Genomic DNA, 51,474 nt, shown 5'->3' with positions numbered 1-51,474 from the left:
ACGTGGTTTTCCAGCGTGACTGCGTGGCCATTCGTAAATACTTAGTATAGGATGCAGAAGTATAGGATGCAGAAATCTGTAAATGTTCTGCAGGGTGAAGGACAATATAGGCGTTAGTTTGAGGCCGGGGGCTTTCACTGTAATTTTCGGGTTTGCCATCCAAAACCATTCCTTTCCCTTGAGCCTGAACATCTCAATTGTACGGAATGGTCTTGGTGATCAAACACTCGATCCTTCTACACGCATAGCGGGTAGTTTTTTTGTTTCGCGCGTTTCGCGCACTCAACTGGCTAAAGCCCAAATATAAAGGGACCCGAATGTGGTCCCAAGTCAGTACAACGGCAAAAAGCACCCCCTAGCCATCCTAAGCGGGGTGCTTCTCCACAGACGAGGATAAGTTTACCGTTTCTATACCTTAACCTTCCATATTGAACGGAGTATCTGCGATCTTGATGGAATCCGTTGGGCATCCGTCCGATGCATCCTGAAGGTCATCGTACAAGTCTTCCGGAATTTCCGTTACACCGCGGTTTCCGTCATTTTCGTAGATTACTTCAGCCAAGCCTTCATCGTCATAATCGTAAATATCCGGTGCCGTAGCACCACAAGCGCCGCAAGCGATACAAGTATCTTTCTCTACCCAAGTATATTTCGCCATCTTTATCTGCCTCCTGATAAACGGTACAAGTGCGGTGAAATGCTACCACCATGATCAATATAATATAAAAAGAAAGCAATTTCAAATGATTTGTCATCATTTTCCGTTGATAATCATTATCATTCCTCCCGATTTTCCCGGAGAAAATCGGTTTGCAGAGATGTGCCGCGAATTTTGTAGTTCCGGATAAGCGCAGAAGGATCATCGCTAAGCATGCCTGCGGTCAATATCGCATCCTCCCCGAATTTATCCCGCAGCAAATCCATCGTCTTGGTTAGCGATTCCTTTTTAGGCTGCTGCTCGTAGTCAAACAGATCCAGCTGGAGTGCCGAGCTCTCCCGCGGCACCAAATTTTGCAGTGTGATGCCAAGCAGCCTTATCGGCTTGCCTTTGTTCCAGTGACGAAGATACAGCTCACATGCTTCACGATAAATGTCGTCCGCCTGTTCCGTTACGTTCCCGAGTGTCTGCGATCGAGTAATCGTCTTCATGTCGGGCGTACGAATCGTAATTTGCACCGTTTGCGCCATCAATTGCTGGCGGCGCAAACGCCTAGCCACCTGATCCGCCAAATTCAGCATGATTCGCTTCACATCTTCCAGATCTGTAACGTCCCTGGGCAGCGTTGTCGTATGGCCGATGGATTTATTCTTCTCCCGTTCTTCACGGACAGGTGATTCGTCAATGCCGTGAGCTGCCTGCTTCATCCATAAACCCATAACGCCAAACCTTTCGGACAGCACCTGCTCATCCGTCGCGGCAAGCTGACCCAGCGTGTAGATTCCCATCTTCTTCAGCTTCTCCCCCGTCTTGCGGCCGATGCCGAACAGCTCGCTGCACGGCTTATCCCAGAGCAACGACGGCACGTCGCGCAAACGAAGCACCGTAATGCCTTTCGGCTTCTTCATGTCGGACGCCATCTTGGCCAGCAGTTTGTTCGGCGCGATGCCAATCGAACAAGGCAGCCCTAGCTCTGCGGCAATCCGCGATTGAATTTCATGGGCGATCTCCAGCGGGGTGCCGAACTGCCTGGAACCGGTAATGTCCAAATAACATTCATCGATGGATGTGGCCTGCAGCAGCGGCGTGTACCGATAAGCAATGTCCATAAAAGCCTTCGAATAACGGCGGTACAGATGAAAGTCCGGAGCGATCAGAATAAGCTTCGGATATTTCCGCAGCCCCTCCCTGACGGTCATTCCCGTCCTTATTCCTCTGGCCCGTGCAGCATAGGAGCAGGTGACGATAACCCCTTTGCGCAATTCAACGCTTCCCGCGACCGCTGTCGGTTTGTTCCGGTACTTCTGCGGCTCCTCGGCCTCATGGACAGAACAATAAAATGCATTCATATCGATATGAAGAACCACCCTGCCGTTCACAGGATAATAATCGTCGATATTTCTCACTAGCGTTCCCTCTTTTTTAACAAACTATTTATTTAAAGTGGTGTCATCCTTCGAGAAATTGGTTGGGTATACAGTTTTCTGCCATTAGGCTTCTGTCTTCTTGAACGCTGCCCCTGAAAAGCTATATACAAGGAAAGCATACATTTATCGCCAATCAGGGTCAACACAACCGGGCAAATTCATAAAAACGGTGTCACATTTAAAACACAAATGCTATAATTAGAAATTATAAAATCAGAGCTGACACTCAGATGATATCCAAAAAGGGGGACATTTTCATTATGTCAAAGGCTGTAACCATCTTCGACACAACATTACGTGATGGCACTCAGGGCGAAGGAATTAGCCTGTCTGCGGACGATAAGTTGAAGATAGCCAAAAAGCTGGATCAACTGGGTGTTCATTATATCGAAGGCGGCATTCCTGGCAGTAACAGTAAGGACATTGAGTTTTTCAAAAGAGTTCAGGAACTCAAACTATCTGCTAAAATAACCGCTTTCGGGAGCACCCGGCGTAAAGACAGCATCGCTGAGCACGATCCTAATTTGAAACGCATACTCGAATCCGGAGCCAGAGCGACCTCCCTGGTCGGCAAATCGTGGGATTTCCACGTGCATACCGCTCTCCAGACGACATTGGAAGAGAACCTGGCGATGATTTACGATTCCATCGCTTATTTGAAGCGGGAAGGAATGGAAGTGCTGTTCGATGCCGAGCATTTCTTCGACGGATACAAGAACAATCCTGAATATGCTCTGGCCGTCATGCGCAAGGCAGAGGAAGCCGGGGCAGACTGGCTGGTCATGTGCGATACGAACGGCGGTACGATGCCGCATGAGGTGTATGATATCGTCTCTGTGCTTGCTGGCCGCGTTACAACTGCACGGCTTGGAATTCATACGCATAATGACTGTGAATTGGCTGTCGCCAACGCGCTGAACGCCATTCGCGCAGGGGCCGAGCAAGTTCAAGGGACGATGAATGGCTACGGGGAGCGCTGCGGAAATGCCAACCTGTGCTCGATTATCCCTAATCTGCAGCTCAAGCTTGGCTATGACGTCATTGACCCGGAGCAACTGAATCAGCTTACGAATACGGCACGCTACGTCAGTGAGATCGCCAATGTGCACATGCCGGTAGGACAGCCGTATGTAGGCACGGCTGCTTTCGCCCATAAGGGGGGCATCCACGTGTCGGCGATTTTGCGCGATTCGCGTACTTACGAGCACATTACCCCGGAAACGGTCGGCAACCGCCAGCGGGTGCTTGTTTCCGAGCTCGCCGGACAGAGCAACATCCTCTCCAAGGCGCAGGAAATGGGCATCAAATTTGATCCTGAGAACGAGGAGACACGGCAAGTCATATCAAAAATCAAAGATCTGGAGCATCAGGGCTATCAGTTCGAGGGCGCAGACGCCTCCCTAGAGCTGCTGCTTCGCCAGGCAAACGGGGAGATGAAGGAGCTGTTCGTCTTTGAATCGTTTAAGATGCTCGTCGAGAAATCCGCCGGCAAGCCTGTCGTCTCCGAAGCATTTATTAAACTGAACATCGACGGGAACAGCCTGTATACGGCTGCCGAAGGCAATGGTCCTGTGAACGCTCTCGACAATGCCCTGCGCAAGGCGCTGATTTCTTACTACCCTGGATTAAGCAGCATTCACTTATCCGATTACAAAGTCAGAGTGCTTGACGATAAAGATGCTACAGCCTCCAAAGTCAGAGTTCTAATTGAATCGAAGGATGCCTTAAACTCCTGGAGTACAGTCGGAGTGTCCAGCAATGTCATTGAAGCTAGCTGGGAAGCTCTCGTAGACAGTCTGCGGTACGCCCTGCTTGGGCAAACAAAACATGAGCACGAAGAATTGAAGTCCGCGGGACAAGGATTAATGAATCACTGATCCCCCCGTTATTCAATTTTCCATATGACCAATGGCCGCAGAAAGCCCGGATAATCCTTAACAACAGGACATCCGGGCTTTCTCAATTTAAGCGAGCGGCATTCGCTAGCCGCCTCCTTTACTTAGAAAGAAAGCTAGGAATTCAGCAGTTTCTTTACCTTAGCCTCCAAATCTTTCGGCGGCAAAATACCTACAACAACGTCTTGAATAACGCCATTTTGATCAATGAGTACGTTCGTCGGGAAAGCTATCCCGTTAAACAGTTTGTAGGCTTCCTCTTTCTTATCCAGAAGAACCGGAAATTTAATGCCGTATTCCTGCACAAACGCCTCTGCTTGCTCAACCGTATCGTAGGCGGTGACATTAACGCCGTATATGTCTAACTTATCTCCGTATTTCTCATACATTTTGACCAGATCGGGTGCCTCGTCCTTGCAAGGATCGCACCAGGACGCCCAGAAATTTACCAGCACCGGCTTGTCCCGCTCTCCCCCCACCTTATAGGTCTGCCCATCCATTCCTGGCAAGGCAAAGGAAGGGGATAATGAGCCAGGCTTGGGTGCCTTTTCAGCGACGGCTGTTCCTAAGGTTTTCACCTCTTTTTGTCCGGTTGCCGGCTCCTTTCCCCCCAGTCCAAGCGATAACAGGTCTGACCCGGAATTCTGGTACAGTGCAATCCCTAATAAAATTAGCATAGCCACCAATATCCATAAATTTTTTCTTCTCATTTGACATTTCTTCCTTTGCTTGTTGTAATCGTACATGATCCTGGCGTAAAGGATTGATATTTGTTATTGTACCCTTTTTTCATAAATTGTTACAATCGCTGAAATGAGGTGAACATGTAATGTGGAATCACGGCGAGCAGCACCGCCTTCCCCATAAATGGGTGATCGTCCCGCACGTTTATGAGCAGATGAAGGAAGATGCCTCAAGCCGGTATCCCCAGGAAGCTTGCGGGGTCTTATTTGGCAATATGACCGCGGATCCCCCCGTCATTGACAGCTATCTACCGATCAGAAATGTGTCGCCCCGCCCGCATCAGAACTTTGTGCTGGACCCGGAACAATGGGTAAAGTGCTGCTTCAATTCCAGGCTAATCGGGCTCTTCCATAGCCATCCCTCCGCCCTCCCTGTTCCTTCGGAGACCGACTTGCAGCAGCTGCCCTTATTTTCCAGCTTGTTAAGGCTGTATCTCATCGGATCTTGCCATCCGGCGGAGGATATTGTTCAAGAGGCGCATGACGGTTACCGATTTACTCTGAATGGATATCATGTTACTCGAATGGGATCAAAATTACCAACGTTAGACCCGGCTGACATAGTCATTATGGATTCAAAGATAGTAACTAGCGATTAGAAAGCATAACGTTTGACTGTACAGTTATGTTTCAGGTATCATTATTTTATAGAATCATATATAAAAACAATGAGTCTTCAGGAGTGAGGTGAGCCTTTTGGGATGATCCAATTATACAAAATCGGCGAGCTGGCCAAAGCGGCAAACGTAAGTGAACGAACGATTGACTACTACACGAAGCTGATGCTCATTAAGCCGGAGACACGAACAGAGACAAATTATCGTTTGTATAGCTCGGAGACCTTGAACCAGTTGAAGCGAATTAATCAGTTAAAACAGGAGAAATATACTTTAGAGGAGATTCGCGCAAAACTGGAGCAATGGAACAAGGTTAGTCATGAAGAGCAAGTAACGGAAAAATTAAGCTCGCTCGAAATTCATATGCAGAGGCTGGAGCGGGAAGTCAAGGAACTCGAGCCGCTCATATCCAATTTAAAGCCGGGGCAGGCTCGCAAAGCGTTTTCTAGTCTAATGCCGCAAAGCCTCGCCTGTATCGATGCACTATATATTTTAATTAATCAGGGACCATTTATTTAAAATTAAATAAAATATAATAAATACTAATAAAATAATAACAGAACATCTACGATCAAATTATTCGCCTAAGACTACTATGACACTACATTCAACAGGGGGAATAAACACCATGAACTCTAATGTTATTTTTTTGCTGCTTATTATAGCCATTGCTTTGTCCTTTTGGGCACAATTTAAAGTAAAAGGCACGTTTAACCGTTTCGCAAAAGTTCCCAATTTGTATGGCTTGACCGGACACGACGCCGCACGGCGGATGCTGGACGCCAACGGTTTGTACGATATCCCAATCGAACCTGTGCGCGGCAGTCTGACAGATCACTACGATCCGATGAAACGTGTAGTCCGGCTATCAGAGCCCGTATTTTATGAAAATTCCATTTCCTCGGTCGCTGTAGCCTGTCATGAGGTCGGTCATGCAATACAACACAAGGAATCGTATTCCATGCTTGTGCTGCGTCACAAAATGTTCCCTGTCGTCAATCTGACTTCGCGCGTGTCGCCGTTTCTCATTCTTGCCGGCTTCATCTTCGGCGCACTGAATCTGGCCTGGGTTGGCGTATTCTTCTTCTCTTTCGCCGTTCTGTTCCAGCTGGTTACTTTGCCTGTAGAGTTCGATGCTACCCATCGGGCGCGCAAAGGTATGCTAAGCCTCGGCTTGGTCTCCCACAGCGAAGAGCAGCAGGTGGGCAAGGTTCTAAACGCAGCCGCCCTGACCTATGTCGCTGCAGCGCTAATTTCCCTGCTGGAGCTGCTCCGTTTCGTTATGATTTTACTGGAAAGCCGTGCTCGCGAATAATGCAGCGTGAGCTTAAATAGATGATAATACCCGGAGAAAACTGGCGGATCCGCCGGCGTTTCTCCGTTTTTTGTATTTTCACCCTATCGCCTTTTACTTTTACCGCCTTCCTTTCTTCAAAACATCCATCCATATATTGAAATAAATTGTATAATTGAGGTAAGATGAACGAAACTAGCGCCGTACACTGCAGTTGATAGGGAGGAAATACATATTGATCAGACCCGAGAAAATACTTCTAGTCGATGATGAAGAAGGTATTTTGACGTTATTGGAAATTATTTTAAAGAAGGAGCGGTACGATTCCATCTACACTTGCTCATCAGGGAATGCAGCGTTGGAGCTCATTGACAGACATTCATTTGACGTTATTTTATTGGACGTGATGCTCCCTGACATTCATGGCTTTGAGCTATGCACGAAAATTAGAAGCAAGACGAACACCCCTATTATTTTTATTAGTTCCTGTTCGAGCGATTTTGATAAATTGACCGGACTCGGAATCGGCGGAGACGATTATATTACTAAACCGTTTAATCCACTCGAGGTGGTTGCCAGAATTCAAAGCTTGTTCCGGAGACAAAGTCTGGACCGGGCTAACCTGTACGAAAAACTGGATCATAAAGACAGCCGGGAATACCACTATGGCCATCTTGTCTTAAAGCCGGCTGACGCCCTGCTGCTCGTCAACGATCAAAGCTATGAGTGTACGGCGAAAGAACTGGATTTGCTCGAGTTCTTTTTTAGAAATCCTAATCGAATTTTCACCTCCACCCAAATCTATCAATTGGTCTGGGGAGAAGAACCTTATTACGGAGAAGAGAAGACCGTCGCCATGCATATTTCAAAAATAAGAAAAAAACTCGAAAACAAACCAAAATCCCCCCAAATCATCATTAATATGAAAGGGATTGGATATAAGTTTGTTCCTCCTCAGTAAAGGTGGCGCTTATGAACATTAAACTGCGTTTCGGACTTCATTTTATCATTGGCTTATGCATTTGGCTGTTGATTATGGGCCTTATTTTCATGCTGACGATCGACGGGCTGTTTCCGGTAATCGGGTTATACGAGGACATGCCTGGCTATGACCTGCTCGTACTTGTAGTATTCGCGCTAAGTGTGGCGCTGTCCAGCATCTTCTTCAGCTGGTATTTCAGCAATCCGATATGGTATATCATTTCCTGGATTTCGCAATTGTCCAAAGGCGTATATGGCCCACCTGAAGTAAACAGAAGCATTTTGACGCGGCAGGGAAAGCTGAAGGCTCCTTATCGTTTGTACAGCGAGGTCCTATCCAATATTAATGAACTGTCCCTAAGCCTGCAAAAGGCGGAGCAGGAAAGAGAGCAGCTTGAGCAGCTAAAAAAGGACTGGATTGCCGGGGTCTCGCATGATTTAAAAACTCCGCTAACATACATAACAGGCTATTCCGCCTTATTGCTGAATAAGGATTATACTTGGAACGAAGAAGAAAGACATGATTTCTTGCAAGAAATCTTGAAGAAGGGTGAGCAGATGGAGGCTTTGATTCAAGACTTCAATCTCTCTTTGCAAATCAATCAGACAAAGTCGCTTATCCCGCTTAAGCTGGAGGAAGGAAACATCGTCGAATTTATCAAGGGACTGCTGGCGGACACCTGGAACGACCCGAACTATGAGCAATATGATCTAAGCTTTCACTCCGAAGAAACCGCCGTGCTGCTTTCCTTTGACAAAAGGCTGCTTTACCGTGCGATGCAAAACTTGCTTATGAATGCGATTCTGCATAACCCCGAAGGGACCCAGATCAACGTCTCTTTAAGCAATGAAAATAACCAGTTCGTGAAAATAACGATCCAAGACAACGGCGTCGGAATGGATCAACAAACACTCGAAAATTTGTATAAGAAATATTATCGCGGCATGTCGTCCATTCGCTCCGAGAAATACGGGATGGGATTAGGGATGGCCATTGTCAAAGACCTTATCGAGGCGCACGGCGGCTACATTACAGTAGATAGCGAGCAAGGCAAAGGAACCTCTTTCTTTATCATTCTTCCCTTCGTAAATTAGCAGCTTAAAAGCCGCCCCTTACAGATCTTATCAGACCTGAAGGGGCGGCCCTTCTGTGAACGTCTATTTAATATAAATGCTGCCGGAAGATGACTTGATGGTTAAACTCGGGCTATCTCCCCCTGCGGAACCGATCTGCGCTGTCAATTGCTGGCCTGCCCCTTTTTCGCTTACATCAGAGGCCCCGGTAAGCGAGGAGTCAATTTTTCCCGATTCTGTTGATGCATCCAGCTTTAGAGATCCCGGCGCATCCACAAATTTCAGCTCAATGTTCCCCGTTCCCGTTGTAATCCTGCTTTGTTGCATCAACGCGCCCGAATGCGATATTTTCACGCTTCCCGTATCGTTTCCGACTTGAAAGTCACCTGTAATGTCCTTCAGCTCCAGATCGCCGGCAATTACATTTCCTGCGACTTTGCCGCCCTCAAAACCAGTGATCTCAACTTTCCCCGAATCACTTCCGACCACTAGCTCATCCGCCTTTAGCTTATCGCCTTTAATTTCTCCTGAAGCTGTAGTCAGGCTGATTTTACGATATTGTTTGTCCGGCAGCTCTATTTGCAAAGTATCTGTTTTAAAATTCACTATTTTAGAGGAATCGCCCCAATCAATATTAAGTACGTCCCCATTTAGGCTAATTTTTGCCTCCTTGCCGGCTTTTGCACCTACCTTTACTTCTGTGCCGGCTGCTGGACGAATATCGATATTCTGTCCCCCAGTGTGCACAATAACTTCTGCGACCTGATTGGCGTCAAAAGCTTGCGCACTGCTCTTGTTGTTGTCAGAGTTTGCTTGCGACCCGCATCCCGTTAAAGCTATCGCCAAAATACTAATACATACCGCCGACATTATTGTTTTTATTGCTTTCATTGTTTTTCTTCCCTTGCTTCTCATGAAACTCCTCCTTTGTAGTGCTGCTTTGATCTGCTTTTTTGGAAGCTGCCGAAAGCTGCAGCCCCCGTTGCAATTTGTTGCCCCGCAAGAGCAGCCACGAACAAAATACACGTCACTATTAAATACACTGTGGAATGGTTCGCCGAGATGCCCAGGAAATCCAAGTAAGGCAAACTGTTTACCGGCCCCATATACCACCATAAAATATATACGACCTCAAACATTTTCCGCGTTCCGCTCAAGGTCCCCAGTGTCATGGCCAAAGTCGGAGCAAAGATAGCTCCTGCCATCCAGGTCATCACCGCTTCCCACTTCCCATCCATGGCGAAATGAATGAGCACGCCCGAGGAAATCAGCACGGCCACCACGATCCCTGACACCCAAACGGCAAAAAATCTTTTTAGCGGCGGACAGCTGGACAGTATCATATCCCGGGTAAAATAGTACTTCTCTCTCGTTCCCATTTGCGACCAAATAGCGATCGGCCATAGCATGAGCAGCGGCAGCCAGCTTTGCATTTTATCGAGCGGGATCAGCAGACTGCTGACGATGCTGCCCAATACGAGCAAGTACCACCAGATCGAGCTGCCCTTAAGCATCACGACAAGCTCAGCACGGATTAATCTCATTAAGCGGATGCCTTTCTCTTTCTGTACTGGTGATAGAGAGAAATCCTCCTTCCACCCCGGTTGAGCCGGCGCCTTTTTCCTCGATTCATAGCTGAGAGGAATCACGCTGGTTCTGCGACTTTGCGGCGTTTTGAAGCGATTGAACACAAGCGCAGATAGTAAGATGATCACCAGGGCAATCCCTGTCCAAATCAGCCGCTGGACCAGCATGCCAGGCTCCCAGTCGACCCCATGCCATTCAAACGTAGGGCTTGCTCCTTCCACCGGATAATATCCGAAGCTGCCTCCCTCTTGGCTGTTGTTGAGAAAATCATACTGGAGTGAAGCCTCCTGGACCATATCGGTGCGAATCATATCCAGCCCGAATACGTCCAAAAAGCTGTTTGGCACAGCGATCGAAATGACGCTGAAGAATACCCATAATCCAAAGAAGATGATGTTGCCTACTACGCCCTTCAAGCCGGGAAAGACATCAAAAAATACAGTTAAAGCAGCTAGCACCAGCAACGAAGGCATGACGATAAACAAAAATGGCTGGGCATAATCCAAAATTTGCAGCTGATAATCTTCGCCCCGGATGAGCTGCATTGCCATGAAGGCCAGAAACAAAATCAGCTCAATGACGAGTAAAACTACATAGTTCGATATCGCTTTGCTGGCAATGTACCGAAAATTGGATACGGGCGTCGAGGCGATAACTTGACCGACCTTCCTGCGCTCATCCTCAGACACTTGACTTCGCAGCATGAAGAAGGCGAACAGCCATAGCAGCAAGGTCGAGAGCATCGTAACCATACCGCCTAGCCAAGCGGAGTTGTAAACTCCCCGAACCCCGCCAATATAGAACACCTGATAGCCGCTGGCAGGCGAAGGCACACAAGCATAGCCCAGAAACAGCGTAAGCAAAACGACAATTAAGAAGGAGTAGCTTCTCATCTGCTTAATCAGGTTGTTTCGGATCAGGCAGCCGTAAATATGCCATACGTTCATCATAATGCGCCTCCCAGGGGTGACACGGCGTACAAATAGGCATCCTCCAGCGTAGATGGCAGCGGCAACGCATTCTGGCTGGGCCGGAAATCAGAAACGATTCTGGCATGTACCCCATCGCTGCGGTGAATCGCGCTGCTAATCATATATTTATCCTGCATCTCCTGCAGCTCTGCTGTCGGAATGATACATTGCCACACTTTGTGGTCCGCTCCCTGGATCAGACCTTCCGGCGTCGTGTATGTAACTAAGCGCCCTTTGAACAAAATCGCAATATTGGGAGCGATCGATTCGATATCCGTTACGATATGAGTCGATAAAATCACGATCCGGTTGGACGACATCGTCGACAAAAGATTTCTGAACCTGATCCGCTCCTCCGGATCGAGTCCTACTGTCGGCTCATCGACAATCAGCAGTGACGGATCGTTTAACAGTGCTTGCGCAATGCCTACCCGCTGCTTCATGCCGCCGGAAAACCCGCCAAGCAGTTTTTTACGGTCGTTAGCTAAATTTAAAATTTCGAGCAGCTCGTCTATTCTTTTGCGGGCCGATTTCATCCGCAGCCCTTTCATAGCCGCCATATATTCCAAAAATTCGAGCGGATTCATATTCGGGTAGACGCCAAAGTCCTGCGGCAAATAACCGAGTTCCGTCCGCAGAACATCGGGGTGCTTGCCGATGTCCGTTCCGTTCCAGGTAACGACGCCTTCCGTAGGCTTTTCAATCGTAGATAATATTCGCATCAAGGTTGATTTTCCCGCTCCATTGGGCCCTAGTAATCCCAGTACACCTGGTTTTAAATGCAAGGTAACCTGATTTAACGCCTGCTTTGAACCATACGACTTTGTTACGTGCTCAATAATTAATTCTTTCTGCATTTTCACCACGCCTCATCATTTCCATATTTTCCAGCCTTGTCTCACGGCCTTTAATTGCAGTATAAATAGTCAAAGTAAAAATAAAGTAAAAAAAGCGCAAAGGTAACTTAAAAGTGAATTTGCAGATAAAAAAAACCGCCAGTCATTGACTTGGCGGTGTATCGGGGGGTAGTCCGAAATATTCGAGTAGAAAGACGCGAAATGATTGCGCAACAAGAGGCAATTTATCGTCTGCACGGTGGATCAATCCGATCGTGCGCGTTACTTTTGGCGCAGAGATGCGGACCCTGGCCGGCTGAAGCGAGAAGCTCTGGAACAGCGCGACTTCAGGGAGAAGGCTTACGCCCATCCCGGCCGCGACCAGGCCTCGTATCGTGTCTGTCTCCTCCCCTTCAAAGGCGACTTTTGGCGTAAAGCCGGCCTCCAGGCAGGCGTGCCAAACGATTGGCCTTAAAGAATAACCCTTGCTGAATAAAATAAATTTATCATCCTTTAATTGATTCAGTTTAATACTCTGCTCATTGGCAAGCGGATGACCCGGAGGCAATATGGCGACCAAATCCTCGGTGAGCATCACATTCCCGGCGACCTGATTATGATTTTCCGGAAATGGAGATATGAAAGCAAGATCTACTTCCGCGGATACAACGTCACGGATAAGCGTAGGGTACATCCCCTGCTTAAATCTAAATTTCACGTTCGGATACAGTTTGCGGAACTCGGCGACTACACTCGGAATAACATGAACGCCGAGACTATGCGGAAAGCCAAGGCGAATTTCTCCCTGCTCTGGATCAATAAATTCGTGTACCTCATTAACAGCGCGATCCAATTCCTTAAGGATCGTCTCTACCCGGCTGCAAAAGAGCTGGCCGACCGCTGTTAAATGTAAATTTCGCCCCTTCTGCATGAACAAGTCAACTCCAAGTTCCTGCTCCAATTGGTGAATTTGTCTGCTTACAGCGGACTGAGCAACGTGAAGCTCTTCAGCTGCCTGTGTCACATGCTCCTTCTTCGCCACCTTCACAAAGTACTGCAGTTGTCTTAATTCCACGAATCTGATCGCTCCATTTCGATTCCTGTCTTAACCCCTATTGGGAAACTATACTTACATCATATTTAATCTATCATAACTTTACCATTTACTCTGTGGGGGTTCAATGTCGTTTTAACAGCCGTATAATTAACCCATAAATAAAGAAGCCGCTAGCGAGACCGGAAAGATGCCCTACCCAGCTTACTTGTGGTATCAAGAACGAAAAAATAACAAAGACGATTAATAGGCTATAGAGGGTTTTACGAGAAGCTTCATCCATTAAGGCCCTCTGGAACAGAGCTACGTAAAGGAACGCTCCAAACACGCCATAGACCGCCGCTGAAGCCCCATTCGCCAGCATATGCTCTGCCGTTCGCTCGTACACGGCTCCAATGATCAGATTGGCGACGATCCCGCTGCCGAGGTAAAGCACGATATACCTCCAGTGGCCCAGCAGCCGTTCCATTGGCGGTGTAAAGATCAGAATGGCGAAGCTGTTGGAAAATAAATGTGTAAACTCGCCGTGCAAAAATATCGACGCAATATAACGCCACCATTCGCCGGCGAACGGTTCAACGTTGGTGACTGCACCGAATTCCAGTAGCGTGATGTTCGTGGCACCCTTTATCCAAACTAGGATAAACACAATCACATTTATGGCGGCAATGAAACAGGTGACGGGATAAAATTTTAAATAGCTCTTCCAATTTTCATGGCGAATAAATATCATAAAATCCTTCCTTCACGTTGTTTATTTTCCTAATGTTGGACAAGCACTTTCTAAAAAGACTATAATTAAAATTGTGAGTACTCTCAAAAAACGTTTTAGGAGGAGTTAACATTGTCACAAGAACGTACAAATGCAGCAACGTTTAAAGGTAATCCTATTACGCTGATTGGTCCTGAACTGAAGGTGGGCGACAGCGCCCCAGACTTCCGATTGAATAAAAATCTGCTGGAAGAAGCGACTCTTCAGGACTTTGCAGGTAAAATCAAATTGATCAGCGTCGTTCCCTCCTTGGACACAGGCGTGTGCGATGCACAGACACGCCGCTTCAACGAAGAAGCTGCCAGCCTTGGCGATGACGTAGTGATCCTTACAGTAAGCGCAGACCTGCCTTTCGCGCAAGCCCGCTGGTGCGGAGCTGCTGGTGTCGATCGCGTGGTTACACTGTCCGATTACAAGGACAATTCCTTCGGGCAGGCTTACGGCGTACTAATTAAAGAGTTTAAACTGGATCAGCGTTCTGTATTCGTCCTCGATAAAGATAATAAGATTACTTATGTCGAGTACTTGAGCGAAATGACAGAGCATCCGAATTACGATAACGCTGTAGCCGCAGTTAAAGCTCTCCTATCCTAAGATCGGCGTAATATTATGAATAACAAAAGCGAGTAGGAGGAATTTCTTCCCTGCTCGCTTTTTGTTAATTTAAGAGCTAACCTTATAGGCCCCGATCTTCTTCTCAAGCGCCGCATACAGATTTAGAATGTTGCGGTAATTGCCCCCCAGATCGCCCAAAGAGCCCCGGGTAGCCGAATAAATATCTACCGCACTGCGCACCGGGCCCGTCGATACGATCGATACGGTAATATCCATCGTTCTTCCGAAGGCGGTCTTCTTCTCAAGCGTGATCTCACCGACGGATTGTACCTCGTGCAACACTTTATAGCCTGGAATTTTCTTTAATGTCGAGGATACTTCCTCCCAAATTTTATCTTTGGACAATTGATAATACCTTGTTTTCATTTCAGGCATTTTGGCGCGGTCACTCGTTCCTTCTTGACTGCGGAAAACACCGATGAGCGTTCTTTTTAATGACACTCTACTTCCTCCTTCGCTACTCGTCGCGAGACATAAAGTGTATGTAATGCGTTATTACCTTAGTTTAACATTGTTGCGTTACAAACAAAAGCACAGTCATCATACATCGGCACAAATAGGGGCACATATTTGCATAGAAGCATATATTTGCACAAAAAAACACCCTGCAGCCTTAAAATAAAGGTATACAAGGTGCCGTTCATCATCGAATTAAGAGACCCGCCTATGCCGTCCGGTTACGCTGTCTCGAACCTGCATCAGCAGGTGGGTGACCGCAGCATCGTCTTTGAAGTCCCCTCATCGTAAAGATAGGGCCTTTCAGCAACGTTGCAATATAAGTCTCCCGGGACATTGTCATTGGTTCAAAACAACATAGAACCGAAACGCACATCGCAGGACGTAAATCTATTATAGTCCTTCTAGCTGCAAATGTAAACCTAATGTAAAATGACGAGCTATTATTTCTTGTTGCTGTCTTTTTCTTCTCCGTCAGCTGCTCCGCCAGCGTCGCTGCCGCCGTGAACAGTTTCGCTGCCATCGGGAAGCTCGCCAGCAGCTTCATCGCTTTCTGCCTCGTCCGCATTTCTCTCCGCTTCCAATTCCTCTTCGGCCTGGCGCATTTTCTCTACTTTCTCCTGCAGCTTATTGTAGCTGATATAGAAATTATAAAACGCGACAAAGGCTGTAAGCGTACCGAAACCGAACAAAATTAGCCATGTAAACCGCATTGTAATGAAGCCAAGCGCGACCACACAAAGAACGGTGGACAATACGCGAAACGGACGGAGAATCGTCAAGAGCACCGCATTTTTAATTAAATGTGAAGTCTTCAAATGATAGTGAGATACCAATGAGAAAAAGTTAAAGAGTGAGACGGACAGCAGAATCAAGAAAATCAGCATAATAATGCCGATAATTTGCATATTGGCAAATTGCTTCATATATACGTTATAGTCAACAATCATAATAATGAATAATAACGTATAGAAAATTCCGCCGAGCATGCTTTGCTTGTAATTTTCTTTGTAGCCTTTAAAGTAAGTTTTGATTACACTTACATCACTTTCGCCCATTACCCATTTCCGTGTCACAGAAAACAAAGCCGCCGTCGCCGGAAACAGTGTAAACGGTGCCAATATCGCTAATATCCAGGCGATTTGTATCCACATGTCGATATCCGTGCTTAACAATCCTGTCAGCACAAAAAATAGGAAGGGCGACGCACAGAGAATCCACAACAGATTGCTGCCCGAGATTCTCATGATCCACTCTGTAACTTTATAAAACCCGCTCATTAATCCTTTGTACTCCAAAAAGAAAATCTCCCTCCAAGTAAGGTTTTGTCTATAAATAATACTATACATGATTAAATGAGCTCAATCCAGCGCCTATTTTCACTTCCATTGGGTAAGTGTCTAAACTCGGTTAACTATCCAGCCATAGTATATACCGTAACTTCAAAAACAACTTTAAAGGAGGTTGTCACATGTCCCATGTAGGCCCAGGATATGGCGGTTTTTGGACTTCCACAGGTACGATTTTAGTATTGTTCATCTTACTCGTTATTGTGAGCCGTTCTATCCTGTACTAAGATCCCAATAAATAAGAAGACGGAGCGCACAAGGCGCCGCCGTCTTCTTAGTTATGGTTTGTATGCATGTCAGATTATTTGAAGATTAGTTGTCATAAGAGGCGTTGTCATTGCGTCTAGTCGGTCTGCGGTCACCGCCGCTGCTTGCCGGACGCGGCTTGCGATCCGAGGAGGACGAGCGGTAAGAGTCGCGTCCGCCATCCCGGTTGTATCCTCCCTTGCTGCCATAGCCTCCACGGCCTCCGCCATCACGATTGTCCCGGCGATATCCTCCGCCTCCGCTGCGGCTGCCATAGCCGTATGGCTTGCGTCCGCTCGAACGAATATCCGGATTGCGGCGCTTCACGCGAATCGGTTCTTCCGGCGTCAACTCAATGTTCGCTTTCTCGGCCTTATCGCCTGTAATCAGCTTGAAAGCTGCGGCGAGCAGGTTAACGGAATCATATTGCTCAAGAAGCTGAATCGCAATTCCTTTGTACTCGTTCAATTCAGCTGCTTCTACAAGTTCGAGAATGCGCTCTGCTGTAATACGTTGTTTACCCTCAATCGCCTCTGCAATGCTAGGCAATGGCTTGCGAGCGATCTTCTGACGCGTGATCCGCTCGATGAAATGAAGATGATCGATTTCCCGCGGCGTGACGAACGACCAGGCTACCCCTTCCTTGCCTGCCCGTCCTGTACGGCCGATACGGTGCACATAGCTTTCGGGATCCTGCGGGAGGTCGAAGTTAACGACGTGAGTTACGCCGGAGACATCCAGACCACGCGCTGCAACGTCCGTAGCAACCAGAACATCGATGCTGCCATCCCGGAATTTGCGCATAACGTTATCCCGCTGATTTTGGGACAGGTCCCCATGAAGGCCGTCGGCGGAATAACCGCGTTTTTGCAATGCTTCAGCCAGCTCGTCCACGCGGCGCTTTGTCCGTCCAAATACAATGGCAAGCTCTGGAGATTCCATATCTAACAAGCGGGTAAGCGCATCGAATTTCTGACGCTCATGCACTTCAATGTAAGCTTGATCGATTAGCGGTGCACTAACCTGTTTCGGGATGACGGAGACATGCTCCGGATCTTTAAGGAATTGCTGAGCCAGCTTCTGGATATTTATTGGCATTGTAGCGGAAAATAACATTGTTTGGCGATCTTCGGGGACAAGCTTCAAAATCGACTGAATATCCTCCATGAAGCCCATATCTAGCATTTCATCGGCTTCATCCAGTACAACAGTCTGTACGTCATCAAGCTTAATCGTCTTGCGGTTAATGTGGTCAAGCAAGCGGCCCGGGGTACCGATAATGATTTGAGGTTTTTTCTTCAATGCGCGAATTTGCCGGACAATATCCTGTCCTCCATAAATCGGAAGGGAGCGGATTCCTTTGAAGCGGGACAGCTTGCCAATCTCTTCAGCTACCTGAATCGCCAGCTCCCGAGTCGGGGTCATAATGAGTGCGACGATCCGCTCCTCACTGGCCGGAATTTTGTTAATAAGCGGAAGACCGAAAGCTGCCGTTTTCCCTGTCCCTGTCTGCGCTTGTCCGATCAAATCGCGACCGGTCATCGCATAAGGAATCGATTTGGTTTGAATCGGTGTCGCTTCTTCAAAACCGAGTTCTTTAATGGCTTGTAGAACTTTAGGCTCTAGACCAAAATCTGTAAATGTGCTCAATATATTCATACTCCTTCTATAAGTGGACATCCCACTATCTTGACTGTATTCTTAAGTAGCATTGGAACGTTTATAGGCTGTCCCATCAACCCATAAATTTTACATAGCTTACGGATTTTTTAGACAAACTTCACAGATCGCTTATACTTTCTTTGCCATTTATCATGGAAAAGGATACCTACTCAAGAATATCTCAAACATTATAGCACAAAACATGAAAAGAACACCAGCAAGCTGTTTGGCATATTTCTACATTCCTAAGAGGTGAACTTTCTATGCTCAAAACAATTGTTAACAGTATAGTTATTGTGATCGGCGCTGCTCTGATCGCTTCCGGCTTCAATCTGTTCCTCGTACCGCATCACCTGCTCAGCGGCGGAGTGTCCGGACTGTCCATGTTAACCGGTTACTTCACGCCTCTAAGTATCAGTGTCATGTACATGGTATACAACATACCTATTCTTATCGCCGGCCTGTTCCTGCTCGGGCGGCGCTTCGTTATGCTCAGCATTCTTTCCGTCGCCGCCGTGACCTGGTTTATCGCCCTCATTCCGGTAGGGGGCACGCCGCTTACGACCGACACTTTTCTCTCCGCCGTCGTCGGCGGTGTCCTGGTCGGCATCGGCAGCGGAATATCATTTCGGGCCGGCGGCTCATCAGGCGGCTTTGATATTATAGGTTCGATCATTACAAGATACCGTGACTTTCCCGTCGGCAGCGTCCTCGTCTCCATGAACGCGATCGTCATTCTTGCTATGGGCTATATCGAAGGTGACTGGAACCTGGCCTTGGCGTCGATGGTCTCGATTTACTTGAGCGGAAAAGTAGTCGATTTAATTCATGTCAGTCATACGAAAATCACTTTGTTTATCATTACAGACCGGACAGATGACTTGCTGAATAAGCTGCTAAAGCTCCCGCGCGGCGTAACGCTCATCAAAACGCAGGGTGCCTTCTCCCACAAAGAGAAGGATATGCTTATGACCGTAACGACGCGCTATGAGTTGACAGAGCTAAGAAATATTATTAAAGCGACCGACCCGTCAGCCTTTGTCAACATTGTGGAAACTGTAGCCGTTATGGGCTCTTTCCGGAAAAAGTAATTTTTTCCGTCCCCCCTGTCCGCCGTGTCATTGTTCGCCATATTATGTTATAATGAATTACGTGGTTCCTTAGTCAATTTCATAGGATTTCAGCTTTACCTTATTTCACAGGCTTTGTGCTTTTCCGTTTAAGAATGATTCTCTTAACGAATGATTCTGGAGGAAAGGGTGATTGATGTGGATATGGAAACGGTAAAACTGGCTCAAATCGTCATGAAGTGGTTCCCCGACATGCTGCCTTTCTTCGATGAGAAGGAGCTTGACTCCATGATCATCCTCCGAGATGGCATAAACCTCTTGGAACCGAATGATGCTATGGAGATTATTCAATTCAGTATTTGCGAGCTGCAAAATACGAAATTTCTTCATTGAATATGGAGCTTTATTGCTGTACAAAAGCCGCTTTCTTTTGTCTTGACAGAAGAGGCGGCTTTTTTAAGGAAATAAATGATTATGGCAAGTCTATCTTAAGGGAGAGAAGACGATGAACATCATATGGACTCTGTTACTGCTAGCTTTAAACAGCAGTAATGGAGGGAACAGCACTCCAGCTCCGGCAGACGACTCCATCGGCAGCCTGCCGCGCATTTTTCAATCATCCTATCATACTTTTGTAGCTAATGCCGCACAAGGTCGGCTCGATGACCCGCTGCCGCCCTCCATGCTTGTAGCCCCCCCGCAGGTAGAGGCTCCCATTGTCAAGGGAATTTATGTAACAGCTTATAGCGCTGGCGGTGAACGCATGGAACAGCTCATTGATTTATTAGACAACACCGAGCTGAATTCAATGGTCATTGATTTGAAAGATGATACCGGCTACATTACTTACAAAACAGATAACCCGAAGCTGCAGGAGCTCGGCAAGCCGCAGCCTTTTATTCGCGATATCGACGCCCTGATGGCCCGCTTAGACAAACATGAGATTTATCCGATTGCCCGCGTTGTCGTTTTTAAAGACAGCATACTTGCCAAGAAGCATCCGGAGTATTCTTTTGTACATAGCGACGGTTCCGTCTGGAGCAACAGCAAAGGGGATGCTTTCGTCAACCCCTACAACAAGGAAGTTTGGGAATATAACCTCGAAATAGCCAAAGAAGCTGCCAAACTCGGATTTAAGGAAATTCAATTCGATTACGTGCGCTTTCCCGAAGGCTTTGAGAAGCGTGCGGACTCTTTGAAATATTACAAGGATGAGAGAAGCCGCGTGGATGCAGTAACTTCTTTTGTCAAATACGCCAAAGAGGAATTGGAACCCCTGGGCGTCAAGGTTTCCGTCGATATTTTCGGCTATGCCGCCTCTGTTCCCGCTGCGGAAGGAATCGGCCAGGATTTCGTCAAAATCTCGGAAAACGTCGATATCATTTGCCCCATGATCTATCCGAGCCATTATACAAGCGGCTGGTTCAATGCCAAAGATCCGGACACGGCCCCCTATCAAACGATAAAGGGCGCTACCATCGATACCCTTAAGAAGCTGGAGCCGCTTGGCGATAACAAGCCTTTGATCCGTCCATGGATTCAGGATTTTACTGCCAGTTGGCTTGGAAAGGGACATTATGTTAAATACGGTAAACATGAAGTCGAGGAGCAAATTCGCGCGCTCAAAGAATTGAATGTCGATGAATATCTGCTCTGGAATGCGTCCAACAGATATACGTCAGGTGTAGAATACAAATAAGTGCATCCGACACAGCCCGGGCGATTGCCCGGGTTTTAGTCTGGTTGTTCTGAGGAGCAATTACGTGAGAATTACAGTAAATCTTAAACAAAAATACGCTCAATTTATTAAAATACTTATCCCGATCCTAGTAACGCAAATTACGATGTCATTAATGACTTTTTTCGATACAATGATGTCGGGACATGCCAGCCCAGCTGACCTAGCAGGCGTAGCCATCGGCTCCAGCCTGTGGGTACCTGTCCAGACCGGGTTAAGCGGAATTTTGATGGGCCTGATTCCCGTCGTCTCCCAATTGATCGGCGCAGGACAGAAACATAAAGTAGGCTACCATGTCATTCAAGCGCTCTGGCTGTCGGCCGCCATCGCCATTGCTGTAGCAGTTATCGGCGCATTCGTCGTCTCACCACTGCTAAACGGTATGAATTTGGAGCCTAAAGTACATCATATCGCCCTGTATTTTTTAGTCGCGATTTCGGCTGGCATCTTGCCGCTGTTCGGCTATATCGTCATCCGTTCATTTATCGATGCGCTGGGACAAACCAAAGTATCTATGATCATTACGCTCATTTCTTTGCCCCTGAACGTAGGGGCCGGATATGTGCTGATTTTCGGAAAGCTGGGCTTTCCCAAACTGGGAGGGATCGGGTCCGGCATCGCCACAGCCTTCGCCTATTGGTGCATTTTTCTGATCTCGGTGCTGATCGCCCATAAGGCAGAGCCTTTCGCGTCCTATGGTGTTTTCCGCAAATGGTACGGCGTGTCGCTGGCAAAGTGGAAGGAGTTATTGAAGCTTGGCGTACCGATCGGCCTCGCCATCTTCTTCGAAACGGCTGTATTCGCCGCCGTAACGCTGCTGATGAGCCGCTTCGATACGCTGACGATAGCCGCCCACCAGGCCGCATTGAACTTCGCCAGCACCTTGTACATGATTCCGCTCAGCATCTGTATGGCCTTGACGATTCTCGTCGGCTATGAGACAGGGGCTTCCCGATTAAAGGATGCGAAGCAGTATTCCTATATCGGTATTGGAACTGCTGCCGTTCTGTCCGTGGTCACCGCGCTGATCATTATGCTGTTCCGTCAAAATGTCGCTCAAATTTATTCCAGCGAACAGGAAGTCGTCCAGTTGATTATGCATTTCCTGATTTATGCGGTCTTTTTCCAACTCTCAGACGCCATAGCTACACCGATTCAAGGGGCGCTTCGCGGATACAAAGACGTCAATCCGGCCTTCTGGATTACTTTGCTCGCCTTCTGGATTATCGGCCTGCCGCTTGGGCATGTGCTTTCTAACTACACAAACCAGGGAGCCTACGGCTACTGGATCGGCCTTATTTCCGGACTGGCTGTTGCCGCGTTGCTTCTGGTTTGGCGCCTCATCTTCATCCAGCGTAAATTTACCCGGAAACCGCTAGAGCAGAGCGCCGAATAATGCCAATATAGCCGGAGCAAGGTTAGCCGCAAGAACAGCTGGACTTAAGCGTAAAGAAAGGCTTACAGCCCATCTTTATCAAATCGATCTTTTCTCCTGAATGTCTAAATACTGGATCATTTTTATCAAATCAACTTATTACAAGAAAGAGGGAAATTCATTTGGCCATCGCCATCTGAATTTCCCTCTTGTTTTTCATCTTTGCATGTTCTCCACTCTCAAGCCATCCGTTTATGCAGCAGGATTACTGAGATAAACGGGAAGCGAGCTCATAGAGACTCATATCGAACTTCTTCTTCGTGGCAACCACTTTTTCGATATCGGTCAGCAGCATTTCCCCGCCAATCATCCCGCAAGCTTTGTTCGATTCGCCTTCAATCAGCTTGCGTACCGCAAAATCTCCAAGTCGGCTCGCCAGATTGCGGTCGAACGGAGTTGGTGATCCGCCGCGCTGGATATGGCCCAGCACAGTAGCTCTCGGCTCCAAAGACGGCTGGCGCTCTTTAATCGCTTTGACGACTTCTTCTCCAGTGCCAACGCCTTCTGCCACGATAACAATGCTGTGTCTCTTACCGTTGTCAAAATTCGATCTCATCCGGTCAGCAACTTCATTCAGATCAAACGGCACTTCCGGAACGAGTATCGTTTCGGCTCCTGCAGCCAATCCTGCATGCAGGGCGATATCCCCGGAATGGCGTCCCATTACCTCTACGACGGACGCCCGTTCATGAGAAGACATCGTATCACGCAGTTTATTTACAGCGTCTACAACAATGCCTACTGCTGTATCGAAACCGATCGTATAGTCGGTAAAAGAAACGTCGTTATCAATTGTGCCTGGAAGGCCCATCGTTTTTATTCCTAGCTTGCTGAGCTTTTCAGCGCCCCGATAGGAACCATCGCCACCGATGACCACCAAACCATCGATACCGCGATCGCGCAAAATTTGCGCCCCCTTCTGCTGGCCTTCTGGCGTTTTAAATTCCGCGCAGCGTGCAGATTGAAGAATCGTTCCCCCGCGTTGAATAATGTCGCCTACACTTCTAAGATCCATGGAGAAGATATCATTATTGAGCAGTCCCTGATACCCCCGCTGAATTCCGAATACTTCAAGACCGTAGTACAATCCGCTGCGAACGACGGCGCGAACTGCAGCGTTCATGCCTTGGGAGTCACCGCCACTGGTGAGAACTGCGATTTTTTTTACTGCTGACATAATGATTCCTCCTAAAAGTTTTGTGAAGCAAAACTTTACTTCGTAAGCATTCGCTTAGTTTTGTGAAGCAAAACTTTGCTTCGTAAGCATTCATTTCGTTTACATTCAATTCACTATTACTTTAAACGTTTGCGAATCCAGCGGCTGTTTACAAAGAAGAACAATCGCATTAACGGACTTCTTCTCATAAGCCGTTTAGATACCTCTCGAATTTCCTGCTGCTCGCTGACTTTGGGGTCGGATAAATATAAAGCCAGCAGCCCTTCGATTATCATCACATGGAACGAAGAGGCGGGCAGAGCCGCAACATCTTTACGAGCTTCATCAACTATAAAGGCAATTCGGTTTAACATCGTCTCTTTACTATCGTAGTAGCTGCAGAAATTCAAATCTCCGCCAATTTCATCTTCAGCCTGATCAATCAAATAGTCAAGCATAATATGTAGTCCACAAACATAAGGAAAGTAAGCATTATGAATGGTTCGGGCACTCGCCTCATCCAAATGTTCGTCGCTCGCCGACAGAAACAGCATAAATACACCAAGCGTCGAGCCAGTCGCTGCCGCAAACTCATTCCATTTCAATTGTGGTGTCCGTGCCTGGTGAAGCTCCCACCAAGCAAGCAGAGCGGCTTCACGGCGGCTGGGATCAATATGCTTGTACACTTGTAAGTCCGTGTACAGTTGTACCAGATCGGCAATTAGCGGCTGGGCTGAACGATACCCGGGTAATTTGACAATTTGGGCATGGCAGGTCAAAACGAGACGGTGCAAATATCCCCCGTCATTCCGCTCCTCCCGGAGCGCATAGTAATCTTGCAGCTGTGCCTGAGGATTAATCGCATCCAGCATACTTTGATGAAGCAAACGGAAATCCCCTTCATCCATCGACGTACTACGGTCGCAAAGATTATCCAAATAATCGCTGATCGTCTGAAAAGCTACAATTAAAGGTATGATAATATGACGCTGCGGCAAGTTTGCAGCGGCATACACAGCGCCCCCTTGACAATGGAACTCCTTCGTCTTAATGCTGGCAAGCGCTTGTCTTCTTAGCTCAGGATCGGGGATATTGCCCGCATCCTTTCTCCAGCTATCAAGCTCCTTGCGTACCTCAGGTAAGATGAACTTGTATACTCGGCTCATCAGCCTGATGGGCTCTCGGGGAAACTGATTGCGGCTTTGCTTAAGTTCAATCAATGGCCTGCCTCCATAGGTTGTTTAGATAGTTCATGTATACAAAACCAGTCTATATTATAATATGATCCCTCTCTTTGCACAAATTAACTAAATCACAGATGAGTTTTCATTGTAGGCTCATCTTGAGATACCCGGTACCAAATTTGCAGATCGTGAATACGGCTGGCTAACTCCGCAATTTCTCCGTTAATTCGACAGCTTTTTTCAAAATCATTCTCATTGCCCATTTCCAACAGCTTCCGCTCAATCAAACGTTCAAGCGCCATCACTTTCGTTGGAATTTGCCCCCGGATATTTTCCCATTCTTCGATCATCGCCAATCTTTCATTCATATTATAAGTCTCGAAAGGCTGATCCAGGGCCGGCACATGCATATCCAATCTATCATCGTATACAAAACAGGAATGATACACGCTGCTCCTCCTATCGAAAGTATATTAAAGTATATTGTTATATAGTATTATACCGGAAATTTAAAATGTTAAAAATCTTATTAAATCCGAGTTATCCCATACGATCTATTATTGTCGTTGTATGTCAAAATAGATATAATGTACATAAATTTCCCGAACGGAGTCCAGATCGAACAATGAAAATACCTCAGGCGGCCCGCAGTGAAGTATCCTGGCTTAGGGCTCTTATTTTTACGATTTACGGAACAAGCGCGCTGGTGGCATCCTATTTTCCGCTTTTCTATGCGGACCTTGGACTTTCCAGAACAGAGATCGGCTACATCTACGCCGTCGGCCCGATGATCTCATTGATATCCAATCTAATGTGGAGCTATGCGAGCGACCGTTACCGCACCATAAAGAAAATACTGTTTATCCTGCTGGCAGGACAAATGTTGATGTCGTTCTTCCTTTCGATGGCCACGCAGTTTTCGGTCATTATATTTATTATTGCGCTGTACTATTCCTGCTTTTATCCTGTGCTTCCGCTAACCGATTCGATCGCGATTTCAACAGCCAATCGCCATAACAAAAACTTTTTGTCGATCCGTATCTTCGGCTCGATCGGCTTCGCTATTTTTGCCCTGCTAATAGGTTATGTGCTGTCCGCCATCCCTTCTATTACGACGATGGGTTTATCTATGATTATCGCTGGTACGGCGCTGTTTTTTACATTTTTCATTAAAGATCAGGCTGCCAGCGTAGCGAGGGTCAATTTCTCGGGCATCCTATCGATCCTCAAGCAAAAAGAATTGCTCTGGTTTTTGGGCTGCGTATTTTGCCTTGCCCTCGGCATGCGGATGAACGACGCTTTCCTATCCATTACGCTGCATGACCTTGGAGCTGGGAAAGAAATGATCGGCTGGGCCATGCTGCTGTCGGCCTGCTCGGAAATACCGGTCTTTCTGCTGCTGACCCGGTACGGTTCGAACTTCAAAGAGCTTCCGCTGCTGCTGCTGGCCAGCCTGATGTTTGCCTTAAGGTTCATGCTGGTAGGTATGTCCGATTCTGCCACTGGAGTGCTGCTTATTCAACTGATGCATGGCGTCTCCTTCGGCATATTTTATGTCACGGCCATACGGATGCTAACCCGGCTCATCCCCGCGCAATTTCAAGCCACAGGGCTCGCCTTGTTCACCATCATGTGGTCGAGCTTGTCGGGACTGTGCAGCGGAGCGTTTGGCGGCATGCTATTCGAGCATTTCGGCAGGGAAAATTTTTATTTCGCTGCGATGGGTACGTCCTTACTCGCTTTTATCGGCTTTGCCAGCCGCTTTTTATACCGGTCCAAACCTAAGACGCAGAGCAGTACTACTACAACGATGAACGAATAATCCGCCTTCTGTTCAAACGCTATGACATACGTTATAATTAAGAGCAGCTTATAGTACCTAGTGTTAATAGAAACGAAGGTGGGATATTATGGATTTTAGTCAATTCCGGGACATCGTCATCACCCGCCGAAGCATACGGGATTTTAAGAAAGAGCCTGTTGCAATTTCGGATATCGAAGAAATTATCGATTGTGCACGTTATGCACCTAGCGATACGAACTCACAAACTTGGGAATTCATTGCGGTGGTTAATAAAGAGAAGATCAAGCATATTGAAGATTTCACCTGGGAGAAGCTGCATGAAGTTGCCGCGCGTGCCGAAGGCGAGGGGCTGGCCCGGGAAGCCAAACTGCTCGTTAAATCCTTTGGGCCTTATGCTACCGCCTTCTCAGGGGCTCCTGTATTGATCATCTGTCTCTCAACGCCGTACACCTCAAAATTCAGAGAACGTATCTTTGACCCAATTTCTTTCGTAGAGCCTGAGGTTTGGACGGAAGAAGGATTGAAGAGCAGCTGCCTTGCTGCGCAAAACCTCATGCTCGCCGCCCACGCCAAGGGATTGGCAACCTGCCCTATGACAGGTCCGGTGCTGCTGGCAGAGGACAAACTGCGGGATTATCTCGATATACCGGACGACCGCGGAGTGAACATGGTAATTGCGCTTGGACACCCTGCGATTTCGCCGAAAGCTACACCCCGTAAAGAAGTCGCGGAAATTCTCCGTATTGTGGAGTAAACAACCTAAGCGAAGCAAATCTCCAACTAATGGCAAACATTATGAAAGTTATAAAAATAACGGACCGAACAGGGACACGTTCCCTATACAGTCCGTTATTTTAGGTTCTTCATCTATTTTGCGCATTCTCCCTACAGTCGTCCATACGCGCGGAGCGTCAATAGGTGGTTAACCGTGACGTACCCCCGCCATTCCTGCTCCGAGGCTGCACTTACAGCCGGCCAAGCAATCGGCCACCCGCCATCGGCTTGTTGCTGTTTCTGGAGCTCGTCCAAATGCAGCTCCACCTCATCTTTCGTAACAAAGCGATAGGCATAACTTTCAGGCGAGGGAGCATAATCGAGCACCTTCTGTACATACCCGCCAGCAAGTGGATCCCTCTCTATTACGCCCGGAGAGCTAAGCCATTCATCGAGCACAGGATAGAGGCCGGCTGCTCGCTCGGAGTCCGGGGCATTAGCTAAAAACAGCAACCACTGCTCTCCATCATGATAATCGCCAGGACGGCTCCCCTCCAGCGTCTGCCACAGAAAAGCCAGGTGAGATTGGAACCACTCCTGATCACATAATTGCTGCCGAAGCGGACTGTCTAACAGCATGCCGATAATCTTACCGGTGGGGTTCAAGGCAGGTATGTCGTCTGCTTCGGTTTTCCACCAGGGGGCATGCCCATAATGATTGACGGCTGTCGTCGCACGTGGAAAACCTCCGCCGGGAAGCGTCAGTTTTTCTAAATAGGCTAGCAGTGCCGTAACTAGCTCCGAGTCCAAACCGCCAACCTCCTTAAGAAGCGAAATCGCCATTTCTGTAGTGACGGGCTGGCTTTCAGGACAACGCATATCCGGCTCAAGGGCTTGTCCAAATCCGCCGTCCTTATTCTGATATGGCTTCAGAGCCCGAATTACGTCCTCCCTGGAACCATTCTCAAAATGATACGCAAATCGCATCCGATCCAGCAAACGAGCGCTATTATACATAAAGCTCCTAGCCCGTTCCAACGTTTCTTGGCCTTTTACAAGATCACTCATATCCCTTCCCCTCTCCATCGTTTGGATTTGGATAACTTGAATCTCTTCCTTATTCAAAGCCCCTCTTCGTACGGTCTATGCTATTTCAGTTATTTTATCATTCGCTGCTTAAACTCGTCAAAGACGCATATGAGGCGAACACTTCCTCCTCCTATGCTCTGTGGACAACAAAAAAACACAGCCCATAATGAGCTGTGTCTTTCATATTTAAGCCTTCTTGAAACCAAACTTTATAAGTGATCCGCTAATACGGAAAATATCTTATAATTTGATTACGTTAGCGGCTTGAGGACCACGGTTACCGTCAGTGATTTCGAACTCAACGGCTTGGCCTTCTTCTAGTGTTTTGAATCCGTCGCCTTGAATCGCGGAGAAATGCACGAATACGTCTTCGCCGCCTTCAACTTGGATGAAGCCATAGCCTTTTTCTGCGTTAAACCATTTAACTGTACCTTTCAAATGAACAACCTCCTAAAAATAATCGCCATCATTGACGAATATCCATATTATACTCCATGGTTTGATACAATGCAACGTATCATTTGCCCTGCGCGCCAATCAATTTAAAAGGAGCGGCTTGCGCCGTTTTTCATTTGCTTTCAGGCGGGGCGTGAGTTATCATTTTACATAAAAAATATATCCAACATTAAGGCAAGAACGGAGAACGTTTAAGATGATCAAAAAACACGAAATATACAAAAAAGACAAATGGAATATGATGTTTGTAGAAGTTCAGGGCAAATCGCTCGTCCTGCGGGAAATTTCTGACCAATGGGGCGAGGATTCCCACGTTTTTCTTAGCCGGCCCGCACTGATGAGCTGGGCCGAGCAGCGCTTTCCCAAGGAGGAGTTCGCAGGCAGAGAAGATGAATGGAATGACATCATGAACGCATTCAAGCAAGTGTAGTCCTAGTTTATTAACTGTGAAGGAGAACTATCATAACCATGGAAAGTTCAAACCTGATTATTTTTATTATCTCTGCATTCGCTCTGGGGATCGTGCTCATTTTGACCAAAAATCAAGTTCCCCCGAAAATCAGGCGCTGGCTGGCTATCTTCGCTAGTCTAATGATTGCCTTTGCGTTCATTCTCGTCATTTACAGTTTCCTGGCATAAACAGCATAGCAACGATACGGCGACGGTAATGGCGGAAGCACGGCGAAGACAGTAGCGGAAGCAATATTATTTGGGATAAAGGTAATACTAATACAATGCCCCGATTCATCGTAAGGGAGGTTCCATTGTATGAAAAGTATTTCCCTAATCCCTCTCCTGCTGTCCTCTACCCTGCTTATTACGGCTTTGCCCACTGAAGCCGCCAGTGACATTCGTTCACCAGCTCATTCAACTCAAAGGAGGATACCTATGACTACAATACCTAAACGTTCCGAAGTGCTATCAGAGAACAGCTGGCAGTTGGAAGACTTATTTTCGAATCAGCAGGAATGGGACACAACTTATGAAGAGCTGAAAAAGCTTAAGAATAAAGCGGCGAATTTTGAAGGCAAGCTGAACACGCCCGAGAACGTCAAAGCGGTATTCGCTTTGGAAGACGATCTGTCTTTGCGCATTGAACGCCTGTACGTGTACGCCCATCTGAGCCATGACCAGGACACAACCAACCCTACATACCAGGCTCTCGTACAAAAGGCAAAGAAGCTAAGCGTCGAGGTTAGCGAGGCGCTCTCGTTCATCACCCCGGAAATTTTGGCTCTTCCGGAGCAGGAGCTTGACAGCTACATCAACAACCCTGAACTTGCCGATTACAAGTTTACTTTACAGGAAATTAAGCGCGAGAAGGCGCACGTGCTCAGCAAGACTGAAGAAGCTCTGCTCGCCCAAGTCGGCAACTTGTCGCAGGCCCCGCAGCAAATTTTCGGAATGATCAACAATGCTGACATGAAATTTCCTAAAATCAAAGACGAGCATGGCAAGGAAGTGGAATTGACCCACGGCAGCTATATTCAATTTCTGGAAAACCCAAACCGGGAGGTACGGGAGCGGGCGTTCAAGGCCGTCTATGAAACCTACAGCAAGCAGAAAAATACGATCGCCGCAACGCTCAGCGCCAACATTAACAAGAACATGTTCTACTCCCGTGTTCGTAAATACCCTTCCGTGCTTGAAATGTCGCTTTATGGCGATAACATCCCTAAGGAAGTGTATACGAATCTCATCGATACGATTCATGAGAGCCTCCCGCTGCTACAGCGCTATTTGAAGCTCCGGAAAAAGCTGCTCGGTGTAGATGAGCTTCATATGTACGACCTGTTCGCTCCGCTAGTTGAGGAATACAAATGGGATATTTCCTATGATGAAGCGAAAGAAATGCTAATGGAGGGACTGAAGCCGCTTGGAGACAATTATCTCAAAGTGCTTCAGGAGGGCTTGAATAACCGCTGGATTGACGTTTATGAGAATGAGGGCAAGCGTACGGGAGCATACAGCTGGGGAGCCTATGGCACGCATCCTTATGTGCTGCTGAACCACAAGGATAACCTGAACAGCATGTTCACGCTGGCGCACGAAATGGGGCATGCGCTGCACTCCTATTTCTCAGACGAACATTTGAAATACCGGGATGCCCAGTATACGATTTTCCTTGCTGAAGTCGCTTCGACGACAAACGAAGCACTGCTCATGGATTATTTGCTGAAAAAATCGGCGGATCCAAAGCAAAAGCTGTACCTGCTCACCTACTACGCCGATCAGTTCCGGACGACCGTCTTCCGGCAAACGATGTTTGCGGAATTTGAAAAAATTGTGCACGAGCACGCGGAAGCAGGCAATTCTTTGACTCCACAGGAGCTGTCCCAAATATACTACGACCTTAACGTGAAATATCACGGCAAGGAGATGACCGTCGATCAGGATATCGAGATGGAATGGGCGCGGATCCCTCATTTTTATACGAGCTTTTACGTATATAAATACGCAACCGGATTTTCCGCAGCGACAAGCTTCTCCAAACAAATTCTTGATGAGGGGCAGCCTGCAGTCGACCGTTATCTCGGCTTCCTAAGAAGCGGCGGCAGCGACTACTCCATTAATATTTTGAAGAAGGCCGGTGTCGATATGTCTTCGCCTGAGCCGATTCGTAAAGCGATGAGCGTGTTTGAGGAACTCATCGAGCAAATGGAACAATTAACGAAATAGCGTGTAAAACTTTTGGTGATTTGATCCCTTGCCCACACGGGCAAGGGATTTTACACTGTTAGATTTTACACTGTTAATAGAAAGGATGTGTTTGAACCAATGAAACTCCAGTGGTCCCTTATTCTGGCTCTCGTATTTGCCCTTATTACCGCCCTCTTTGCCGTGATCAACGTGGAGCCAGTCCAAGTTAACCTGTTGTTTAATTCCGTGAAAATCCCGCTAATTTTGCTTATTCTCGGCTCCACTCTGCTGGGCGGTATTATCGTCGGCTCCTTCGGCATATACCGCGGATATCGGCTGCAGAAAGAAGTAAAGCTCCTGAGCGCAAAGCTGGCGCAAATTCAGGACGCTACCGGGTATGAATTTCCGGAAAGCGGGAAAGCAGAGACGGAACAGCCGTCTGCTGCGAAAGACATATAGTTACCGCGATTATAGTAAATACAGCATCTTTCCATTTTAGGAGGAACGAGCATGAATATTCAACCGAATGAAACCTACATACTCGATCTGTTGACTAAGCTGCTAAATACACCTAGTCCGAGCGGCTTCACGCAACGCATCATGAAATTGATCGCTACCGAGGCTTCAGCCCTTGGCCTTCCGTTTACGCAAAACGAAAAGGGAGGAGCCCTCATAACCTTGAAAGGTAAGGACTCCTCCCGCCGCATCGCGCTTAGCGCTCATGTTGATACACTTGGCGCCATGGTGCGTTCCGTCACCGAACGGGGAACACTGGCCATTACATCGATAGGCGGCTTTATGATGCAGAGCATCGAGAACGAATATTGCATGATCCATACACGGAGCAGCAAAGTCTACACGGGTACGATTTTGACGACCCGGCCTTCCGTCCATGTCTATAGCGATGCCCGTGATTTCACACGTGAAGAAAGCCATATGGAGATCCGCATCGATGAGCTCGTAAGCACCAAGGAAGACGTACTGAAGCTGGGCATCATGGCCGGTGACTATATTTCCTTCGATGCCCGTCCAGTCATTACGCCAAGCGGCTATGTCAAGTCCCGTCATCTTGACGACAAAGCGAGCGTTGCCGCTTTGTTCGGACTGCTGGAATCCAGCTGCCGCGAAGGATGGCAGCCGGCTCATGATGTTGTGCTGCTCATTTCCAACTACGAGGAGGTTGGGCACGGAGCGTCGTCAATCCCTGGCGGAATCCACGAAATGATTGCGGTCGACATGGGGGCGATCGGCGATGATTTAAACTGTAAGGAGACGGATGTCTCGATCTGTGCCAAAGATTCCACGGGGCCGTATGATTACGATATGACCGGGAAGCTGATTCAGCTTGCCCAGAGGCTGAATATTCCTCATTCGATCGATATTTATCCCCACTATGGTTCGGATGCTTCCGCCGCTTTAAGGGGCGGCAACAATATTCGCGCCGCTCTGCTCGGCCCCGGGGTACACGCTTCACATGCCATGGAACGTACGCATAAACAAGCGATATTTAACACGGCAAAGCTGCTGGCAGCCTATGTTGCAGGCTAACCGCAAGCAATGGGACAAGCGCAGCCTGAGCCGCTGGAGCGTGGCGTTGGCCGCTGCTGGGGCTCTTATGCTTAGTATAGTATTTATGCTGACCCGGGCAGAAGATGAGATGCTCCCGCGTCCATATACTTTTCAGACCGGCAAAGCTGTCAATGGGGTGCAGCTCTATGCGCTTGCCACCCAGCCGGATTCCATCGAGCTGAGACAAACGGACAAAGCATTGGCTGATTCTCCGGTATATGGAATGAATGGCGGTTTCTTCTACGGAAGCGATATTTTATCCGTAGCCGTAAAAGACGATCTCCCTGTTAAAGGTCAACAGGGAGAATATGGATCTGGCTGGTTTAACGTAAAATACCCCCGGGGCACACTCGTTTGGGATGGTACGGCCGGCAGCTTCTCTGTTCAGGTCGTCTCCTCGGCATCAGAGATTAATGTAATGGATCGCAAAAGCTACTGGGCGCAGGGGGGAGTCAGCATGAATCTCAATAACGAGACGACCTGGTACAGCGTGGCCGAACAGGAGCATCTTCCCTTCCCTGATGAGCAGCGTTTGCGATCCGGCCTAGTCTATGACGAGTATGGTCATATATGGCTTATTGTGACGACCACACGCTGTACGGCCACCCAATTTAGAGAAGCCATCCAGCAGCTCATTGCTCCCGGAGCTTATAAAGAGGGAATATTCCTCGATGGCGACGGCTCCTCACAAATGAATGCTGCAGAGGTTACGCTAAAAGGAGATTCCCGGAGTTTGCAGCAAATGATCGTCATTGCTCAGCCATCAAGTTAAACTGCTCAACTATCAATCAAAAAAAGATCAAACAATAAAGATCAATCCAACAGAGATCGACGCATCAATACATTAATCAACAATGTTCAATGTTCAATGTTCAGTCGTTTTAGTTTCGCTGCTGCTCGATTTTCTCAGCCAGCTCGTTTAAGTACGTCCAGCGATCCATCAGCCTCTCCAGGTCTGCCTCGGCTTCCTGCTGCTCCGCTACGAGCTCCTGCAGTCTGGAAGCGTCGCTGGCCGCTGCTTCCATCTCCGCAGCGATATTTGTAAGCCGCTCTTCCGCCGCTTCCACCATACCGTCAATTGCTTCATATTCCCGCTGCTCGTTATAGCTGAACTTCACCCGCTCCACCCGCGCCGAATCCTTGCTATCCGGACCAGCTGCTGCATTCTGCTCTCCTTTGGAGCCCGAATCGTTCGCTGAGGATGCTTTGCCCCTCGCTCCGCCGCTCCCTATCCCTGGCTCCGGCTCAGCACGTTTCATATGCTGCAGCCTCTCTTCATAATCGCTGTAGTCCCCTGCATGAACGGCAACGACACCGTCTCCTTCAAAAGCCATAATTTTATCCACAGTCCGATCAAGAAAATACCGGTCATGAGAAACAACGAACACCGCTCCCGGAAATTCATCCAAGTATGACTCCAGCACCGTTAATGTCTGGATGTCGAGATCATTCGTCGGTTCGTCGAGCAGAAGCACATTTGGCGCCCCCATCAGCACGCGAAGCAAATACAGCCTGCGCTTCTCGCCGCCTGACAGCTTGCTGATCGGGGTCCATTGCATCGTTGGCGAAAACAGAAAGCGTTCTAGCATTTGCGCTGCAGTAATCCGCGAGCCGTCGGAGGTCGTAATGACCTCCGCTTCCTCTTTGATATACTCGATAACCCGCTGCTTCTCATCCATCTCCTGGTGCTCCTGCGTGAAAAAACCGAGCTTCACGGTCGTTCCCAATTCAACATGTCCCTCATCCGGCTCCACTCGGCCGGCTATCATATTCAGCAAAGTTGACTTCCCGCTGCCGTTCGGACCGATAATGCCGACCCGGTCTCCGGGAACCGCCGTATAGGTCAAATCCCGGATCAGAAGGCGATCTGCAGCCGATTTGCTTAACTCAGAAATTTCCACGATTTTTCGCCCTAAGCGTGTGGAGGCCACAGAAATATCGAGCTGGTCGCTCTTATACTCCGTTCTCTCCTGCTGCAGCTTCTCAAACCGTTCAATTCTTGCCTTCTGCTTCGTCGTTCTCGCCCTTGCTCCCCTTTTAATCCATGCCAGCTCGTTGCGAAGCAAATTTTGCCGTTTCTGCTCGGCAGATGCTTCCCGCTCCTCCCGCTCGCTCTTCAGCTCGAGAAAGCGGGTGTAGTTTGCTTCGTAGCGGAACAGCCTGCCATGATCGAGCTCCAGCATGACGTTGCATACCCGGTCAAGGAAATAACGGTCATGTGTAATCAAGAGCAAAGCGCCGCGGCGCCGTTGCAAATAGGCCTCCAGCCAGGCCACGGATTCGTTGTCAATATGGTTCGTCGGCTCGTCCAAAATGAGCAGCTCGGACGGAACGATCAGTGCGGAAGCCAAGGCGATTCGTTTACGCTGCCCGCCGGACAACTGACCGACTTTGGCGCCAAAGTCCGTAATGCCCAGCTTTGACAGCACGCTTTTTGCTTCGCTTTCCAGTCCCCAGGCCTGCAGCCGATCCATCTCCTGGCTCAGTTTCGTAACCGCAGCCTGCTGCTGTTCGTCCGCTGGATTCAGCTCCAACTGCTCAACGGCTTCAATATAGCTTGACACCGTTCGCAGCAATGGATCTTCACCCTGGAACACCTGCCGCAGCACCGTCGTATCCGGATCAAAATCCGGGTTTTGCGGCAAACAGGCGATCCTTACGTCATTGTTTACCGCCACACGACCGGAATCCGGTGCCTCAAGACCGGCAACAATGCGCAAAAAAGTGGATTTCCCTGTCCCATTTACACCGATAATGCCGATTTTGTCGTATTGCTCCATTCCGAAGGACGCATCCTCAAACAAAACCTTGTCCCCGTAACTCTTCGAAATTTGTTCTACTGTTAAAATGTTCATCTTGTTCCCTACTTTACATGAAATACAAGCGCGCAGCTTCTGCAGCGTATCCAAAAAAATAACAATAGCTTATCAAACAACGCCAAACAGCCATTTGCCTAAAGCGAGAGCGATACCGCCTGCCGCAAGTGAACTGATCATATTCACCATATCGTTATTTAACCAAGTAAAGCCCCGCAAAGGGACAGTGGCTTCATTGCAATGCCTCACCGCCTCCACGCTTCGGCCACAGACCGTACAGCGATACATGCTCTGAACTGTAGCTCCCAAATAAGAGTCGATCATTGCCCCAGCAAAGCCGGACAATCCGCCGATGACGATCCATAATAACACAGGCTTGCCCACATCAGCCGCAAGGCCAGCCCATTGCGCAAGCAGCCAGCCAGCTCCTCCGATTATCACGGCGCCGCCTAGAGCGGCTAAACTTCCGAGCAGCGATACCCCTCCGGACGTCCCGGCAGTTATCGGCTTGCCATTCAATATAGACCTCGGAGGCTTCCGGCTGAGACTGCCCCATTCCGTCGCCCACGTATCGGCCGTTACGGAGGCCATAACGCCGATAAAAAACAGCACCCATCCTGAATCCGGCCACAGCGCGTTACCGACACAAGCTGCCATCCCCAGCCCGCCATTAGCCATCACCTGCCCTGCGTCTCTTGTGCCGGATTTGGCGTAGCTCTTCTCCGACTCCGATTTTCGGTCCGCTTTTAGTTTAGAAAACAAGCTCGATGTAATAAAAAACAGCAGCAATATTCCGAACCAGAATACATTCCCGGCGCCAAAATAAATCGTTCCCATCAATGTGGCGGCAATCATGCCCGACAAACTGAGCGACCGTTTCCAATATGCCGCTGCCGATACAACGATCGCGCCGGTAAATCCAATCAGCCAGCCCATCTTAGGAATTGGAACCGGACCCAAGCTGCACCGTGCAGCTGCCAAGAACCCGGCCTCCGTAAGCCAATTCAAGCTTGTCCCCATCAGCTACCGGCCCGACTCCTTCAGGCGTCCCGGTGAAGATCAGGTCCCCTTCGCCCAATCCATATCGCTCCGCGATAAAATCAACAATTTGCTGTAATGAAAAAATCATATTAGCGGTGTTCCCCCGCTGTACAATCTCATCGTTTTTCCGCAGCAGAAAATCTTCGCCAGCCACACCCTCTGTACCGGGAAATGCCATATAAGGCGTCAATGGCGCTGAATTCAGGAATGCTTTAGCCGCTGTCCAGGGATGTCCGATTTCCCTCAGCTCGTTCTGTACATCGCGCAGTGTGAAGTCAATGCCAAAAGCCATCACATCCACCAAATCATCCACCGAAATTCCCGGCTCATAATTCCGTCCAATGCGCAGGACAAGCTCGGCTTCATAATGAACCTCCCCGCGTCCTTCCGGCAAAACCACCTTACTGCCATCCATCGGTACGACCGCATGGGACGGCTTCATGAAAATCATCGGTTCCTTTGGAACGTCATTTCCCAGTTCCTCTACATGCAGCCGGTAATTGCGCCCCACACAATAAATATTTTTAATGAGCTGTTTCATCGTAATTGCGCCTCCTAATAATGCAATTATTGTGTTAGATCATTGCCGTCTGCCACACGTCCGGACGGTTGGTGCAAATAAGGATATCTTCATGCATGGCCGCAATGCGCTTCATCGTTCGCGCGTCATCGATCGTCCAGGCCATGACTGTTATGCCCAGCCTTGCAGCACGCGCAGCCAAATCGGCCGTTAAATAACGGTGGCTGATCGATAGAAAGGAGCAGCGCAGCAACTGCAGCCGTAGCAGTAAATCCTTCGGTTGGCCCTCGATAATGAGACCGGTGCGCACGCCGCGCGTAAGCTCTCTAATTCTGGCCAATATTTTCGGCTCAAAGGAAGTTAAAACGACATCGCGCTCCATCTGCCGCCGCTTGATCGCTGTAATCACTTTCTCTTCAAGACCCGGATACATATCTCCCCGGGCTTTAATTTCAATATTGGCGCGGAGGCGTCCGCATATGGCGCTTAGAAATTCATCCAAGGAGATTAAACGCTCTCCTTTGAATATTTTTGATTTCCAGCTGCCAGCATCGAGCTTTTTCAGTTCTTCCCACGTTTTCTCTTTCACTGGCCCACGCCCGCTCGTCGTCCGGTTCAAAGTATAATCATGAATCAAGACTGGTACGCCATCCTTGGTTAATTGCACATCTACTTCTACCCACTGCACATACGGATTCTGCATAGCCATCCTGATTGCGGCCATCGTATTCTCGGGAGCCTTGCTTGAGAACCCTCGGTGAGCCACGCATAAGTTGTTCATACTAGAGGCCTCCTTCGGTAGGCGGTCAGTTGTTGAAGAGCACTTCTCCGTTTTTGTTAATTTTAACATTTTGGGACAAGTTCTCCACTTTCTTGAACAACCGCTCGCCTTCCTCTCCCTTTAACGGAACCGGCTGACCGATCTCTGTACGGAAAGGCAGCAATTTAAGCCGGCAGTCCCCCTTCTTCGAGCATTTCGCTTCAAACACCGCCGTATCCCAAGTATCTGGCGCGTCAGACTTTTTTGTAAAAATAAAGTTCCCTGTGCTGTAGGCAATCCATTTCCCTTTATATTGCTCGATGCTTTGCAGCACATGAGGATGACCGCCGATAACTAAATCGGCACCCGCATCGATAAAAGAATGGGCGAGTGAGGTCTGATGCTTCTCCAGCACCGTCGTCCTTTCCTTCCCCCAGTGCGTCACGACGACGACCAAATCCGCTTCCTTGCGGGCGGCCTCCACCGTTTTCACAGCTGCCGTGGAATCATAGGCCACCGCAACGCCCGGCTTGTTCTTGCCTGCCGCCCAATCCGCCTGCGGGATAACCCGGCTGAACCCGCACAAAGCGATTTTTATCCCATTTCGCTCCACATAAAGAGGAGAATAGGCTTCAGATTTATTTTTTCCGGCACCAAAATATCGTATGTCGCTATCTTTCAGATGCTTGATCGTATCAAGCAGCCCTTCAACCCCTTGGTCCAGTGTGTGATTGTTAGCTAAATTAACCGCATCTACGCCAGCCTTATGCATCGGCGGAAGGGACTTGGGCGGCGCTTTGAACACGAATGACTTGTCTTCCGCTGGCGTTCCTCCGGCAGTTACAGGCGTTTCCAGGTTAAGTACGCTTAAATCGTCGTTAAGAAACAGATCGCGCACATGTTCATATGGATAATGATACCCTTCTTTTTCAAGCTTCGGGGCAATGCTTCCCGAGAATATCGTATCTCCGGCAAAATGCAAATGAACGACCGCTTCCTGATCCTCCTCCCCCGGCAGCAGCGGTTCTTCCTGTTCTCCAGTCGGGTCGTTCGTGGCCGTCGGGTCATTATGGGCCGCCGCCTCGTCTGCGCCGTCATGCCCGCTAACTTCGCCAGCTTCATCAGCTAGACCGGCGTCGTCACCCCTAACGCGGTCATTTAGCTCCGAATCCGAACTTTGCGTGCTTCCTTCGCCCGCTTTCGATGAATTCGTATTCCCGTCCCGCTCATCATTGCTGTGGCTGGCAGGTTCATCCACAAAAGACGGGTCACTGCTGCCCTTGCTGCCAGCGGGAACTCGTTCTTCGGCTAAATAATAAGCTCCCAAGGCAATGATCGCGATAATTAGCGCTAAATTAAGAGTAAGCCAGAAGCGATTTTGTCTCCGCTGTTTTTCCTGCTTTTTTTTTCGATATTTATTGGATCTTGGTGGATACATCATAAACTCCTTCAGAAATTGTATAATTTCCATTTCATTCTGCGAACACATTCAATCAGCGAACACACATGATTTTATTATATCAGCTAACCTGAAATAAATAGAACCCCTCGCCTATTTTTCAGCGAAAGGGTCCCTTTCTTTAATCAATTATTCATTTGTTTCTGCCGGCAGCTTATCCGCCATCTCCCCGGCCAATTGCTTGGCCTGGCGAATGCAGTCAGGCAGACCGACGCCGTCAAAAGCCGCACCGGTAACATATACGCCCGGCAGGGTCTGGTCAAGCCGAGCTTTGAAATCGGCAATATGCTGCAAATGATGGACAGGATATTGGGGCATCGATTTCGGCAAGCGCGTAATTTCCACAAATAACGGATCTGCGGTAATATTCATCAGCTCACGCAAATCCTTCCTGACAAGCTCAGTAAGCGCCTCGTCTGGAAGGTGCACGTTCTGCTCATCTCCAGAACGCCCGACGTAGCAGCGCAAGAGCATTTTATCCTCTGGACTCGTATGCAGCCACTTTACGCCCGTCCAAGTGCAGGCTGTAATATTGCGTCCCTCCTTGCGAGGAACGAGAAAGCCCGAGCCGTCAAACTGCCCGCTTACGTCTTTCCGGTCAAAGGCCAGCACAACGTTGGCAACCGTGACGTAATTTATCGCATCCAGCGCACTCACATCGACGAGGGGCCGCAGCAAATCAGCCGCAGCGAAAGCCGGTGTTGTGACGACAATGTCGTCGGCCGGGATGACTTCACCAGAAGCCAGAACAACTTCATAGCCCCTTTCTCCTATACGCTCGATGGAACGAACTTCCGTTTCCACCCGCTGTGTGACATCGTCAAGCTCGTGGACAAGGGCATGAATGAGACTTTGCAATCCTTGGCGGAAGGTGAGAAAAGTGCTCTTCTTCGTCCCGGTATGCGTCTCGACAGGCTTCTTGCCTGTCATCATCCCTTTTATCAGGCTGCCGTATTTCCGTTCCATTTCTCCGAACTGGGGAAATGTCGACTGCAGACTAAGACGGTAGGTATCTCCGGCATAAATGCCGGCCAGCAGCGGCTCTGTCATATTGCTAAGCACTTCAGCACCGAGGCGGCGTTCAATGAAATCGCCCAGGGATTCATCCTCCGTACTTTTGCGGGACGGGCGAATAAGGTCAGTCAGCGCCCGCAGCTTGCCGCCCCAGCTGACGAGGCCGGATTTCAGAAACGGTCCCAGTTCGGTAGGTACCCCTAATACAAGACCGGATGGCATGGGATGCAGCCTTCCCTTGTTGACGATATAAGTCTTTCTCGCCTCCGGGTTCGTGCTCACCAATTCATGATCCAGCTCCAGTTCCTTGGCCAGATCGATCATCGCCGTTTTGCGGGCAAGGAATGAATCCGGCCCTTTCTCGATCACAAAGCCGTCTTTGTGCAAGGTCTCAATCTTGCCGCCCAGCATCTTATCTTTCTCAACTAGCGTAATCTCCGGTTTCCATCCTCTCTCCTTATAGAAATTACGGATGTAAAAGGCCGCGCTAAGTCCGGTTAAACCACCGCCAACCACCACTACCTTGCGGGACGCATTGCTCATATGTCCGTTCATTCCTTTGCCATAAGGATGACGTCGCTGAGTGTCTCCATATATAAAGGGTCTGTATTTAAGGAATCGATCCGTTCAAGACGAATGTCCAGCTCTTTGGCTACCGTCTTGGCTTCAATGTCGAGATCATATAGCACTTCCAGGTGGTCGGATACGAATCCAATCGGAGCGACCAGCACATCCTCCACCTGCTCTTGGCTTAAGCTGCGAAGCGTATCCAGTATGTCCGGGCCAAGCCAGGGCTCAGCCGTACGGCCGGCACTTTGCCAGGTAAACTGCCAGGAGACTACCCCTGTTTTCTCGGCAATCGCCGCGGATGTCTCCAGCAACTGATCCTGGTAAGGGTCGCCCATAGCAAGAATTTTCTCAGGCAAGCTGTGAGCGCTAAACAATACTTTTACTTTGCTTCGTTCAGCCCCGGCTTCCTCGAATAAATCAAGCTTACTCGATACTTTATTGGCAAAAGCTTCGATCAGCTTCGGATGGAGATGGTAGCTGCTGACGAATTTCATCCGTACTCCGCATTCCTCAGCCTTTGCCTCAGCCCGCTTAATATAACTGCCGACGCTCATGACGGAATAATGCGGGGCAAGCACGATGCCGACCGCTTCCTTGATACCGTCCTCTGCCATTTGGGCCACCCCGTCTTCGATAAAGGGACGAGCATGCTTCAATCCTTGATAGCACACATATTTCTTATCCTTATCCTGATTCATCCGGTTCAGCGTCTCCTGAAGCGCTGCTACCTGATTGTCCGTATTGGCGCGAAGCGGGAATACCCCGCCAACGATCGCCTCATAGCGTTCCGTAAGCTCCTGCAGTTGTTCTTCCGTTGGCGGATGCCCCCGGCGGATATGAGTATAGTAAGCTTCTACCTGATCCATGCTCTCAGGCGTTCCATAGGACATGACTAATACACCGATTGTAGTTGTCACGATACTTCACCTCTGCTTTGTCGATTAATACTCTCTTTCAGAGAGCAGCAGCTCTCTTACGAGAGTTGCCGCTGTTGACTTGCGATGGCTTCCGCTGAGTATTCGTGAACGAACTCTGTCAGTTCGCGAAGCTTGTCCAGCGAAGCTTCCGGAAATAGTCCATGTCCCAAATTGAACACGAATCCCGGAGATTCGACCCCCTGGTCGATAATTTCCCGGGCATATTCTTTAATCACATCCATTGGCGCAGTTAATACTAATGGATCTAAATTTCCCTGGATCGCATACTTCCCGCCGGTCCGGAGGCGTCCTTCCCGGATCGGAACGCGCCAGTCCAGTCCGATCACGTCTGTCTGAAGCCCGGTAAGCGTTGGGAGCAGTTCACCTGAGCTTACGCCCGGGAAATAAATGTTCGGTACATTCAAATCCTGCAATTCGGCAAAAATGCGCTGGATCGTCGGCAGCACATAAATTTGAAAATCTTTAGCTGACAGCGCGCCCACCCAGCTGTCAAACAATTGGAACGCCTTGCCTCCGTTCTTCATATGGGCACGCAAATAAGTAATGACCATGTCGCCCAGCTTCTCCATCAGCTTGTGCCACAGCTGCGGTTCGCCATACATCAGGCTCTTGGTGTGGATGTAATTTTTCGACGGGCGGCCTTCGATCAAATAGCTGGCAAGCGTAAAAGGAGCTCCCGCAAACGTAATAAGCGGCACATCCAGTTCCTTGTCCAAAATTGAAATCGTCTTCAGTATGTGTGACAAATCCTTTTCGACATCAATTGGCTTCAGCCGGTCAATGTCTTGTTTCGTGCGAATCGGATTATGAATGACAGGCCCTACATCTTTGACAATATCAAAATCAATACCGATAGAAGCAACCGGATTCATAATATCAGAATATAAAATGGCGGCATCGACGCCCAGCTTTCTAACCGGCATAAGCGTTACTTCAGCGGCGAGCTCCGGCTGAAGGCAAATTTCAAGCAAGCTGTACTTCTCCTTGATTTTGCGATACTCCGGATCGTATCTCCCTGCCTGGCGCATATACCAAACAGGAGTGCGATCCACTTCCTGCCTCAGACAGGCACGAATAAACCGATCATTATAACTCATGATAGCAAGCCCCCATTTATTTAAAATTTCCCTAATGTACATTATGCCCTTTTTAAAAGTAAGTAACAACTATCACACCGGAACATCCGATGACAATAGTATGACATCCTTTGTCGGGATACTGCGTATTTAATATTATTAGGGTGTAACGAGTTAAAAGATTCCGCAATCAGAAATAAAGCTAAGGGGGTGTTAATGCCAGTGCTCATGAATATTATGCACTTTATTGGCGCTATTGTGATCGCACTGTTGATTCCTTTCGGTTTGTGGTGGTATGCCAAGGCTCCTGAAGAAGTGAAGAAGAAACCCCATGTGCAGCGTGCAGTCGGCAAGCTGGCTCTTGCTGTAGTTGTTCTCGTCATAACAGCGGTTTGGGTTTTGATTGAGCGGGCTTTGGGTCTGTAACTACTTTTGGTCTATAATTACATATTAGGATGACCATTTTACATACAGGCTGGTTACTTTCGATATATCGGGTTATCCTATTTTCAAAAGTCAGTAAGTTGCTACTGACTTTTTGTTATTGTCATTGTTAAATGGAGTGTTTTTTTTAAACGTTGGATTCAATGCAAATAATTTGAATAACTCATCTCATATTAAGACAACTTGTTGCACAGAAAGGAAGTGAAGGACATAAATACGTGGAAAGTAAATGTCCTTGTGCTTTGGTTCGGTCAATTTCTAGTCAATGCCGGCATGACGATGATTACGCCGTTTCTATCGCTATACTTGGCGAGAGATTTAAATGTTCACGGCGAACAGGCGATCGGCTTATGGGCTGGATCGATATTTGCCGCTAATTTTGCGACGGCTTTTATTTTTCAACCGATATGGGGCAAGCTTGCTGATAAATACGGCCGCAAAATCATGCTCCTTCGCTCCGGCTTCGGCATGGCCATCGTAATTACATTGATGGGCTTCGCGACTCAGCCTTGGCATCTGCTCGCGCTGCGCATGCTAAACGGCACGATCTCCGGGTTCAACCCAGCGGCTGTGGCGCTTGTCTCGGGCACAGCTCCGAAGGAACGCATGGGCTTCGCTATGGGGATCGTTCAATCCGGTATCGTAGCCGGCACGATTCTCGGCCCGCTGATCGGGGGCCTGCTGGCCGAATGGGTCGGCTTCCGGCCGATCTTCTATATTACCGGCATTCTGCTGTTTATCGCTTCCATGCTGGCCCTGCTGTTCGTGCGTGAAAGCTTCAATCGCGAGGAAGCCGCCCAAGCCCCGCAAATTTCCATCTTGCAAGGGTTCCTTGAGCTGAACAAAACACCGCAGCTTACAGCCCTATTCGCAGTGACCTTCCTGCTGCAATTCGCCATGCTCAGCCCGATGTCGCTTCTGCCGATTTATGTGGAGCATCTGCACGGCATCGCGGCCAACGTCCCTTTCTGGGCTGGAGTCGTCACCGCGGCAACCGGAATTTCCAACATGATTACATCCCCAGTACTCGGCAGGGTTAGTGACAAGTTAGGCGCTCACCGCATTTTGACCTACTGTTTGGTCGGAGCAGCGGCAACCCTTATTCCTCAGGCGTTTGTCCAAAATGTATGGCAGTTGATCATTATCCGTTTCCTGATGGGCATATTTATGGGCGGTCTATTGCCAAGTGTCAACGCGCTAATCCGGCACTATACCCCGGACGGCATGGAAAGCCGTGCCTTCGGCTTCAACAGCAGCACGCTTGCGCTGGGGAATATGCTTGGCGCCTTGATCGGCGGTTTTTTATCCGGGTATATCGGAATCGAGGGGATATTCATCATTTCAGGCGTGCTCCTGCTATTCAATACGGTATGGGTTCGAATGAAGCTGTATGCCAAGCCAATGCTGTCTTCCTCCCGTTGATTAACCGCTGCTTAAAAAGCTTGCAGTAAAATCTGCAAGGCCGTACGCCCCTTGCCTCTAACCGGACTGCGGCCCCTATTTCACTATAGCCAGCGCCAGGCCGTCATAGGCCGGAATAAAGGCGCTGAGCAGCCGCTCGTCCCGCGCTATCATCTCATTGAATTTACGCATGGCCAGTACAGCCGGACCATTTTTGTCCGGATTCAAGGTTCGCCCGCGAAGCAGCGTGTTGTCCCCGGCGATGATAGCTCCCGGATGCGCCAATTTGATCGCATATTCCAGGTATGCAGGGTAGTTCTCTTTATCCGCATCGATAAAAAAGAAATCGAACCGCTCTCCCTGCTCCTCCAGTTGCGCCAAGCTGTCCAGCGCCGGGCCGATCCGGTACTCAACGATCTCCCCGTAACCGGCCTCCGCTATGTTTCTTCGCGCCAGGTCAGCGTTATCTTCCTTCAACTCCAGGGACAGCAGCTTCCCATCCCCGTTCATTCCTCTGGCCATGCAAATTCCGCTGTAGCCACCGAGCGCGCCGATTTCCAGCACGGCTTTAGCCCCTGAGGTTTTTACCAATAACGTTAACAGCCTTCCATATCCGGGAGCTATCGATACATCCCTCATTCCGCAATCTTCAATGCTCTGTTTTACCTTGTTCAACTGTTCATCTTCAGCGTAGATTTCCTCCGCATATTGTTCAGGTGTCAGCATATGTCATTCACGCTCCTCTGATTGAAAAAACCTGTTTGTAACTTTTCTTACATTGTCCTATACTGGATTGTATGGTTTTTGAGCGATTGATACAAGATTAGGCTAACGAAGCTGCCTGATTTGTGATTTGCATCTCATCACGGAACAGACGCATTATTACGCGCATGACCTTATGAAAACTTAAAACGGAGTTGATATACGTATATGCCAGGTCCACTGCAACTTATCGCGACCTCCCCTATGGGCCTCGAAGCTGTCGTAGCCCGGGAATTAAAAGAGCTAGGATATTTAGATACGGTTGTCGAAAACGGACGAGTCACATTCACCGGAGACTTTATCGACATTTGCCGCTGCAACTTGTGGCTGCGCACATCTGACCGCGTGCTGGTCAAAATGGGGGAATTCTCCGCAGTAACATTTGATGAGCTGTTCGAAGGTACGAAAGCTCTGCCTTGGCAGGATTGGATTCCCGCCCACGGCGAATTTCCCGTAGAAGGGCGCTCCCACAAATCCCAACTAAGCAGCGTGCCTGCCTGTCAAGGCATCGTCAAAAAAGCGATTGTCGAAAAGCTGAAGGAAGCCTATCATACCGAGTGGTTCGAGGAGACCGGCCCGCGCTACGTCATCGAGATCAACCTGCTCAATGACAAAGCTCTATTAACGCTGGACACGACCGGCCCCGCCCTGCATAAGCGCGGCTATCGCAAGGTGGCAACGGAAGCCCCGCTTAAAGAGACGATGGCAGCAGCGATGATCCTGCTTAGCCGTTGGAACCAAAACCCGGCCCGGCCATTCTACGATCCGTGCTGTGGATCGGGTACGCTGCCGATTGAAGCTGCGCTAATCGGCTGGAATATCGCGCCGGGCCTGCGCCGCTCCTTCAATTCGGATGCGTGGCCCGTTATTCCGGAATCGCTATGGGAGCAAGCCCGGGAGGAAGCCTTCGATACGGTGAAGGATGATATTCCGCTAAATATCGCCGGCAGCGATATCGATCCGAAAGCGATCGAGGTTGCCACAGCTGCAGCGAAAAGTGCAGGACTCGGCAAGGAAATTGTCTTCCAGGCCATGCCGGCCGTCAAAATCGAGCCGCAGGGCGACTATGGCTGCCTCATTACAAATCCGCCGTACGGTGAACGCATCGGTGAGGAGAAGGAAGTCCGCAAGCTGATTTCCCAGCTTGGCCGCGTCGCGGCGGGGCTGCCAACCTGGTCCTTCTTTGCGCTGACGCCAACCAAACAGTTCGAGCATGACTTCCACCGCAAGGCAGATAAGCGCCGAAAGCTGTTTAACGGACGCATTGAGTGCCAGTATTTGCAGTTTCTCGGCCCCCTTCCTCCGCGGCACTAAAGCTGCTTGTTTTGCTTGGTGTCTCTTGACGTCTCTTGGCGTCTTTTGGCGTCTCTTAGCGTCCCTTGACGTCCCTTGGTTTCACTTGGCTGCACTTGGTTTTACTTGAAAGGAGCTAAGCAATGCCGCTGCACTTCAGCAACAGAGATGGACGAAAAAAACTGGCGCCGCCTCAAATGCGCCGGCTATTCCAGCTGCGCTATTTCGAATATGCGCTGTTTATCCTCGCTCTGTTCCTCAAGCTTCGCTATTTGCATAACAACCTGAAAGTGAGCAACATCGATATGAACCGGCTCGATAATGTCATTGCCGTCGGATCGATTATGCTCGCATCGTTCTGGATATTTTGGCTGTACGGCCGGGCACGCACGATCGCCCTGCTCCTCCTGAACGTCCTGTTGTCAGGACTGATCTTTGCCGACCTGATCTACTACCGGTATTTCCAGGATTTTATTACGATTCCTGTGCTGCTTCAAGCAGGACAGGTCGGCGAGCTGGGCGAGAGCATCATGTCTCTTATCGCCCGCTCCGATCTTTGGCTAGCTGCCGATATCATCACCTGGCTTGTGGTGCTTATCGGGCTTGCGGCAATGCAGCATTTCGCATCGCGCAGACGCAAGGTGCGCACGGCCCCCAGTCCGCAGGATGCAGGCCCGGGGCATGCTTGGATGGCTTTCGACGAGTTGGAAGCCCCTCATGCGCAGCCGAACAGTACGGACGGTCCGGTATTCCCCAAAGCAGGCAAACGCCCGCTTCGCCGCCTCCTGACAGGATTTCTCGCCTTCATCATCGGCTATGTTATGACGATGGGCCCGATCAATCATTACAAGAACACTTGGGCAGGCAATCTTTTCGTTGGCAACTGGTGGAATTTATCTTTGTACAACATTACCGGCCTGCTAGGCTTTCACTATTATGACGGGTATCGCTATGCAAAGGAGCGCTTAAGCAGCAAGCCTGCGCTCACTCGGGAGGAGTCTGCGGAAATCGAAGGGTGGTTTCTGGATGCCGCCGAGAGGCGCAATCAGCCTAACGCTACTTTTGGCGCATATAAAGAGAGCAATATCATTGTGGTTCAAGTTGAAGCTTTCATGAATTTTATGATCGGCAAGAAAATCGGAAATGAGGAGATTACGCCTCATTTTAACCGGCTGATGGAGGAGAGCCTGTACTTCCCTAACTTTTATCATCAGACGGGTCAGGGCCGTACCTCGGACGCTGACTTCTCTTCGAACAGCTCGCTGCATCCTTTGCCGACAGGCTCGGTATTCGTTCGTTATCCTCACCACGAATATGATGTTCTCCCACAAATTCTCGGGCAACACGGCTATAAGACAGCCGCTTTCCATGCTTACGAAGGAAGCTTCTGGAACCGGAACATCATGTATGAAGCGATGGGCTATGACCGGTTCTACAGCAAGAAGCACTATGTTATGGATGAGGCGCTTGGTTGGTCACTTGGGGACAAGTCCTTTTTCCGCCAGTCACTTGAATTCATGACCGGGGACCATGACCAACACCGCAACAAGCCCTTCTATTCCTTTCTTATCACCTTGACGAGCCATCATCCGTACCAGTTGCCTGCCTCAGTTTCCAAACTGGATGCGGGTAAATTCAAAGGCTCGATTTTCGGCAACTATTTGGAATCAGTGCATTATGTGGATGCGGCGCTCGGACAGCTTGTGGAAGGCATGAAGCAAAAGGGGCTTTGGGACAACACGATCTTATACGTCTACGGCGATCATGATAACTCGCTTAGAGACAAACAGGATTATGAACGATTTCTGAAAAAGACTTTATCCGACCTCGATATGCACCAGATCATGAATCAAGTCCCCCTTCTGATCCATTTGCCCAATGGGACAGAGGCCGGAGTATATGATCAGCCTGCTGGGCAGCTGGACATGGCCCCTTCGCTTTTGCATTTGCTGGGTATTTCCACGGAGTCTTACCGGATGATGGGACACAATCTGTTCGGAGACGGCGAACGCTTTGTCGTACTGCGTTCCGGCGCCTTCACAGACGGGCAGGTATACTATATTCCTTCTGCCGACCTGGAGTTCAGCAACGGGCAGTGCTACAGTCTCGATACAAGGGAACTGGTGAATACCGAGATATGCCGCCCGGGATACAACGAAGAAAAGCTGCGCTTGTCTATCTCCGATCGGGTTATTACAAATAACCTCATACCGCAATTTCGCTAGTTGACACTGTCCATGAAAAATAAAGGAGCTGCTCATATCTCTATCATATGAGCAGCTCCTTTAAATTCTCATTTCGGCTTCTTCACAAAAGGAGCCGCCTTCTCCAGTACTTCGTCTTCGGTCGGAGCGCTGACATAGCGCCCGTTAATATAGACGAACGCCCGCTTGCCGCAAGGACCGCAATACGACTTACAGCCAATCTTGATGTCCGCATCCGGTGCCATTTTCTGAAGCTTCTGAATGAACGTCTTCATCCGTATATGATTGCATTTCTCGCATATGCGAATGTCATTAGCCATGCTGAAATCCCTTCTTTTTCAAATGCTAGTGGTCGCCGTGATTTCCTTTGGATGGATTCGTAATGACGAAGCCTTCCTCCGGGAAATATAAATAATCGATCTTTACGCCTTCCAACAGCGGTTCGCTCAGATCAACAATGACGTCGATGTCCTTGTCTGTAGCCACAATGTGATCCTGGCCGGCAGGCTTGACCAAATCTAGGCCATAGTGGGCATGATCACCATGAGCATGGGTGATGAACACTTTAAGCTTAAGTCCTTGGTTCTCTTCTTTATCCAGTTCTTTCTTTATCACCTTCGCCGCATTGCGGGTAATTTTGACGCTCATACGATCACTCCTGTCTTCTTATGACTTTCCAATATTCCTATTGTAAAGAATGTATCCCCGTCACGCAAGCACTGTTCCTTGAAGCATACTGATCATGCAGGCGGATGTCTCCGTTCGGCCCGCGTGACGAACCAGTTCATCAACATCATCGTCACGGCCATATCATCCACCGGGATGAACGGCAAAACGTCGGGCAGCACCCAATACGCCAGGGCAGGCACAACGAGCAGCAGTTTGTCGAGAACAGGAACCTGTGATGAGCCAAGCAATCGGGGGACACGGCGAAATATATGGGACCAGTGCCGCAGCGACCATAATCTTCTCCATTTCATCCCTTTCCCTCCTCTTTACATATAAGTTGAAATTAAAAATGCCATGCAGGCAAAGGAGAAAAATGATTCCGGAGAAATTGAAAGCTTTCTGGGAGAAAGCTGCTTTGAAAGCATAAGCTTGTGGTCTCCTTTGCAAGCGGATTTCTACCTCTTGAAACCTATAACATCCAAGAAGTCTGGAAGCAACAGCAATCGTAGGATCACTTTACGTACTTGCCCCATATCCATTTCCATTGTTCAACTTATATAGTTCTACAATACCCTATTTTGCCATATATAAAAAACTTCTGTCGAAGTATTTTCTAGGAAACAGACAGCCATTAGCGGCAGTTTTTTCTCCGATTATAAATTGTTCCGCTCCGCTGAAAACTTATAACTCCACTTTCGCTGAGAAAAAATAATAACTTGAACTAGGTGTATCATTGGCTTGAAGGTGGGGAGATCAACGGCTTGACGAAAGTTTGCCGGGCAATGAAGCCGGTGCTGCATAGCAGCATCGCCTGGCCGCTGGTGCTGCTATGCAGCAATCGCCTGACCTAAGTAATTTATCACGAAATTTGGCAATAAGCCTTCGGCGTGGATTCAGCGTTAACACCAATTACCGGTCTTCGGATCGCCCCCGCGATACGGTTCAATGAAGCCATACTTAAGAGCAGCAGACCTGTCAGACCAGTGAGCACTTAATCGGGAGAGCGCAGACCAGAGGACTTCGGTTCTGTCCGCTTGGATCAGGCTGCTACGTGTGTGTTTGTGTATGATAATTCATACATATTCCCTGATCAGGATGCTACGAGTGTGGTGTGTATGATATTTCATACACATCTCCCGAATCAGGGCGCTACGAGTGTGTTGTGTATGATAATTCATACACATCTCCCGAATCAGGACGCTGCGCGTGTGTTGTGTATGATAATTCATACACATCTCCCGAATCAGGACGCTGCGCGTGTGTTTATATACGATAATTCATACACAATTCCCGAATCAGGACGCTACGAGTGTGTTGTGTATGATAATTCATACACATCCCCCGAATCAGGACGCTACGAGTGCGTTTATGTACGATAATTCATACACATCTCCCGAATCAGGACGCTACGAGTG

General features: G+C 48.7%; 52 protein-coding genes and 1 other RNA gene. 24 read left to right on the top strand and 29 right to left on the bottom strand.

What is annotated here, in order from left to right; translation table 11 throughout:
- Positions 1-415 precede the first annotated feature (415 nt).
- Positions 416-658 carry a ferredoxin gene (locus G358_RS0118975; RefSeq protein WP_019638833.1) on the bottom strand — a complete coding sequence of 81 codons (243 nt, stop codon included), beginning with the start codon at positions 656-658 and terminating at the stop codon, positions 416-418.
- Positions 659-777: 119 nt separating this feature from the next.
- Positions 778-2,064, bottom strand: a complete 1,287-nt coding sequence (locus G358_RS0118970; protein ID WP_019638832.1) for a DNA polymerase IV — start codon at positions 2,062-2,064, stop codon at positions 778-780.
- Between the two features lie 281 nt (positions 2,065-2,345).
- Here G358_RS0118970 and cimA point away from each other — a divergent pair, with 281 nt between their 5' ends.
- Positions 2,346-3,962, top strand: coding sequence for a citramalate synthase (cimA, locus tag G358_RS0118965; RefSeq protein ID WP_019638831.1), 1,617 nt, complete (start codon positions 2,346-2,348; stop codon positions 3,960-3,962).
- Positions 3,963-4,096: 134 nt separating this feature from the next.
- Here cimA and G358_RS0118960 read toward each other — a convergent pair whose 3' ends face one another.
- Positions 4,097-4,690, bottom strand: coding sequence for a TlpA family protein disulfide reductase (locus G358_RS0118960; RefSeq protein WP_019638830.1), 594 nt, complete (start codon positions 4,688-4,690; stop codon positions 4,097-4,099).
- Between the two features lie 119 nt (positions 4,691-4,809).
- Here G358_RS0118960 and G358_RS31830 point away from each other — a divergent pair, with 119 nt between their 5' ends.
- From G358_RS31830 to G358_RS0118935, 5 genes are all read left to right on the top strand, one after another.
- A complete protein-coding gene (locus tag G358_RS31830; protein ID WP_019638829.1) occupies positions 4,810-5,322 on the top strand; it encodes a M67 family metallopeptidase in 513 nt (170 codons plus the stop codon).
- 102 nt (positions 5,323-5,424) lie between these two features.
- Positions 5,425-5,859 (top strand): MerR family transcriptional regulator, encoded by a 435-nt coding sequence (locus G358_RS0118950; protein WP_019638828.1) that lies wholly within the window; start codon positions 5,425-5,427, stop codon positions 5,857-5,859.
- Positions 5,860-5,968: 109 nt separating this feature from the next.
- The gene (locus tag G358_RS0118945; protein WP_019638827.1) at positions 5,969-6,655 is read left to right on the top strand and encodes a zinc metallopeptidase; all 687 of its coding nucleotides are present in this window, start codon (positions 5,969-5,971) and stop codon (positions 6,653-6,655) included.
- Between the two features lie 217 nt (positions 6,656-6,872).
- Positions 6,873-7,595, top strand: coding sequence for a response regulator transcription factor (locus G358_RS0118940; RefSeq protein ID WP_026342358.1), 723 nt, complete (start codon positions 6,873-6,875; stop codon positions 7,593-7,595).
- Positions 7,596-7,606: 11 nt separating this feature from the next.
- The gene (locus tag G358_RS0118935; RefSeq protein WP_019638825.1) at positions 7,607-8,710 is read left to right on the top strand and encodes a sensor histidine kinase; all 1,104 of its coding nucleotides are present in this window, start codon (positions 7,607-7,609) and stop codon (positions 8,708-8,710) included.
- A gap of 63 nt (positions 8,711-8,773) precedes the next feature.
- Here the strand turns inward: G358_RS0118935 and G358_RS0118930 are convergent, their stop codons facing one another.
- The 5 genes from G358_RS0118930 to G358_RS0118910 form a co-directional block, all read right to left on the bottom strand.
- The gene (locus G358_RS0118930; RefSeq protein ID WP_019638824.1) at positions 8,774-9,604 is read right to left on the bottom strand and encodes a DUF4097 family beta strand repeat-containing protein; all 831 of its coding nucleotides are present in this window, start codon (positions 9,602-9,604) and stop codon (positions 8,774-8,776) included.
- Entirely contained in the window at positions 9,601-11,226 is a 1,626-nt protein-coding gene (locus G358_RS0118925; RefSeq protein ID WP_019638823.1) for an ABC-2 transporter permease, read from the bottom strand. The genes G358_RS0118930 and G358_RS0118925 overlap by 4 nt, the downstream gene beginning before the upstream one ends.
- Complete coding sequence (locus G358_RS0118920) at positions 11,223-12,104, bottom strand: ABC transporter ATP-binding protein (protein WP_019638822.1); 882 nt, start codon at positions 12,102-12,104, stop codon at positions 11,223-11,225. Before G358_RS0118920 ends, G358_RS0118925 begins: the two co-directional genes overlap by 4 nt.
- A gap of 142 nt (positions 12,105-12,246) precedes the next feature.
- The gene (gene gltC, locus G358_RS0118915; protein WP_019638821.1) at positions 12,247-13,158 is read right to left on the bottom strand and encodes a glutamate biosynthesis transcriptional regulator GltC; all 912 of its coding nucleotides are present in this window, start codon (positions 13,156-13,158) and stop codon (positions 12,247-12,249) included.
- A 103-nt stretch (positions 13,159-13,261) separates the two neighbouring features.
- A complete protein-coding gene (locus tag G358_RS0118910) occupies positions 13,262-13,870 on the bottom strand; it encodes a rhomboid family intramembrane serine protease (protein WP_019638820.1) in 609 nt (202 codons plus the stop codon).
- A gap of 111 nt (positions 13,871-13,981) precedes the next feature.
- Between G358_RS0118910 and tpx the strand changes: the two genes are divergently transcribed.
- On the top strand, positions 13,982-14,503 hold the full coding sequence (gene tpx / locus G358_RS0118905) for a thiol peroxidase (protein ID WP_019638819.1): 522 nt from the start codon (positions 13,982-13,984) through the stop codon (positions 14,501-14,503).
- Positions 14,504-14,572: 69 nt separating this feature from the next.
- Here the strand turns inward: tpx and G358_RS0118900 are convergent, their stop codons facing one another.
- The 3 genes from G358_RS0118900 to G358_RS30480 all read right to left on the bottom strand — a co-directional run bounded on the left by G358_RS0118900 (position 14,573) and on the right by G358_RS30480 (position 16,278).
- On the bottom strand, positions 14,573-14,965 hold the full coding sequence (locus tag G358_RS0118900) for a DUF1499 domain-containing protein (protein WP_019638818.1): 393 nt from the start codon (positions 14,963-14,965) through the stop codon (positions 14,573-14,575).
- 212 nt (positions 14,966-15,177) lie between these two features.
- A non-coding RNA gene (gene ssrS / locus G358_RS32485) (6S RNA) lies at positions 15,178-15,367 on the bottom strand.
- Positions 15,368-15,423: 56 nt separating this feature from the next.
- A complete protein-coding gene (locus G358_RS30480) occupies positions 15,424-16,278 on the bottom strand; it encodes a YesL family protein (RefSeq protein WP_019638817.1) in 855 nt (284 codons plus the stop codon).
- 173 nt (positions 16,279-16,451) lie between these two features.
- On the opposite strand from G358_RS30480, the gene G358_RS32480 reads away from it, so the two are divergent.
- A complete protein-coding gene (locus G358_RS32480) occupies positions 16,452-16,556 on the top strand; it encodes a hypothetical protein (RefSeq protein WP_019638816.1) in 105 nt (34 codons plus the stop codon).
- 85 nt (positions 16,557-16,641) lie between these two features.
- On the opposite strand, the gene cshA is transcribed toward G358_RS32480, so the two are convergent.
- Entirely contained in the window at positions 16,642-18,225 is a 1,584-nt protein-coding gene (cshA, locus tag G358_RS0118885) for a degradosome RNA helicase CshA (RefSeq protein ID WP_019638815.1), read from the bottom strand.
- A 275-nt stretch (positions 18,226-18,500) separates the two neighbouring features.
- Between cshA and G358_RS0118880 the strand changes: the two genes are divergently transcribed.
- The 4 genes from G358_RS0118880 to G358_RS0118865 all read left to right on the top strand — a co-directional run bounded on the left by G358_RS0118880 (position 18,501) and on the right by G358_RS0118865 (position 22,441).
- Complete coding sequence (locus G358_RS0118880) at positions 18,501-19,328, top strand: YitT family protein (protein WP_019638814.1); 828 nt, start codon at positions 18,501-18,503, stop codon at positions 19,326-19,328.
- A 168-nt stretch (positions 19,329-19,496) separates the two neighbouring features.
- A complete protein-coding gene (locus tag G358_RS0118875) occupies positions 19,497-19,700 on the top strand; it encodes a hypothetical protein (RefSeq protein ID WP_019638813.1) in 204 nt (67 codons plus the stop codon).
- Between the two features lie 112 nt (positions 19,701-19,812).
- Positions 19,813-21,006 (top strand): putative glycoside hydrolase, encoded by a 1,194-nt coding sequence (locus tag G358_RS0118870; protein WP_019638812.1) that lies wholly within the window; start codon positions 19,813-19,815, stop codon positions 21,004-21,006.
- Positions 21,007-21,070: 64 nt separating this feature from the next.
- Entirely contained in the window at positions 21,071-22,441 is a 1,371-nt protein-coding gene (locus G358_RS0118865) for an MATE family efflux transporter (RefSeq protein ID WP_019638811.1), read from the top strand.
- A 244-nt stretch (positions 22,442-22,685) separates the two neighbouring features.
- Here G358_RS0118865 and pfkA read toward each other — a convergent pair whose 3' ends face one another.
- The 3 genes from pfkA to G358_RS0118850 form a co-directional block, all read right to left on the bottom strand.
- Entirely contained in the window at positions 22,686-23,657 is a 972-nt protein-coding gene (pfkA, locus tag G358_RS0118860; protein ID WP_019638810.1) for a 6-phosphofructokinase, read from the bottom strand.
- Positions 23,658-23,773: 116 nt separating this feature from the next.
- Positions 23,774-24,856, bottom strand: coding sequence for a tetraprenyl-beta-curcumene synthase family protein (locus tag G358_RS0118855; protein WP_019638809.1), 1,083 nt, complete (start codon positions 24,854-24,856; stop codon positions 23,774-23,776).
- A 92-nt stretch (positions 24,857-24,948) separates the two neighbouring features.
- Positions 24,949-25,269, bottom strand: a complete 321-nt coding sequence (locus G358_RS0118850) for a hypothetical protein (RefSeq protein ID WP_019638808.1) — start codon at positions 25,267-25,269, stop codon at positions 24,949-24,951.
- A gap of 176 nt (positions 25,270-25,445) precedes the next feature.
- On the opposite strand from G358_RS0118850, the gene G358_RS0118845 reads away from it, so the two are divergent.
- Positions 25,446-26,642, top strand: a complete 1,197-nt coding sequence (locus G358_RS0118845; protein WP_019638807.1) for an MFS transporter — start codon at positions 25,446-25,448, stop codon at positions 26,640-26,642.
- Positions 26,643-26,730: 88 nt separating this feature from the next.
- On the top strand, positions 26,731-27,378 hold the full coding sequence (locus G358_RS0118840; protein ID WP_019638806.1) for a nitroreductase family protein: 648 nt from the start codon (positions 26,731-26,733) through the stop codon (positions 27,376-27,378).
- A gap of 131 nt (positions 27,379-27,509) precedes the next feature.
- Here the strand turns inward: G358_RS0118840 and G358_RS0118835 are convergent, their stop codons facing one another.
- Together G358_RS0118835 and G358_RS0118830 are read right to left on the bottom strand one after the other, a co-directional pair.
- Positions 27,510-28,406: a hypothetical protein gene (locus G358_RS0118835; protein ID WP_026342357.1), complete on the bottom strand. Its 897-nt coding sequence runs from the start codon at positions 28,404-28,406 to the stop codon at positions 27,510-27,512.
- Between the two features lie 261 nt (positions 28,407-28,667).
- Positions 28,668-28,865 (bottom strand): cold shock domain-containing protein, encoded by a 198-nt coding sequence (locus tag G358_RS0118830; protein WP_018750471.1) that lies wholly within the window; start codon positions 28,863-28,865, stop codon positions 28,668-28,670.
- A gap of 214 nt (positions 28,866-29,079) precedes the next feature.
- On the opposite strand from G358_RS0118830, the gene G358_RS0118825 reads away from it, so the two are divergent.
- The 6 genes from G358_RS0118825 to G358_RS0118800 all read left to right on the top strand — a co-directional run bounded on the left by G358_RS0118825 (position 29,080) and on the right by G358_RS0118800 (position 33,864).
- Complete coding sequence (locus G358_RS0118825) at positions 29,080-29,313, top strand: hypothetical protein (RefSeq protein WP_019638804.1); 234 nt, start codon at positions 29,080-29,082, stop codon at positions 29,311-29,313.
- A gap of 38 nt (positions 29,314-29,351) precedes the next feature.
- Entirely contained in the window at positions 29,352-29,522 is a 171-nt protein-coding gene (locus tag G358_RS33505) for a hypothetical protein (protein ID WP_019638803.1), read from the top strand.
- Between the two features lie 249 nt (positions 29,523-29,771).
- Complete coding sequence (gene pepF / locus G358_RS0118815) at positions 29,772-31,562, top strand: oligoendopeptidase F (RefSeq protein WP_019638802.1); 1,791 nt, start codon at positions 29,772-29,774, stop codon at positions 31,560-31,562.
- A 99-nt stretch (positions 31,563-31,661) separates the two neighbouring features.
- Complete coding sequence (locus G358_RS0118810) at positions 31,662-31,982, top strand: LapA family protein (protein WP_019638801.1); 321 nt, start codon at positions 31,662-31,664, stop codon at positions 31,980-31,982.
- A 51-nt stretch (positions 31,983-32,033) separates the two neighbouring features.
- A complete protein-coding gene (locus tag G358_RS0118805; protein ID WP_019638800.1) occupies positions 32,034-33,071 on the top strand; it encodes a M42 family metallopeptidase in 1,038 nt (345 codons plus the stop codon).
- Positions 33,058-33,864 carry a hypothetical protein gene (locus tag G358_RS0118800; RefSeq protein WP_019638799.1) on the top strand — a complete coding sequence of 269 codons (807 nt, stop codon included), beginning with the start codon at positions 33,058-33,060 and terminating at the stop codon, positions 33,862-33,864. The genes G358_RS0118805 and G358_RS0118800 overlap by 14 nt, the downstream gene beginning before the upstream one ends.
- A gap of 109 nt (positions 33,865-33,973) precedes the next feature.
- On the opposite strand, the gene G358_RS0118795 is transcribed toward G358_RS0118800, so the two are convergent.
- The 8 genes from G358_RS0118795 to hemE form a co-directional block, all read right to left on the bottom strand.
- Complete coding sequence (locus tag G358_RS0118795) at positions 33,974-35,947, bottom strand: ABC-F family ATP-binding cassette domain-containing protein (protein WP_019638798.1); 1,974 nt, start codon at positions 35,945-35,947, stop codon at positions 33,974-33,976.
- A gap of 72 nt (positions 35,948-36,019) precedes the next feature.
- On the bottom strand, positions 36,020-36,844 hold the full coding sequence (locus G358_RS0118790; protein WP_026342356.1) for a DUF92 domain-containing protein: 825 nt from the start codon (positions 36,842-36,844) through the stop codon (positions 36,020-36,022).
- A gap of 1 nt (position 36,845) precedes the next feature.
- Positions 36,846-37,490, bottom strand: a complete 645-nt coding sequence (locus G358_RS0118785; protein WP_019638796.1) for a fumarylacetoacetate hydrolase family protein — start codon at positions 37,488-37,490, stop codon at positions 36,846-36,848.
- Positions 37,491-37,524: 34 nt separating this feature from the next.
- Complete coding sequence (locus G358_RS0118780; protein ID WP_019638795.1) at positions 37,525-38,250, bottom strand: glycerophosphodiester phosphodiesterase; 726 nt, start codon at positions 38,248-38,250, stop codon at positions 37,525-37,527.
- A gap of 25 nt (positions 38,251-38,275) precedes the next feature.
- Positions 38,276-39,667 (bottom strand): CapA family protein, encoded by a 1,392-nt coding sequence (locus tag G358_RS0118775; protein WP_019638794.1) that lies wholly within the window; start codon positions 39,665-39,667, stop codon positions 38,276-38,278.
- Positions 39,668-39,817: 150 nt separating this feature from the next.
- Entirely contained in the window at positions 39,818-41,245 is a 1,428-nt protein-coding gene (gene hemG, locus G358_RS0118770) for a protoporphyrinogen oxidase (RefSeq protein ID WP_033404234.1), read from the bottom strand.
- Between the two features lie 8 nt (positions 41,246-41,253).
- On the bottom strand, positions 41,254-42,189 hold the full coding sequence (hemH, locus tag G358_RS0118765) for a ferrochelatase (protein ID WP_019638792.1): 936 nt from the start codon (positions 42,187-42,189) through the stop codon (positions 41,254-41,256).
- A gap of 56 nt (positions 42,190-42,245) precedes the next feature.
- A complete protein-coding gene (gene hemE / locus G358_RS0118760) occupies positions 42,246-43,307 on the bottom strand; it encodes a uroporphyrinogen decarboxylase (RefSeq protein ID WP_019638791.1) in 1,062 nt (353 codons plus the stop codon).
- A 195-nt stretch (positions 43,308-43,502) separates the two neighbouring features.
- Here hemE and G358_RS0118755 point away from each other — a divergent pair, with 195 nt between their 5' ends.
- The gene (locus tag G358_RS0118755; RefSeq protein ID WP_019638790.1) at positions 43,503-43,712 is read left to right on the top strand and encodes a hypothetical protein; all 210 of its coding nucleotides are present in this window, start codon (positions 43,503-43,505) and stop codon (positions 43,710-43,712) included.
- A 219-nt stretch (positions 43,713-43,931) separates the two neighbouring features.
- Positions 43,932-45,152, top strand: coding sequence for an MFS transporter (locus tag G358_RS0118750; RefSeq protein ID WP_026342355.1), 1,221 nt, complete (start codon positions 43,932-43,934; stop codon positions 45,150-45,152).
- Between the two features lie 75 nt (positions 45,153-45,227).
- On the opposite strand, the gene G358_RS0118745 is transcribed toward G358_RS0118750, so the two are convergent.
- A complete protein-coding gene (locus tag G358_RS0118745) occupies positions 45,228-45,857 on the bottom strand; it encodes a class I SAM-dependent methyltransferase (protein WP_019638788.1) in 630 nt (209 codons plus the stop codon).
- A gap of 204 nt (positions 45,858-46,061) precedes the next feature.
- Between G358_RS0118745 and G358_RS0118740 the strand changes: the two genes are divergently transcribed.
- Complete coding sequence (locus G358_RS0118740) at positions 46,062-47,207, top strand: THUMP domain-containing class I SAM-dependent RNA methyltransferase (RefSeq protein ID WP_019638787.1); 1,146 nt, start codon at positions 46,062-46,064, stop codon at positions 47,205-47,207.
- A gap of 122 nt (positions 47,208-47,329) precedes the next feature.
- A complete protein-coding gene (locus tag G358_RS0118735) occupies positions 47,330-49,411 on the top strand; it encodes an LTA synthase family protein (RefSeq protein WP_019638786.1) in 2,082 nt (693 codons plus the stop codon).
- A gap of 68 nt (positions 49,412-49,479) precedes the next feature.
- Here G358_RS0118735 and G358_RS0118730 read toward each other — a convergent pair whose 3' ends face one another.
- The 3 genes from G358_RS0118730 to G358_RS0118720 form a co-directional block, all read right to left on the bottom strand.
- On the bottom strand, positions 49,480-49,710 hold the full coding sequence (locus G358_RS0118730) for a YuzB family protein (RefSeq protein WP_019638785.1): 231 nt from the start codon (positions 49,708-49,710) through the stop codon (positions 49,480-49,482).
- A gap of 25 nt (positions 49,711-49,735) precedes the next feature.
- Positions 49,736-50,038 carry a HesB/IscA family protein gene (locus tag G358_RS0118725; protein ID WP_019638784.1) on the bottom strand — a complete coding sequence of 101 codons (303 nt, stop codon included), beginning with the start codon at positions 50,036-50,038 and terminating at the stop codon, positions 49,736-49,738.
- Between the two features lie 92 nt (positions 50,039-50,130).
- Positions 50,131-50,370: a YkvA family protein gene (locus tag G358_RS0118720; RefSeq protein ID WP_019638783.1), complete on the bottom strand. Its 240-nt coding sequence runs from the start codon at positions 50,368-50,370 to the stop codon at positions 50,131-50,133.
- Positions 50,371-51,474 lie beyond the last annotated feature (1,104 nt).

The sequence above is a fragment of the Paenibacillus fonticola DSM 21315 genome, from assembly GCF_000381905.1.
GTDB lineage: Bacteria > Bacillota > Bacilli > Paenibacillales > Paenibacillaceae > Fontibacillus > Fontibacillus fonticola.
This window is presented reverse-complemented; position numbering and strand designations above follow the sequence as displayed.

Bases quoted from the DNA above. Each gene is read 5' to 3' on its own strand.
- G358_RS0118975 (WP_019638833.1), bottom strand. From the start codon at position 658: ATGGCGAAATATACTTGGGTAGAGAAAGATACTTGTATCGCTTGCGGC.
- cimA (WP_019638831.1), top strand. From the start codon at position 2,346: ATGTCAAAGGCTGTAACCATCTTCGACACAACATTACGTGATGGCACT.
- G358_RS0118960 (WP_019638830.1), bottom strand. From the start codon at position 4,690: ATGAGAAGAAAAAATTTATGGATATTGGTGGCTATGCTAATTTTATTA.
- G358_RS31830 (WP_019638829.1), top strand. From the start codon at position 4,810: ATGTGGAATCACGGCGAGCAGCACCGCCTTCCCCATAAATGGGTGATC.
- G358_RS0118950 (WP_019638828.1), top strand. From the start codon at position 5,425: ATGATCCAATTATACAAAATCGGCGAGCTGGCCAAAGCGGCAAACGTA.
- G358_RS0118945 (WP_019638827.1), top strand. From the start codon at position 5,969: ATGAACTCTAATGTTATTTTTTTGCTGCTTATTATAGCCATTGCTTTG.
- G358_RS0118935 (WP_019638825.1), top strand. From the start codon at position 7,607: ATGAACATTAAACTGCGTTTCGGACTTCATTTTATCATTGGCTTATGC.
- G358_RS0118930 (WP_019638824.1), bottom strand. From the start codon at position 9,604: ATGAGAAGCAAGGGAAGAAAAACAATGAAAGCAATAAAAACAATAATG.
- G358_RS0118925 (WP_019638823.1), bottom strand. From the start codon at position 11,226: ATGATGAACGTATGGCATATTTACGGCTGCCTGATCCGAAACAACCTG.
- G358_RS0118920 (WP_019638822.1), bottom strand. From the start codon at position 12,104: ATGCAGAAAGAATTAATTATTGAGCACGTAACAAAGTCGTATGGTTCA.
- G358_RS0118910 (WP_019638820.1), bottom strand. From the start codon at position 13,870: ATGATATTTATTCGCCATGAAAATTGGAAGAGCTATTTAAAATTTTAT.
- G358_RS32480 (WP_019638816.1), top strand. From the start codon at position 16,452: ATGTCCCATGTAGGCCCAGGATATGGCGGTTTTTGGACTTCCACAGGT.
- G358_RS0118880 (WP_019638814.1), top strand. From the start codon at position 18,501: ATGCTCAAAACAATTGTTAACAGTATAGTTATTGTGATCGGCGCTGCT.
- G358_RS0118870 (WP_019638812.1), top strand. From the start codon at position 19,813: ATGAACATCATATGGACTCTGTTACTGCTAGCTTTAAACAGCAGTAAT.
- pfkA (WP_019638810.1), bottom strand. From the start codon at position 23,657: ATGTCAGCAGTAAAAAAAATCGCAGTTCTCACCAGTGGCGGTGACTCC.
- G358_RS0118845 (WP_019638807.1), top strand. From the start codon at position 25,446: ATGAAAATACCTCAGGCGGCCCGCAGTGAAGTATCCTGGCTTAGGGCT.
- G358_RS0118840 (WP_019638806.1), top strand. From the start codon at position 26,731: ATGGATTTTAGTCAATTCCGGGACATCGTCATCACCCGCCGAAGCATA.
- G358_RS0118835 (WP_026342357.1), bottom strand. From the start codon at position 28,406: ATGAGTGATCTTGTAAAAGGCCAAGAAACGTTGGAACGGGCTAGGAGC.
- G358_RS0118825 (WP_019638804.1), top strand. From the start codon at position 29,080: ATGATCAAAAAACACGAAATATACAAAAAAGACAAATGGAATATGATG.
- G358_RS33505 (WP_019638803.1), top strand. From the start codon at position 29,352: ATGGAAAGTTCAAACCTGATTATTTTTATTATCTCTGCATTCGCTCTG.
- pepF (WP_019638802.1), top strand. From the start codon at position 29,772: ATGACTACAATACCTAAACGTTCCGAAGTGCTATCAGAGAACAGCTGG.
- G358_RS0118810 (WP_019638801.1), top strand. From the start codon at position 31,662: ATGAAACTCCAGTGGTCCCTTATTCTGGCTCTCGTATTTGCCCTTATT.
- G358_RS0118805 (WP_019638800.1), top strand. From the start codon at position 32,034: ATGAATATTCAACCGAATGAAACCTACATACTCGATCTGTTGACTAAG.
- G358_RS0118800 (WP_019638799.1), top strand. From the start codon at position 33,058: ATGTTGCAGGCTAACCGCAAGCAATGGGACAAGCGCAGCCTGAGCCGC.
- G358_RS0118795 (WP_019638798.1), bottom strand. From the start codon at position 35,947: ATGAACATTTTAACAGTAGAACAAATTTCGAAGAGTTACGGGGACAAG.
- G358_RS0118790 (WP_026342356.1), bottom strand. From the start codon at position 36,844: ATGGGCTGGCTGATTGGATTTACCGGCGCGATCGTTGTATCGGCAGCG.
- G358_RS0118785 (WP_019638796.1), bottom strand. From the start codon at position 37,490: ATGAAACAGCTCATTAAAAATATTTATTGTGTGGGGCGCAATTACCGG.
- G358_RS0118780 (WP_019638795.1), bottom strand. From the start codon at position 38,250: ATGAACAACTTATGCGTGGCTCACCGAGGGTTCTCAAGCAAGGCTCCC.
- G358_RS0118775 (WP_019638794.1), bottom strand. From the start codon at position 39,667: ATGTATCCACCAAGATCCAATAAATATCGAAAAAAAAAGCAGGAAAAA.
- hemG (WP_033404234.1), bottom strand. From the start codon at position 41,245: ATGAGCAATGCGTCCCGCAAGGTAGTGGTGGTTGGCGGTGGTTTAACC.
- hemE (WP_019638791.1), bottom strand. From the start codon at position 43,307: ATGAGTTATAATGATCGGTTTATTCGTGCCTGTCTGAGGCAGGAAGTG.
- G358_RS0118755 (WP_019638790.1), top strand. From the start codon at position 43,503: ATGCCAGTGCTCATGAATATTATGCACTTTATTGGCGCTATTGTGATC.
- G358_RS0118745 (WP_019638788.1), bottom strand. From the start codon at position 45,857: ATGCTGACACCTGAACAATATGCGGAGGAAATCTACGCTGAAGATGAA.
- G358_RS0118740 (WP_019638787.1), top strand. From the start codon at position 46,062: ATGCCAGGTCCACTGCAACTTATCGCGACCTCCCCTATGGGCCTCGAA.
- G358_RS0118735 (WP_019638786.1), top strand. From the start codon at position 47,330: ATGCCGCTGCACTTCAGCAACAGAGATGGACGAAAAAAACTGGCGCCG.
- G358_RS0118730 (WP_019638785.1), bottom strand. From the start codon at position 49,710: ATGGCTAATGACATTCGCATATGCGAGAAATGCAATCATATACGGATG.
- G358_RS0118725 (WP_019638784.1), bottom strand. From the start codon at position 50,038: ATGAGCGTCAAAATTACCCGCAATGCGGCGAAGGTGATAAAGAAAGAA.
- G358_RS0118720 (WP_019638783.1), bottom strand. From the start codon at position 50,370: ATGAAATGGAGAAGATTATGGTCGCTGCGGCACTGGTCCCATATATTT.